This is a genomic window from Nonomuraea insulae (assembly GCF_042656245.1).
This window is the reverse complement of the sequence record NZ_JBHSPA010000070.1, coordinates 1-55,794: the sequence shown is the minus strand read 5'-3', so window position 1 is coordinate 55,794 and position 55,794 is coordinate 1. Positions and strand designations below refer to the sequence as shown.

Genomic DNA, 55,794 nt, shown 5'->3' with positions numbered 1-55,794 from the left:
CCGAGCTGCGGCGCAGGCCCGACAGGAAGCCGTACGCCGACGCGGTGGGGGATCTCGACGGCGCGGTGAAGAAGGTCGCGCTGCTGGAGGACCAGCTCAGGGCGCAGGAGGAGCGTCTGCATGAGCGTGAGCAGGACGTCGGCCGGTCGTTGCGGCGCCTGACCGAGCTGGCCGACCGCCACTCCCTGCCCACCGCGCTGCCCGCGCTGGACAACCTCGAGGACGCCCTGCGCACCGCGGAGACGACCGGCACCGTCTGGCACGACCGCCGCGCCGACGCCCGCGCGGCCGGGGAACGCGCGGAGCTGGCCGCGGAGACTGCGGGCGAGTACGAGCGGCTCGCCGTCGAGGCCGTCGAACGCGCGGAGGAGGCCGCGGCCGGCGCGGTCGTGCTGGCGGAGCGGCTGGCCGCGATCGAGTCCACGGTCGGGGTCGAGCACCTCCAGGTGCTCGAACAGCTCCAGCAGGCCCAGACCTCCTACCAGGTCTGCCGCCGTCTCATCAAGTCGGTCCACGACGAGCTGGCGCGGATCAACGCCCGGCTCGGCAGGCTCAAGGGCGAGCTCGGCACCGCCGAGGACAGGCACGCGGAAGCGGGCCGGTCGCGCGACGAGGTGTCGGAGCGGTTCCGCCGCCTGGCGGCCGGGCACCTGCCGGCGGACGCGCGGGTGCCGGTCGAGCTGGCGCCGGAGGCCGGGGTGCGGGCCGTGCTGGAGGCGGCCAGGGCCGTGGCCGAGCGGCTGTCGGCGGTCCCGTACGAGCACAAGAACGTCAGGGAGGCCGAGGCGCGGCTGCAGGACGCCTTCCACCACGCCAGGGAGATCCTCGCCGACCGGGCGGACCTGGAGCTGGCGCCAGATGAGGACGTGCAGGTGCTCACCGCCACCGTCAGCGGCGTGCGGGCGGGGGCCGCGGCGCTCAGCGCGGCGCTGCGCAAGGAGCGCGACGAGCGCAGGTCGGACATCACGGACGTCGAGCGGGACCTGTTCGACCGCACGCTGGCCGGCGACACGCGGCGGCACCTGGCCGACCGGATCAGGCAGGCGACGGCGCTGGTGGACGGCATGAACCAGCGCCTCGAACGTGTCCGCACCGCCTCGCGGGTCGCGGTCCGGCTGGTGTGGCAGGTCGACCCCACCCAGTCGGCCGGTACGCGAGCCGCCCGCGACCTGCTGCTCCGCGACCCGGCCGGCCTGTCGGAGTCCGACAAGGAGGCCCTGTACGTCTTCTTCAGGGACCGCGTGGAGGAGGCGCGCGCCGACGACTCCTCGGCGAGCTGGGAGGACCAGCTCATGAAGGTGCTCGACTACACGGCCTGGCACCGGTTCGTGGTCAAGCTCGACCGGGGCGACGGGCAGGGCTGGCAGGACCTGACCAGGAAGTTGCACGGGGCGCTGTCGGGCGGGGAGAAGGCGATCGCGCTGCACCTGCCGCTGTTCGCCGCAGTGGCCGCGCACTATCAGACCGACCCGGGGTGCCCGCGGTTCATCCTGCTGGACGAGGTGTTCGTGGGGGTGGACAAGACGAACCGGGGGCAGGTGTTCGACCTGCTGGTGGATCTGGGGCTGGATCTGGTGCTCACCTCCGATCACGAGTGGTGCGAATATCGGGAGCTGGACGGGATCGCGATTCATCAGCTCATCACCGGCGACGGGGACGACGCGGTGACGACGGCGCGGTTCGTGTGGAACGGGTATCGGACGGTGCCCGCCGAATGACGACCGGGGACGTTCCTGATCGGCTGCGGGTGGCGGAGTTGCGGCCCGTGTGGGAGGCGCTGCACGGGCGATTGTCCTCCGGGCAGCAGGTCAGCCGGTTCAGGGTGACGGGGCTGGAGGCGGCGGAGCAGGCCGCGGTCGCCGATCTCCTCGGTCTCGACCGGTACCCGGGGCCGGCGGTGACCATCGACGTGGCGCGGCTCGAAGGGGCGCTCGGGCTCGACGCGCGTACCGTCGCCGAGGCCGTCGTCGGGCCCATCGGCGACCGGCGGCGCGGGCACGCCGAGCGGCGGCACGAACGGCAGGCGCTGCTCGACTGGTTCGCCGCCCACCCGGTGGTCGTGGCCGAGCCCGCGCTGCTGGCCCTGTCGGCCGTGCGCGCCGGGCGTGACCTGCTCGGGCAGGCCCTCGGCGTGCTCGCCGCACTGCCCGCCGCCGGACGGCCGCTCGCGGCGGTGGCCGCCGGCGTGACGGGCGACCCGCACGCCCTGGACGAGGGCACCCGGCTGGGCTCACTCGTGCTGAAGGCCCTGTCCATCCTGTACGACGTGCCGGCCCCCGAGGGAGCCGAGGCGCGGCGGGCCCTGTGGGAGCGGGCGGGTGTGGCCTGCGACGCGCTGTCCACGACGGTGCTGGTCGCCGGGTTACGCCCGTCCGGGCCCGGCGCGCTGGCCCGGGTGTCGCGGATCTGGGACGGGCGGCCCAGCGTGATCACGCTCGCGCAGCTCCAGGACGTACCGGAGTTGCGGCTGGGCGAGCGGGACGTGTGGGTGGTGGAGAACCCGACCGTGCTGGCGCTGGCCGTTCAGCGGCACGGCATGTCCTGCCCGCCGGTGGTCTGCACGTCCGGCTGGCCCAACAGCGCCGCCGTCCGCCTGCTGCGCTCCCTGCCCGGCGTCCGGCTGCACTACCACGGCGACTTCGACGGGGCCGGCCTGCGGATCGCCGCGTACACGATGGCCAAGACCGGCGCCGTGCCGTGGCGCATGTCCACCGCCGACTACCTGCGCGCCCTGGAGGACTGCCCGCCCTCCGGTCTCGCGCCAGGACGGGTCACCGACGCGCCCTGGGATCGCGACCTCGGGCCGGCCATGCGCGCGCACGGGGTGGCGGTGCCGGAGGAACTTCTCGCGGAGCGGCTGCTGGACGACCTCTAACTTTAGAATTGACGGTATGCCGATCAGACGCGTGCACACTCATGCGAGCACATCCTGGGAGGGAGTCATGGGCTTCCTCGCGGACCAGACTCCGGCGTGCGTCATCTTCGACGTGGAACCGCTGGTGAGCTTCTGGAACCACGGGCCGGCCGATCTGGAGTCGGGGGTGGCGCGGGTGCTGGACGAGGTCGCCGCGCTGCCGTCCGTCCGCATGGTCGCCTTCGCCACCAACTCCGAGCGCCGCCCCGCCGCCGCCCTCACGCGGGAGGGGCTCGACATCCGGTATGTCGCCTACGCCGGCAAGCCGTTCCGGTCGAAGGGCTACCGGGACCTGCCGAAGCCGGGGATCGTCGTGGGCGACCAGGTCGCCACCGACGGGCTCCTGGCCTGGCGGCTCGGCTACACCTTCCTGCGATACCGGCCGGCGCCCTCGACGATCCCGGCGGGGCCGCGGGTCATGGGATACGTGGGCCGTCCCTTCGAGCGGTTGCTCTTCACCGCCCAGGGCGTCAGCGGAGGGCTTCCCCCGGCGTGAGCTGATGGGCCCAGGGCGGGTCGGCGCCCTCGACCGAGCAGGTCAGGGCCGACACCTGGGCCGCGAACGCCGCCGCGTCCACGGCTGCCTCCAGGTCGAGGGCGTCGAGACGGCCGCCGAGCAGGCCCTTGGCGTCCAGGGCGTGGAGCAGGCCCGCGGTGAACGAGTCGCCGGCGCCGATCGTGTCCACGACCCGCACGCGCGGCGCTCGTACCTCCGCCCGTTCGCCGTCCAGGGACACCAGCGCGCCCGCCGCGCCCCTCGTGATGACGATCAGGCGGGCGCCGGCGGCGTGCCAGGTGTCGCAGGCCCGCTCAGGCGGCACACCGGGCAGGAGGAAGTCCAGGTCGTCGGCGCTGAGCTTGAGCAGGTCGGTCCACTCGCACCAGCGGGCCACCTGGTAGTCGTCCTTGGCGGCGAGGCTGGGGCGCACGTTCGGGTCGACCGAGATCGTGGCGTGCGCCGCCGCCGTGCGCGCGAACTCCTCCACCGCCGTCCCGCCCGGCTGCCTGACCAGGGCGAGCGAGCCGGTGTGCAGGCAGGCGCCCGCGCCGATCCGGGAAGAGTCCAGTTCGTCCGGGCTCCACTGCCAGTCGGCGGTGCCGTCGGCGTAGAAGGTGTAGGCGGCCTGGCCGGCGCTGTCGAGGGCGGCGATCGCGAGCGTGCTCGGCTCCCCGGCGGCCACGCACGCCGACAGGTCCACGCCGGAGGAGGCCAGGTGCTGCCTGAACAGCTCGCCGAAGACGTCGTGCGAGATCCGGCCGAGGAAGCGGGTAGGTGTGCCGAGCCTGGCCAGCGCCACCGCCGTGTTCGCCGGCGAGCCTCCAGGCAACGCCCGCAACGCCAGCCCATGTCCCTGCGCCGCCACGGGGGTGGTGAAGGCGTCGGCGACGCACTCGCCCAGGACAGCGATCATCGGGCCTGCCTTTCGCCGCCACGTTGCCGATTCGTTACGGCGTGAGGGCATTGACGTTTCTCCGTGCGGAGTTCATCATCGCAGCACAGGCGATGTCAACGTTGACATATGTCAACGATGACATGGGATAACCCCTGATAGGAACCGCCATGAATGCGAAGCTTCCGGCCGGACTCCTGATGACCACCCTTCTGATCGCGGGCTGCGGCGGCGGAGGAGGCGGGCAGAGCGCCCCCGCCACTCCCAAGGTCGGCCTGATCACCAAGACCGAGACGAACCCCTTCTTCGTCAAGATGAAGGAGGGCGCCCAGAAGGCGGCCCAGGCCAGCGGCCTGGAGCTGATGAGCGCCGCGGGCAAGTTCGACGGCGACAACGCCGCCCAGATCACGGCCATCGAGAACATGGTCGCCGCCGGCGTGAAGGGCATTCTCATCACCCCGAGCGACACCAAGGCCATCGTTCCGGCGATCAAGAAGGCGCGGGACGCGGGCGTGCTCGTGATCGCGCTCGACACCCCCACCGAGCCGCAGGACGCCACCGACGCGCTGTTCGCGACCGACAACCTCAAGGCCGGCGAGCTGATCGGCCAGTACGCCAAGGCCGCCATGGCCGGCAAGCCCGCCAAGATCGCCACGCTGGACCTGGCCCCCGGCATCACGGTCGGGCAGCTCAGGCACGACGGCTTCCTGAAGGGCTACGGCCTGACGGCCGGCGACCCGTCCATCGTCTGCTCCCAGGACACCCGCGGCGACCAGGCCAAGGGCCAGACCGCCATGGAGAACTGCCTGCAGAAGGCCCCCGACATCAACCTCGTGTACACGATCAACGAGCCCGCCGCGCTGGGCGCGTACACGGCGTTGAAGGCGAAGGGCCGCGAGAAGGAGGTGCTGATCGTCTCCGTGGACGGCGGCTGTACGGGCACCAAGGCCGTGCAGTCCGGGCAGATCGCCGCCACCAGCCAGCAGTACCCGTTGAAGATGGCCGAGGACGGCGTCAAGGCCGTCGCCGCGTTCGCCAAGGGCGGCCAGAAGGCCACCGGCTACACCGACACCGGCGTCACGCTCATCACCGACAAGGCCGTCTCCGGGGTCGAGGCCAAGGACACCGCCTTCGGCCTGGCCAACTGCTGGGGCTGAGCATGACCGTCATGGAAGCGCCGCTGCCGCGCCGCCTGGCCGCCACGCCCGTCGCGGGGCCGCTGGGCGCGCTGGTGCTGGCCTGCGTGTTCTTCGGCCTCAACAGCGACCAGTTCTTCACCGGGCCCAACTTCTCGCTGATCATCCAGCAGGTCATGGTGGTCGGCACGCTGGCCATCGGGCAGACCCTGGTCATCCTGACCGCGGGCATCGACCTGGCGTGCGGCGCGATCATGGCGTTCGGCGGGATCGTGATGACCAAGCTGGCCGTGCAGGGCGGCCTGCCGCCGCTGCTCGCGCTGGCCGCCGGGCTGGTCGTCTGCGCCGCGTTCGGGCTGGTCAACGGGCTGCTGGTGACGCGGATCTCGCTGCCGCCGTTCATCGTGACACTGGGCATGCTGAACGTGGCCTTCGCCCTGACGCACATCTACTCGGATGAGCAGACGGTGACGGAGTTGCCGGCGCTGCTGACGTATCTGGGGCAGACGTTCCAGCTCGGCCAGACGAACGTCACCTACGGCTCGCTGCTGACGATCCTGCTGTTCCTGCTGTTCGCGTACCTGCTGGGCTCCACCGCGTGGGGCCGCCACGTGTACGCCCTGGGCAACAGCCCCGAGGTGGCCCGCCTGAGCGGTATCAGGACGAGCCGGCTGACGATCGGCGTCTACACGCTGGCGGGCTTCGTGTACGGCATCGCCGCCCTCCTCCTGGTCTCCCGCACCGGCGTGGGCGACCCCCAGGCGGGCCAGACCGACAACCTGGACAGCATCACCGCCGTCGTGCTCGGCGGCACCAGCCTGTTCGGCGGCCGGGGCCTGGTGCTGGGGACGCTCGTCGGGGCGCTCATCGTGGGGGTGTTCCGCAACGGCCTGCAGCTCATGGGGGTGCCGTCGATCTACCAAACGCTCATCACCGGCATCCTGGTGATCCTCGCGGTCGCCGTCGACCAGCTCTCCCGCAGGAGGAACCGATGACGACCGCTGTGCTCCAGGCGCGCGGCCTGGTCAAGAGGTACGGGCACGTCACCGCGCTCGACGGCGCCGACTTCGACCTCATGCCCGGCGAGGTGCTCGGGGTCATCGGCGACAACGGCGCCGGCAAGACGAGCCTGATCAAGGCGCTGACCGGCGCGCTGCAGCCGGACGCGGGCGAGATCCGGCTGGACGGCGAGCCGGTACGCTTCCGCGACCCCCTCGACGCGCGCCGCCACGGCATCGAGACCGTCTACCAGGACCTCGCGATCGCCGCCTCGCTCGACATCGCGACCAACATGTTCCTGGGCAGAGAGCTGCGCAAACCGGGCCTGCTCGGCAAGGTCTTCAGAATGCTCGACAAGAGCCGCATGCGTGAGGAGTCGGCCCGGCACATGGCCGAGCTCAAGATCGGGCTGCGCTCGCTCACCCAGCCGGTCGAGTCGTTGTCCGGCGGGCAGCGGCAGGGCGTCGCCGTGGCCAGGGCGGTGGCGTGGGCCACGCACGTCGTGGTCATGGACGAGCCCACGGCGGCGCTCGGCGTCAAGGAGTCCGGGCAGGTGCTCGACCTGATCAGGCAGGTCCGCGACCGGGGCACGCCGGTGGTGCTGATCAGCCACAACATGCCGCACGTCTTCGAGATCGCCGACCGCGTGCACGTCCAGCGGCTGGGCCGCCGCGTCGCCGAACTGAGCCCGCGTGAGCACAGCATGGCCGAGGTGGTGGGCATCATGACCGGCGCGCTGCAGATGTCGGAGGGCAAGTCGGTGGTGGCGGACAAGGATGCGGCGAAGGCGATCGGCTTGTCGTGAGATGGGAGCCACCGGTATGAGCGGCCGTCCCGGCCATGGTTGACGGCCCAGTTGGCGGCGGCCCAGTTGGCGGCGGGCCAGTTCACGGCGGGCCAGTTGGCGGCGGGCCGCCGGCATGAGCGGAACGCGGCGTCCGACGATGGCCGACGTGGCCCGTGAGGTCGGGGTCACCGCGAAGACCGTCTCGCGGGTGCTCAACGACGAGGAGCCGGTCGCCGTGGAGACGCGCGCGCGGGTCATGGCCGCGGTCAGGAAGCTGGGCTACCAGCCCAATCTCATGGCCCGCAACATGCGGGTCGGCGCGCGGGACGCGGCGATCGGGCTGGTCATCCCGGAGATGGGCAACCCGTTCTTCGGGACCGTCGCGGGCGGGGTCGAGAGCGCCGTACGCGCCCGCGGGCTCACGCTCATCGTCGGCTCCTCCGACGAGACGGCCGAGCTGGAGCAGTCGCTGATCGCCACGTTCCTGGCCCGCAGGGTCAGCGGCCTCATCGTCGTCCCCGCCGCCGCCGGCCACCACCGCCACCTGCGCTCGGAGCGGATGGCCGGGCTGCCGATCGTCTTCCTCGACCGGCCGGCCGTCGGCCTGACGGCGGACTGCGTGGTCAGCGCCAACCGGGAGGGCTCGCGGGCCGGCGTCGCCCATCTGCTCTCCCACGGCCACCGCAGGATCGGCTTCGTGGGCGACGTGCCCGCCACCCTCTACACCCGCCGCGAACGTTTCCAGGGTTACCGCGACGCGCTCGGCGGGTCGGGGCTGCCGTTCGACCGGTCGCTGGTGGAGAGCGGGCACGACGTGGAGGCCACCGCCCTGGCCACGATGCGGCTGCTGGCGCTGGCCGACCCGCCGACGGCGTTGTTCGCGGGCAACAACTTCGCGTCCATGGGGGCGGTGGTGGCGCTGGCGCGGGCGGGGCGTAAGGATGTGGCGCTGGTGGGGTTCGACGACCTGCCGCTGGCCGAGGCGCTGGATCCGCCGCTGACGGTGGTCGCCCAGGACCCGGCGGGGGTGGGGGCCGCGGCGGCGGAGCTGGTGCTGGCGCGGCTGGACGGCGACCGCTCCAAGGCCCGCCGGGCGACCGTCCCCACCCGCCTGATCGTCCGCGGCTCCGGCGAACTGCCCCCGCGACGCTGACCTCCCGGTGGAACCGGCCGGGCGGGCGGCCCCGACGCTGACCTCCCGGGGGGACCGCCCGGGCGGGCGGCCCCACCGGGGGATTCAGCGCTTGACCGTGAACTGCCCGGTCAGCGATCCGAGGGTGACGGTGTACGTGCCCGCCGCACTGCGCCGCAGGTCGAACGAGACCCGCGCGCTCCGGCCGGAGCCCAGCGACACCTCACGCCGCTGCTCCTCGGCGCCGTTCACCCGCAACACGGCCTCGTACGCGCCCGCCTGCTCACCCACGTTCTTCACCAGCGCCCGCACCTCGACGCGCCCCGACCGGGACACCGATGGCGAGACCTCCAGGGAGGACAGCGCGAACAGCGCCTCGGGACCGGCGACCAGGTCGTGCACGAACACGTCGGAGCGGCGGTTCGTGTCGCCCTCCGCCAGGTTCGCGGAGGTGCTCTCGAAGGTCACGTACCGGCCGTCCTCGCTGATCGACGGCAGGGTGGAGCGGCCGTCGCCCTCCACACCCCCGGGGGCGGCGGACAGGCGGGTCGTGGTGCCGGCCGCGACGTCGCGCAGGAACACGTCGCTGAGTTGGTTGGTGTCGCCGCTGACGAGCGCGCCCGAGTCGCTGTAGAACGCGACCTTGCCGCCGTCGCCGCTGAGCGAGGGGGCGAAGGTCAGGGCGCGGGTGCCCTGACCGTCCACGGTGACCGACACGAGGTCGGACTTCCCGGAGGCCAGGTCGTGGACGTAGATCTCGCCGAGTCCCACGCCGTTGGTGAAGGCCAGGGCCGTCCCGTCGGCGCTGATCACGGGCCCGTCGGTCGAGGTGTCCGGGTACGGTCCCGTGATCCGCTTGAGCGTCCTGGCCTCACGGTCGAGCAGGTAGCTGTCCATCTCGCCGTTGTCGTCGCCTGGCACCAGGTCGGGAGTGCTGGCCTGGAACGTCACGTACCGGCCGTCGGCGCTGATCGTGGCCTCGCGGGCGTTGCCCGTCACCTGGGTGCCGTCCTGGGCGACGGAGATCCGCTCGGTCGTGCCGGTCTGGCGGTCACGCAGGAACACGTCGTTGCTCTCGTTGGTGTCGCCCGGTACGAGGTTGGACGCCATGCTGTCGAAGACCGCGTAGCGCCCGTCCGCGCTGACCCTGGGCGCGCCCGACAGGTCGTCGCCCGGGGTGCCGTCGGACGACACCGAGATCATCTCGGCCGTCCCCGTCTGCCGGTCGTACAGGAAGGAGTCGCTCACGCCGTTCGTGTCGCCCTGGACGAGGTTGCTCGCCCCGCTGTTGAACCCGACGAACCGCCCGTCCCTGCTGACCGTCGGCGACAACGAGAACGAGTTCGCCACCCCGCCGCCGATCGGCACCGAGACGCGCTCAGTGGCCCGGGTCCGCAGGTCGGTGCTGAAGACGTCCAGCTCGCCGTTGGTGTCCTGCTCGTCGGTGAGGTTGGTGGCGAAACTGGCGTACACCACCACGCTCCCGTCGCCGCTGAGCTCCGGCCACCACGTGTCGTGGTTGGCCTGGCGCCCGTCCGTGCCGAGCGAGACGCGCTCGGTCTGGGGGCGGCGCGGCAGCGTGAGGTCCGCGCTCGCCTGGTGCCGGCCCACGGTGACCGCCACCGGGCCGGACCTCGACACGCCGGCGGCGTGCGCGGAGACCTGGTAGTCGCCGGCCGGGACGTCCTTGATCGTGTAGCGGCCGTTCCTGTCGGTGGTGGCCGTCAGGTCGTCCGGTACGCCGAGCACCGTGACCGTGGCGCCGGGCACCGTCGTGCCGGTCGGCTCGTAGGACACCCGGCCCGAGATCGTGCTCCAGGTGGTGCGTTCCAGCTCCAGGCGCGTGTCGGTGAGCCGGTCGGCCTGGACCCGGTAGGTCTTCGAGCGCTTCTCGTACCCGAACCTGGTCAGCGTCAGCTCGTGCTGACCGGCCGGGAGCCGCAGCTCGAACCGGCCGTCCGCGTCGGTCTCGGTGCTGCGGCCGTCCGCCCTGGCGATCTTCACGCCGGTCAGCGGCCTGCGGGAGCGCTCGTCGGTGACGGTGCCGCGCACGCCGCTCGTGAGCGCCGCCTCGGCGACGGCGGCGTAGGCGTCGATGCGGCCCTGGCCGATGCGGGCGTTCGGGCGGGCGCCGTAGGTGTCGTCGCCGGCCGAGGTGCCGAGGAGGATCTCCTCGGTCGCGTCCACGGTCAGGCCGGGACGGGCCTCCAGCATGAGCGCGACCGTGCCCGAGACGTGCGGGGTGGCCATCGAGGTGCCGTTCAGCGAGGTGTACCCCCCGCCGGGGTAGGACGACAGCACGTCCACGCCGGGGGCGGCCAGGTCCGGCACCACGTACGACTCCGGCCACTCCGGCGGCGCGTCGAACCAGTCGGTCCGCTTGACCACGCCGCCGCAGGAGAAGTCCGGCACCGCGTCGTCGGCGTCGGTCGCGCCCACGGCCACGGACTCGTAGACGTTGCCCGGGCTGCTCGACCCGCCGGGCGGGCAGTCGTTGCCGATGGCGAAGGAGGGGAACGCGCCGGCGCGGTAGATGTTCCTGGCCGGCTCGACCAGCTCGTCGTCATAGCCCGTCGCGCCCAGCGACATGCTGACCACGTCGGCCGGCTCGCCCGCCGGGCTGCCGTCGGCCGCGTACGGCGCCAGCGCCCACTGCATGCCGGCCAGCACCTGCGCGAGCGTGCCCTGACCGCCGGGAATGACCAGCCCGGCCATCAGTTCGGCGCCCGGCGCGACCCCGATCTGGGTGCCGGAGGCGTCGCCGCCCGCGATGGTGCCCGCCACGTGCGTGCCGTGGTAGCTGCTGTCATGCGGCTCGGACGACGGCACCGGCTTGCCGTCGGCGTCGAACTCGATCCAGCCGCCCGGGTGCTTCGGGTCGGCGTCGGCGTCGCTGACGAGCTTGCCCTTGAGGTCGGGGTGGGTGATGTCGATGCCGGTGTCGAGCACGGCCACGCGCACGCCCTTGCCCGTCAGGCCGCGCTCCTTGACCACCCGGTCGGCGCCGATCTTGGCGATGCCCCAGGTCGTGGGCTGCGCCGAGGCGGTGGTCTTGGGGGTGACGGCCTTGTCCGGCTCCGGGGCGCTCAGGGTGAAGTTGGGGATGATCCGGTCGACCAGGTCGAGGCCGGTCAGGGCGGTCAGGGTGTCGGGCGTGGCACGCACCAGGACCATGTTCTTCAGCCAGAACGTGTTGACCACCTGGTCGCCGCGCGAGCGGACGAACGCGACGATCGGGTCCTGCACCGGCTCCGCGCTCGCCTTCAGCTCGGCGCGTGCCTCGGCGGGGGAGCCGGTCTTCGGTGACTCCTGCGGGGTGCGCACGATGACGGCCGCCTCAAGGCGGCCGGTGGCGGTCTTCATCTGCTCGGCCAGCCTGGCGTCGATCTTCGGCTCGGCTCCTGGGCCGGGGGTCACGGCCTGCGCCGCGGCCGGGTTCACGGCCAACGGTATGAGCGTCCCGGTCGTCAGCATCACGGCTGGTAAGACGGCCGTGAGCAGGCGTCGCCCAGGGAAACGGCGGGGGGACAGCGGCATGACGCTCCTTCGTTCACGTGGCCACAGGGGCCGATGAGGCAGTTGAACGCTGACATCTTCCGCTGTTTCCTGACAAGATCCATTGATGACGAGTTTCTGTCATGTGACGTAAACCCGACACCTCGCTCAGGAGGGCTCCGTGCTCGAAGCGATCGGACTCGGCCCTCAGGGCGAGGAGGTGTACGACGCCCTCGTCCGCCGCACGCAGGCGACGGTCGCGGAGATCGTCACGGACTGCCACCTGCCGGCCACGGCCGCACGGCGCACCCTGCAGTCCCTGGTCGGACTCGGCCTGGCCACCCGCTCGACCGGCCGCCCCACCCGCTACGTCGCCGTCTCACCCGACAGCAGCCTGGAGGCCATCCTGCGCGAACGCGAGCGCGAGCTGGACGGCGTCCGCACGCACATCCGTACCCTCATGGACGTCTACCGGGCCGGCACCCGCTTCGCCCACCCTGGGGAGCTGATCGAGGTGGTCTCGGGGCGCGACGAGCTCAACCACCGGTTCGTGCAGATGCAGCAGGACACGCGGGTGCAGATGCGCGGCTTCGACCGTCCCCCGTACGCTGCGCCGCAGGAGCACACCGAGTCGAACCCCATTGAGCTCAACATGTTGCGGCGCGGGGTGAAATATCGCGTCATCTACGACACCAGCGTGCTGGACCTGCCCGGGTGGCTGGACGACGTCACGGCCGGGATGCAGCACGGCGAGCAGGCCAGGATCGCCGCCGACCTGCCGATGAAACTGGCCATCTCCGACGATCGGCTGGCCATGATCCCGCTGTTGCGGGCGGGGGACAGCGTGCTCGCGGCCTCGTACCTGATCCATCCGTCGCCGCTGCTGGACGCGCTGGTGGCGCTGTTCGAGGCACTGTGGGAGCGCAGCGTCCCGGTACGGGCGAACGCGCCGGGCGGCGAGTTGTCGCAGGACGAGGAGCGGCTGCTGACGTTGCTGGCCTCGGGCGCGACCGACAAGGCGGCCAGCAGGGCGCTGGGGTGGAGCGAGCGCACGGTGCAGCGGCACATCACCAAGCTGATGCGCCGGCTGGGCGCGCAGACCCGGTTCCAGGTGGCGATGGAGGCGACCCGGCGCGGCTGGATCTGATCAGCCGGCCGGGCTCACGAGCACTGGTAGCCGGAGGGGAGCTGGGTGTTGCCGCTGGGGCGGGTGGCCTGGAAGCCGAACGTGGTGCTCTGGCCGGGGGCGAGCGTGCCGTTGTGGCCCGCGTTCCTCGCCGTGGCGCTCTGGCCGCCGGTCAGGGTGGTGTTCCAGGAGCCGGTGACGGTGTGGCCGGCGGGCACCGTGAACGTCACCGTCCAGCCGGTCAGCGGGGCCGTGCCGGTGTTGGTGACCGTGACGGGCTGGATCACGTAGCCCGTGCCCCACTGGGACTGGGTGGCCGCCGTCGCCGTGCAGCCGCCCGACGGGCCGGACGCGGTCGTGACGGTGACCGTGCCGGAGACGGGGGAGAGGTTGCCCGCGGCGTCGCGGGCGCGGGTCTGGTAGCGGTAGGAGGTGGCGGGGCTCAGCCCGGCGTCGGTGTAGGAGGTGGTCGCCGAGGTGCCCACCTGCGCGAAGGCGCCGCCGGAGGTGCCCGCCGCGCGTAAGACGTCATAACCGGTCACGCCCACGTTGTCGGCCGAGGCGGCCCAGGTCAGAGTGGTCGCGGTGGCGGTCGTGCCCGAGGCGGCCAGGTTGCCGGGCGCGGTCGGCGCGGCGGTGTCGCCGCCGGTGGTGGCCGGCGGGACGCGGATGATGCGGTCGTCCTGGGCCACCGGCGAGCCCCGGCCGTCCCGGTTGCTGGTCCCGACCCAGAGCCAGCCGTCCGGGCCCACCGCGACCGCGCGCAGCCGTCCGTAGGTCGACTGGAACTCCGCCACCGGTGAGCCGCCCGTCAGGGGCACCGTCCAGAGGCGCCGGCCGCCCAGCGCCGCGGCGAAGAGCGTGTCGTTGGCGTAGGCCAGCCCGCTCGGCGACGCCTCGGCCGTCGTCCAGGTGACCATCGGGTCGCGGAAGGAGGCGTTGCCGCAGCGGCCCTCGCAGGTGGGCCAGCCGTAGTTGCCGCCCGCGACGATCTGGTTGATCTCGTCCCAGGTGTTCTGGCCGAACTCGCTGGCGTACATCCTGCCCTGCGAGTCCCAGGCCAGGCCCTGGACGTTGCGGTGGCCGTAGCTCCAGACGCGCGAGCCCGCGAACGGGTTGCCCGACGGGACGCCGCCGGTGGGCGTGATGCGCAGGATCTTGCCCGCCGGGCTGTTGAGGTTCTGGGCGTTGGTGTTGTTGTTGGCGTCGCCGGTGGAGACGTACAACATGCCGTCGGGGCCGAAGGCGATGCGGCCGCCGTCGTGGATGGTCGCGCTCGGGACCCCGGAGAAGAGCACGGTCTGCGTCTGCGGAGCGCTGAGCTGGAGCCTGACCAGGCGGTTGTCTCCACTGGTGCTGGTGAAGTAGGCGTACACCCAGCCGTCCTGCGCGTATGTCGGCGACACCGCGATGCCCAGCAGGCCGCTCTCGCCCGAGGCGCTCACCCCGCTGATCGTGGCGGCCGCGGCGGGCGTCTGGCCGGGACGCACCCGCATGATGCGGGCCGTGTTGCGCTCGGAGACCAGGGCGCTGCCGTCGGGCAGGAACGCCATCGCCCACGGCACCTGCAGGCCCGTGACGGACACCTCCGCCCTGGAGTAGTCGAACCCGCCCAGGGCGTAGGCCGCGGGGACGTCGATGCCGAAGGCGAGCAGGGCCAAGATCAGTACCGGGATGACACGGGCGCGCATGACGGACTCCTTGACCGGACGACCGGGTGCGGATGTCAGCACCGTAGGCCCCAGGACCACCGGACCACAACCGGCGCGACCGGCGTAATTCGGTGATCTGCGCTGACGGCCGCCACACCGGTGAAACGTTCAACGACCCGGTGGGACAGGCCGAGAGGCGAAGTGTCCTCCCGGCACACCCCCGGGCCCGATGAAGCACAATGCTCAAAGAATGTAGTCAGAATTTAGTTGAGATGTAGACGGCCGCCGACTCCGCCGTGCCGAGAAATAAACCCCCGTGATCTGGACAGACGGAAAGGCGGAACATACCCTTCGTAGGGTCACAAAAGCAGACAAAGGAAGGAACTCTGTTGTGAGCGGTCCCTTTGCTTTGACCACCGCCCCGATTGCCGCTGGACAGGCGGGCGGCCCGGCGCTCGGAGCCCTTGGCGTCTACGACGAAAAGGAGCAGCTCTGGGTCGGTAAGGGCGCGGCCGGCGAAAAGGCCGAGTGGTGCTGGTGCACGAACAGCAACTTCAACCTGTACAACTGCTTTGACACGTTTATCGGAGACTACTGCACTCCGTAGCGGCGAAGTATTCCACCACGGAGCGTGATCGGCTGCTCTCTGTGTCAGTCGGTCACGCTCGTTGTCATTCTAGCTGAATGTTGGCGTTCGAGGGTTTGGGGTGTCGTGCACGATTCTGCTCAGATCGTCATTCTGACCAGTCGCTTCGATCCCCACTCCGACGTCATCGTGCAAAGACTTGGGGAAATGGGGCAGTCCGTGGTCAGGCTGAACACCGAGGACGTTCCGCAGAGCTCGGAGTTTCACCTGACAGTCGACGCGGATGGCTGGACGGGCGCCCTCGGGCTGGGCGGAGGCCGCACCATCGACTTCTCCGCGGTCCGGTCGGTGCTGGTCCGCCGGCCGGGACCATTCGTCTATCCGGATGCTTTCGACGCGGTCGCGAAGATGTTCGCCGATGCCGAGAACAAGCACGGCTACAGCAGTCTGTGGAGTCTGACCGAATGCCGCTGGGTCAGCAGGCTGGACCGGATCCGAGCGGCCGGCTGGAAGCCCGAACAACTACACCGCGCCTCTCAGATGGGCTTCGAAATACCCAAGACCATCGTCACGACGGTTCCGGAGAAGGTGCAGGACTTCTTCCGTGCCTGTTCGGGGAAGATGATCGTCAAGACCCTCTCCGGTCCGGCCGGACTGGCGGCCGCCGCCGAGCGCGGCGCGGCCGTTCCCGACGTCGACCTGCGGACAAGGTTCGTCACGGAGGAGGCGCTCTCGGGCCTGGATGGCGTCCGGGCCGCACCATGCCTGTTCCAGGAGTACATCGAGAAAGACCACGAACTCCGTGTCACGGTGATCGACGGCGAGGTCTTCGCCGCGGAGATACACTCTCAGGTCTCACCGTCGACCCGAGTGGACTCCAGGTCTTCCGACGCGGACATACCCTTCAAGGCGACGCGGCTGCCGGGCCATATGGAGGAGCTGTGCCGCGCCTTCATCGACAGCTATGGCCTCAGTTTCGGTGCGATCGACCTCATCCGCACCCCAGACGGCAGGATCATCTTTCTCGAGAACAATCCGGTCGGTCAGTTCATGTTCGTCGAGAGGCGACTGCCGGAACTGCGGATGACCGACGCATTGGTAGCATGTCTGGTCCGGAAGTAGTGGCCGATGAATACTGTCGCGTCCTATCTGTCGTACGCTCAGTGGTTTCTCTGCTTGACCTTCGCCTGCTCGCTGGTGGGTAAACTCACCGACCTGAGATCGTTCGTCACGACCATTCGGGCCGTCTTCGCCACGCCCATGCCCGTCGCCAGATCTCTCGCCGTGCTCGTCCTGGCGGCCGAGGCCGTGGTGGTGGCACTCAGCCTCGCCGGCGATATGGTCGTCGGTTTCCTGGCCGGAATAGCACTTCTCGTGGCCTTCACCGCGGTCCTCGCCGTCACCTTGGCGGCGAAGCGGGGGATCATGTGCAACTGTTTCGGCCGGGGGCAGGACGCGATATCCGCCTACGACATCGCAAGAAACGCCCTGATGCTGGCAATTCTGGTGCCGGCCGCTCTGTTCTCGCCCGACATGGCCCCGCGCGATGACCCTTTTTCCGGCGGGAACGTCGGTGTCGCGCTGGCGGCGGCCATCACTCTGGTGGTGGTGCTGCATGTCCGGGACGTCGCGACCGTCGTACTCTCACGCCCTGCGGCCAGGAAGGGGCGCGAGCAGGAATGAACTATGATTTCATTCTGACTGTCATCCTGATTGTCTTGCTGATAAATTCGCTGGTCCTCTTCCGGCTCGCCATGATGCTCCGTCCCGTCTTCGTCCCGCCCAAGGAGAAGCCGGAGATACCCTCGCTCGCGGTCGGCGCCGACCTGCCCTCCTTCCACGCTGAGACGACGGCCGGCAGCATCGTCTCTTCCGAGGACTTCGGCGAGCACGGCGCGGGAATCGTGTTCATGTCGCACGATTGCCCGAGCTGCAGAGGGCATTTCCCGAACCTGGAGAAGATCCGCAGGCTGGCGCAGATCTGCGGCGACAGGCTTGTCCTGGTGGGGTACACCGACAACTTCTCCGTCCAGGAGGCGGAGGCAGTGTTGCGCGGGGAGTTCGGGTTCGAAGGTGATGTAGTCGTGGTGGGGCGGCGGCACGTGCTGAGGCATGCCTACAATCCGCGTGGTGCCACGCCCTTCTTCTACTACGTCAAGAACGGGGTCGTGGTGAACAAGGGCGGATTGGACACCGAACACTGGGCGGAGACCGTCAGGTCATGGCAGACCTCGGCGAGACAGATCAGCGAGAGCTCCGGCCCGCGTGAACACGGGCCGGAGCCGGCCTCTCAGACCATCCGGGGCAAGTGAGGCGTCAGGCGTCGCGCAGGCCCGCGAACAGGTCTTCCTCGTGGTCGGGAGCCTTCACCTTGTTCAGCACCCGCTCGAACGCCTCGTGCGAGAACACCTGCTGCTGAGCCTCCTCCGGCATGCGCAGCAGGAAGATGTTCTCCCCCTGGCTCTCGTGCGCCTGCAGGGCCTTGAGCTTGCGCTCGACGTAAGGAGTGACGTCGACGACGCTGGTCACGCGCTCGTCGGGGGTGCCGAAGTCGTCGGTGGGCTCGAAGCCGCCCAGGTCGACGTCGCTGTCGCGCATCAGCTCGAACATGCGCTTGATGGCGGAGCGGGGGATGGCCGTGTAGTAGAGCTTGTCGGGGATGCCGCTCCGCTCGGTGGCGGCCACCGCGACGCGGTGGGTCTGGACGTGGTCGGGGTGGCCGTAGCCGCTGCCGCCCGTCTCGTCGTAGGTGATCACGACCTGGGGCCGGTAGTGCTCCATCAGCGCGGCCAGCCGGTCGGCGGCCGTCTCCACGGGGACGTTGGCGAACGCGTCGGGATGGGCGTTGGTCTCCCAGCCGTCCATGCCCGAGTCGCGGTAGCCGAGCAGCTCCAGATGGTCGATGCCCAGGTGGGCGATCGACTCGCGCAGCTCGCCCAGCCGCCGCTTGGCCACCGCCTCGTCGTCGTGCCCGGGCTCGCCCGGCTTCACGCCGCCGTCGTCGTCACCCTGCTCGCCGTTGGTGCAGGTGACCAGGACCGTGCGGATGCCCTCATCGGTGTAGCGGGCCAGAACGCCGCCCGTGCTCAGGCATTCGTCGTCGGGGTGGGCGTGCACGACCATCAAGGTAAGTTGCCGATCCATGAGGACAAACCCTACTCGGCCGGACCGACAGTTCCGCCGCTGAGCTCCCCCGCCCGCCCCCGCGCGACGGCCGCCGCCGCGCCGTCACCGAGGGCATCGGCCAGGGCCGCCTGCTTGAGCCAGTTGTACGGACTGCACGGCCGCACGCTGATCCGCTCGCTCACCAGCACCCTGGCCACCTCCCGCCGCCCGGAACGCAGGGCCGCCTCCAGCAGCGTGCGCTGCACGGCGTCGCGCTGCGCGTGGCTGCCGCCGAGCTCGTTGACCCGGTGCCTGATCGGATGGAGCAGGTCCACCACCGCGCCGTAGTCGCCGCGCCCGAAGGCCACGATCGCCCGGCACACCGGCAGCCCCACCCGCAGCGTCATGTCGTGGTTGGTGACCCCGGGACGCGGCCGCGCCACGTACGCCTCCCGCCCCGCCACCAGCTTCTCCGCGTCCCCGACCCGCCCGGCGCCCACGTAGGACATCACCGCGTGCATGTCGTTGAAGGCGTAGAACGGCTCCGCCACCCGCATCGGCCACGCGTCGGCCAGCGCCCGCCAGCGTTCGTGCTGTTCGGAGCCTTCGAGGTGGAGCCGCCACAGCAGTGCCGCCGCGTCGAGCAACTCCATGCAGGACTGCCCGTCGGCCAGCACCGCGTCGTAGATCCCCAGCACGCGCGCCACGTCGCCGGTCTCCAGCGAGTAGAGGCAGTAGTGCCACCAGTTGTGGATGTTGAAGAACGTCCCGGCGGACCAGTCGGGCAGCCGCGCGTCGAGATAGCGCAGGCCGTCGCCGAAGCGCCCCTGCATCTCGTAGGTGTGCACCACCGCGTGGATGCCCCACACGTCGCGCCCGTTCAGCTCCACCGCCCGCAGCCCGACCTCCTCGGAGCGGTCGTAGTGCCCGGACTCCTCCAGCCCGAAGGCGTACATGCCGAGTACGTGCCCGAAGTGCGGGTCGTCCTCCCGCCAGGCGTTCAGCGCGCCGCCGATCCGGTCGCGCAACATGCGGGCGTCGCCGGTGAAGAAGTCGATCTGGTGCCCGGCAGCCAGCGCCAGGGCGTCGCGCGGGTACCGCACCGCGATCTCGCCGAGCAGCGCGCCGCAGGTCAGGAGGTCGCCCTCGAAGAAGGTCCGCACGGCAGCGACGTGCGCCCGCTCGCGGGGCAGCAGCCTGCTCTCGTCGATCCGGCGCAGGAACGCCCCGAACCGCACCCGCGCCGTGCGCGCGTCCTCCACCTCGGTGGTCAGCAGCCCCAGGTAGGCCGCCAGCACGTTGCCCATCGGGAAGTCGGGCGACTCGGCGAGCGCCGCGCCGGCCTCGGCGTCGACCTCCGCCCTGAAATGCAGCAACTCGTCGATCGCCCGGTCGTAGTGCCGCACCGCGGCGGCGCTCGCTCCCGTCATGGCCAGGCCGTGCTGATCGTGGCTCACCACGCCACTGTAACCAGCCGGACGGCCTCCTACACGTGCCCCGCCACGACCGCCCTGCCCATGGCCGGATCGTCGCAGAACGCGCCGTCGACGCCCAGGTCGAGCAGCTTGGACAGCCAGCCCATCACGTTCCCCGTCGCCCTCGGGTAGACGGGGCTGGCCGGGTTGCCGAGCCGGTAGTCGGCGGGGAGCTGGGAGTTCTCGTTGCGTACCGTCCAGACGTGCACGTCGAGCCGCCTGCGGTGGGCGTCGGCGACGAGCGTGGTCGGCGCCAGGGTGTTGCCCGCGGCGTCCTGCGGCACCACGCGCCGGGTGTCCACGCCGATCCCGTTCGCGTAGCGCGCGACCTCGCGCAGCCCGTCCGGCCTCACCATGTCGTCGTAGGTGCGCGTGTTCCCCGCGGCCACCCAGTCGTAAGGCGCCCCGCCGAACGTGATGAGCTGGATCAGCGGCAGCCGCGTCCTGCCGCGCAGCTCACGCAGGTTCGCGGTCTCGAAGGACTGGATGTAGGCCTTGCGCACCCGATACCGGTTCAGCACGTCGAGCAGCGGCTCCTCCAGCGACAGGCCGACGGAGTCGAAGTAGGTGGGGTGCTTGGTCTCGGGGTAGATGCCGACGCCGTGGTCGAGGGCGAGCTTCACGACCTCCTCGAACGTCGGGATCTCCGGCAGCCCGTCGAACGCCGTGTTGTCCGGCCGCAGGTCGGGGACGCGTTCCTTGGCGCGCAGCGTCTTCAGCTCGGCCAGCGTGAAGTCCTCGGTGAACCAGCCGGTGACCGGCCGGCCGTCGATGGTCTTCGTGGCGCGCCGGTCGGCGAACTCGGGGTGCGCGGCCACGTCGGTCGTGCCGGAGATCTCGTTCTCGTGCCGGGCCACCAGCACGTGGTCCTTGGTGGAGACGAGGTCGGGCTCGATGTAGTCGGCGCCCATCGCGATGGCGGCCTCGTACGACAGGAGGGTGTGCTCGGGCCGGTGGGCGCTGGCGCCGCGGTGGCCGATCACGAGGGGGGCCTGGCCGCGGCGGTCGGCCGTGGCGGAGGGGGTCTGGGTCAGCACGACGGCGACGGTACCGCCTGCGAGGGCGGCGGACAGAACGCTCGCGAGTAACCTGCGCATCGTCATGCGCGCACGGTAGACCGCTCAGGTGGACCCCGAGTTACGGGTGGGCACACAGTGGCGGAAGCGGCGGATCAGGACCCGGTTCCGGCGCATCGGCCCTGCCCGAAACCCGTTCCGGCAGCTCACCACGCATGCGCGCGGCGCGGGTAACGGCGTAACCCGGCGCAACAGGCCAGTCATCACCGGGCAATACGCGCTCCCTAACTTCCTGCGGCGAGGCACTCGCACGAGGAGGCGGCATGGATCTCGCCGACAATCCGGCACTGGAGGACTACTCCCTCCGCTACGCACCGAGCACGTTCCGGTCATGGACGCCGTGGATGATCGTCATGAGCTGCCTGGCGGGCCTGTCCGCCATGGCCGGGTACGCGCTCAACGCGGCCTTCGTCAACGAGTTCGGCTTCGGCAACTCGGTGCTCGGATTCGCCGTCGCCATGGTGATCACGCTCCCGCTCATGCTGGCGGCGGCGTACGCGATCGCCCGCAAGCACATCGACATCGACCTGCTCACCCGGGGCGCCGGCTTCGGCTATCTCGGCTCGACGCTGACGTCCCTGGTGTACGCCACGTACACGCTGATCTTCCTGGCCTACGAGGGCGCCATCATGGCGCAGGCCGTCACCGCCATCTCCGGCCTGGACATCCACCTGTCCTACGTCGTCGTCGCCGTCGTGATGATCCCGCTCACCGTGTACGGGATGACGTTCAGCTCCAAGTTCCAGGCGTGGACGTGGCCCATCTGGGTCGTGCTGATCGGCATCGCGATCTGGTCGGCGGCCACCGCCCCGCACCCCCTGGACAACATGGTCCAGTCGCATGTGGACGGCGGCGGCGTGGTCACGGTCACGTTGCTCGCGGTCTTCACCATCGCCGCGGCGCAACTCGCGGTGGCCGCGCAGATCGGTGAGCAGGGCGACTACCTGCGCCTGATCAGCGACCCCGTGCCCGGCAGGACGGGCCGCTGGCGGCTGGCGGTCTTCTTCGGCGGCCCCGGCGTCGCGCTCTTCGGCATGCTGATCTTCTTCGCCTCCACCCTGCTCGTCGGGTACGCGGAGACGCGCGTCAGCCCCGAGCGGGCGGCCGAGCCGGTGGAGCTGTTCACCGTGGTCTACGAGCGCATCCTGGGCGACCACCAGGCGGCGCTGGTGCTGGCGGTGGTGCTCGTGCTGCTGTCCCAAGTCAAGATCAACATCATGAACACCTACTCCGGGTCGCTGTCGTGGTCGAACTTCTTCTCCCGGATCCTGCACCGCCACCCCGGCCGCGCCGTCTGGGTGTTCCTGCAGGTGGGGCTCTCGCTGGTGCTGATGGAGCTGGACATCTACCACAACATCATCACGGTGCTCGCCTGGTACGCCAACATCGGCATCGCCTGGATCGCCGCCGTCGCCTCGGACCTGGTCATCAACAAGCGGCTGCTGAAGGTGTCACCGCCGCAGGTCGAGTTCCGGCGGGCGCACCTGTTCAACGTCAACCCGGTCGGGTTCGGCTCGATGGTGGTCGCCGGGGTCGTGTCGATGGCCGCGTACTACGGGGCGTTCGGCGCCACGGCGGCGGCGCTGTCGCCGTTCATCGCGCTCGTCATCGCCCTGGTCCTGCCGCCCGTCCTCGCGGTGGCCACGCGCGGCCGCTGGTACATCGCCCGCGGCAGCGATCTGCCCGCCGACGGCGAGTTGCCCTGCGCGGTCTGCCACGGCTCCTACGACGTCTCCGACATGGCGACCTGCCCGTTCCACGAGGGCACGATCTGCTCACTGTGCTGCTCGATCGAGGCGACCTGCAAGGACGGCTGCAAGCCCAGCCCCTGGCGGCCGGTCGGAGCGGGCGAGCCGGTGCTGCTCGGCCTCCCGGTACGGGTGCGCGCCGCGGCCGAGGAGACGGCCTGAGATGACGGCGATCGCGAGTTACCTGCCGGAAACGGTCCGGGAATCGGGGAGAAACGGCTCGTCCGTAACTTTCGGGTACATGGCGGGCCACCTTCCCCGATCGCACCAGTCGGGCGACGAACGTGAGGGAGACCTGCGCCGCCTGCACGACCTGCTGCGCTCCGCCATCCTGCGCGGCGTCTTCCCCGACGGCCTGCTGCCCACCGAGGCCGAGCTCATGGCCTCCTACGGGGCGACGCGGGCCACCGTACGCGAGACGCTCGCCGTGCTGCGCCGCGAGGGCCTGATCGACCGCCGCCAGGGCGTCGGCACGCACGTCGTGGTCAAGGCCGTGCTGACCCAGCTCGTGGAGGCCCACGGGGCCGAGCCGCCGAGCCAGGAGAGCCTGCTCAACCGGCGGCTGCGCCCCCGCGTGCTCGACCGGTCCATGATCCCGCTGCCCGCCCTGGCCGCCGACCGCCTCGACGCGCCGGCCGGGACGCCGTGCCTGCGCCTGGAGTACGTGTCGCTGTTCGGCGACGAGCCCCATGGCATGGCCACCAACTACGTGCTCAGCCCGGAGGCGGAGCGCATGGCGGACATGCCGTTCGTCCACGACTGGTACACCCTGCTCAACGAGGCCGGCGTCGGCTACGGGGAGTCGGAGTTCATCTACGGCTGCGCGGCCGCCGACGCCGCCACCGCCGCCCGGCTCGGCATGGCCGAGGGCTCACCGATGATCACCATGGAACAGGTGATCAGGGACGCCGCCGGCCGGCCGTTCAACCTGGCCTTCATCCACATCCGCGGCGACCGCTTCCTGTTCGTCTCGAACGCCGCCCGCCGCCAGTAATCCCCTCTCCGGCACGTTCGCGTGCGGAGCGTTGCCTGTCATCTATCGAGGAGTGACGATGAATCCCCCTGTGACGCTCACCGACGCCGCCGCGGCCCTGCGGAGCGGCGAGGTGACCAGCGTGGCGCTGACCGAGCAGGCCATCGCCCAGGCCGACCGGCTGGACGGCGAGATCGGCACCTATGTCACCAGATTCGACGAGACCGCGCTCGCGGCGGCGGGGCGGGCCGACGCGGAGCTGGCGGCCGGGGTGGACAAGGGGCCGCTGCACGGCATCCCGTTCGGGGTGAAGGACATCATCGCCGCCGCCGAGGGCCCGACCACCGCGCAGAGCCTGGTCCAGCCGGACTGGGCGGGCAAGGACGCGCCCGTGGTCGCCCGGCTGAAGGCGGCCGGCGCGGTGATCACCGGCAAGGTCACCACGATGGAGTACGCCATCGGCATGGTGGACCCGTCCAAGCCGTTCCCCACGCCGCGCAACCCCTGGGACACCCGCACCTGGCCCGGCGGCTCCAGCTCGGGCACCGGCAACGGGGTCGCGGCCGGGATGTTCCTGGCCGGGCTCGGCAGCGACACCGGCGGCAGCATCCGCATCCCGGCCGCGTTCTGCGGGGTCAGCGGGCTGATGCCGACCTTCGGCCGCGTCCCCAAGTCGGGTGTCGCGCCCCTGGGCTACTCGCTGGACCACGTGGGCCCCCTGGCCCGCAGCGCCCGTGACTGCGCCGCCGTCCTGGAAGTGATCGCCGGATTCCACCCCAGCGACCCCGACTGCGTGGACCTCCCGCTGGACCTGCCGGTCTTCGGCGGCTCCTTGGAGGGAGTGCGGATCGGCGTCGTACGCGAGCACCACTTCCCCGAGGGCGCCGACCCCGCCGCCGCGCCCGCCTTCGAAGCCGCCATGGCCACCCTGACCGGGCTCGGCGCCACGCTGAGCGAGGTGAAACTGCCGTACTGGCACGAGATGCTCACCGCCGACCTGATCACCATGTGCGCGGAGGCGTTCGCCTACCACCGCAACGACTTCGCCGAGCGCTGGGGCGACTACTTCGCCGCCACCCGCGCCATGCTCGCCCGCGGCGCGCTGATCAGCGGCGCCGACTACGTCCAGGCCCAGCGCGTACGCCGGGTCGCCCAGGACGCCCTGGCCCGCATGTACGACGACGTGGACGTCATCGTCTGCCCCACCGCCTCGATCGGCGCCCCCGCCTACGACGCCCTCACCGACCCGGAGGGGCGGCTGAACATCGACGAGATGTTCGCCAAGACCTTCACCGGCTACTGGGACACCGTCGGCAACCCCGTCCTGGCCGTGCCCATGGGCTTCACGGAGTCCGGCCTGCCGCTGTCGCTGCAGTTCGCCGGCCGTCCGTTCGAGGAGGCCGTGATCCTGCGCGCCGGCGACGCCTACCAGCAGGCCACCGACTGGCACCTCCAGGTCCCCGCGCTCGCCGCGCTGACCGCCTCATGAAAGGGACGAACCCGATGCACCTGACCCTCACCGACGCCGCCGCGGCCCTGCGGAGCGGCGAGGTGACCAGCGTGGCGCTGACCGAGCAGGCCATCGCCCAGGCCGACCGGCTGGACGGCGAGCTGGGCACCTACCTGGCCCGCTTCGACGACAGCGCGCTGGCCTCGGCCAGGCGGGCCGACGAGGAGCTGGCGGCCGGGGTGGACAAGGGGCCGCTGCACGGCATCCCGTTCGGGGTGAAGGACATCATCGCCGCCGCCGAGGGCCCGACCACCGCGCAGAGCCTCGTCCTGGACCCCGCGTGGGCCGCGGGCAAGGACGCGCCGGTCGTGGCCCGGCTCAGGGCGGCCGGCGCGGTGATCACCGGCAAGGTGACGACCATGGAGTTCGCCTGCGGCATGGTGGACCCGTCCAAGCCGTTCCCCACGCCGCGCAACCCCTGGGACACCCGCACCTGGCCCGGCGGCTCCAGCTCGGGCACCGGCAACGGGGTCGCGGCCGGGATGTTCCTGGCCGGTCTGGGCACCGACACGGCAGGCAGCATCCGCATCCCGGCCGCGTTCTGCGGGGTCAGCGGGCTGATGCCGACCTTCGGCCGGGTGCCGAAGTCGGGTGTCGCGCCGCTGGGTTATTCGCTGGACCACGTGGGGCCGCTGGCGCGCAGCGCCCGGGACTGCGCCGCCGTGCTGGAGGTGATCGCCGGGTTCCATCCGAGCGACCCCGACTGCGTGGACCTCCCGCTGGACCTGCCGGTCTTCGGCGGTTCCCTGGACGGGCTGCGGATCGGCGTCGTACGTGAGCACCACTTCCCGCAGGCCGCCGACCCCGCGGCCGCGCCCGCCTTCGAGAGCGCCCTGGCCACCCTGACCGGCCTCGGCGCCACCGCGGTGGAGATCGAGCTCCCGTACTGGGGCGAGATGCTCACCGCCAACCTCGTCACCGCCTGCGCCGAGGCCCTGGCCTACCACCGCGTCGACGCCGCCACCCGCTGGGGCGACTACTTCGCCGCCACCCGCGCCATGCTCGCCCGCGGCGCGCTGATCAGCGCGGCCGACTACGTCCAGGCCCAGCGCGTACGCCGGGTCGCGCAGGACGCGGTCGCCCGCCTGTTCGACGACGTGGACGTCATCGTCAGCCCGGCCGCCTCCATGGGCGCCCCCACCTACGAGTCGCTGACCGACGCCGAGGGCCGGCTCGACGTGGAGGGCATGTTCGCCCAGGTCTTCACGCAGTACTGGGACTGCGTGGGCAACCCGGTCCTGGTCACCCCCATGGGCTTCACCGAGGGCGGCCTGCCGCTGTCGCTGCAGTTCGCCGGCCGCCCGTTCGAGGAGGCCGTGATCCTGCGCGCCGGCGACGCCTACCAGCAGGCCACCGACTGGCACCTGCGGGTCCCCGAGCTGGCCGCCGTACCCCAAACCGCCGTCTAGGAAAGGGAAACACATGACCGCCAACGAGATCGTCGGACAGCTCCTCACCGCCGCCGGGCTCACCGTGCCGGAGGACGAGATCGCCCTGATCGCCGCCGGATACGACCTCCAGCGCGCCGGCGTGGACGCCCTCTACGCCGTCCCCGAGGCCCGCTACGTCGACCCCGCCCTGCGCTTCCGCGCCGACGCCCGCATCGTCGACTGGGCCGGGTGACCCCGGGCGGCGCGTGGCCCGCGGGTCACGCGCCGCGCACGGTCTCGATCACGCTGGTCGACAGGGCCAGCTCGGTCACCTCCGTGATCTCCAGCCCCGCGCCCCGCAGCAACGCCGTGTACTCCGACAACGACCGCTCCCGGCCGCTGCCGAAGATGCCCAGCATGCGCATGTCGAGCTCCTTGCCCATGTGCGGGCTGTCGTCGTCGGGCAGCACCATGTCCACGAACAGGATCCGCGCGCCCTCCGGCATCGCCGCCAGCAGATTCTGGATGATCTTGGTGGCTTCCAGGTCATCCCAGTTGTGGATGATGTTCGACAACAGATACAGGTCCGCCTCGATCGGCACACTCGCGAAGAAGTCGCCCGTGATCACCCCGGCGCGGTCGCCCACCCCGCGCCCCGCCAGGTACGCCCGCGCGGTAGGCGCGGTGTGCTCCAGCTCGACCACCACACCCCGCAGATGCTGGTGGGCGCGCAGGATCGTGGCCAGGATGTGGCCCTTGCCGCCGCCCACGTCCACGATCGTCCTGGCCCCGGAGAAGTCGTAGTGCCGCGCGAGGGCCTGCGCGAACGGCCGCGACCGCGCGTCCATGAACGCGTCGAAGTGCCCGGCCAGCTCCTTGTCCTCCGACAGGAGCTGATACATCGCCCCGTACCTGTCGGCGAAGGCCTGCCTGCCCGTGCGCACGGTCTCGGTCAGGGTCATCAGCGCGTACATCAGTGGCGGGCTGGCCGTGGTGAACACGCCGGGGTGCAGCGAGCGCGGATGGTCGGGCAGCAGGACGGCGCCGGTCTCGGTCAGCTCGTACGTGCCGGGCGAGACGGACCTCAGCAGCCCGATCCCGGCCGCCGCGCGCAGGATCCTGGCCAGCATGGCAGGCTGCGCCGCGCAACGTTCGGCCAGCTCGGGGACCGTGCGGGGGCCGTCCTTGAGCGCCTGGGGGACCTCCAGGCAGACGAACGCGTTCAGCGCGCTGAAACGCCAGACACCCCGGATGAGGTCCCAGATCGGTGCTGTCGGATCCGACATGGAATTCCTTTCACAAAAGGCGACGCCAGGCGCGGACGCGGCGTCACTTGGCGGGCCCGGCGATCATGGGTGCGACGTCGAGCTTGGTCTTCATGAACCCCAGTCGCAGCATGAGGTCGGGCACGCGCTGCAGGCGGGCGGCGTCCAGTGAGGTCGGGAACGTGCCCAGCGCGATCGCCGACGCCGTCCTGGCGTCGATCTTCGTGTACGTCGGGATGACCTCGGTCACCTCCTCACGGTCCGCCGCCGCGTCGGCCTGCGCCTTGCCGAGCGCCCGCTGGAAGGCCGCCACCGTGTTCGGGTCGTCCTTCGTGAACGCCCGCGTCGAGGCCCAGCCCGCCACCGGGAAGTCCTTCATGTCCCCGACCATGGTGTCGAGGAGACTCCTGGCGCCGTTCTGCTGCTGGGAGTAGGTGATGTACGGCTCGGTCATCCAGGCGGCGTCCACCCGCCGCGCCTCGATCGCCGCGGCCATTTCGGGAAACGGAATCTCCACGAATTTCACGTCGTCCCGATCCAGGCCATGATTTTTCATGGTGTTGACGAGCGCGAGGTCGCCGATGTTCCCGATGGCGTCGAGCGCCACCGTCGTGTCCTTGAGGTCGGCCGGCGATTTCACCGGAGAATCGCCTTTGACCACGATATTGAAACCGTTCGCACCGGCCTGGTAGCAGTCCGCGACGAAGGTGAAGTCGCCGACGCCTTTTTCGGCCGCGGTGAAAACGTCCATGTAGTTGCCGAGAACGACGTCGAGCCCGCCGCCCGCCAGTTCGGTGAGCGCGCCCGTGGTGCCGTGCGCCATCGCCTCCGGCATGACGTTCAGCCCCTCGGCCCTGAAGTAGCCTTTCTGGATGGCGATGTACAGGGGCGCGACGTCGGGGAACGGCAGGACGCCGACGTGGAGTTCGGTCTTCTCCAGCCCGCCGTCCGCCCCGCCGCCGCCGCTGCCGCAGGAGGCGAGGGCCAGGGTCGCGACGGCGATGAGGGCAATGCGCCTCGCGCGACTGCCGCACCTCATGGCAACTCCTCACTTCTGGGGCGAGGCAAGGCTAGCGGCGGGCTTTGAAATTTGTCATTGCCGGGCTTTGAAAATGTGCGGGTAATATGGTCCGGCGCCGAAATCGGATTATTCGGTGGGGCGAAATCCGGTCACAAGTCGGCGGCGATGATGCGCTCGATGTTGCGTTCCGCGAGTGCCGTGATGGTGACGAACGGGTTGACCGTCGTGTTGCCCGGGATCAGCGAGCCGTCGATGACGTACAGGCCCGGATAGGCCGCCAGGCGGCCGTAGTTGTCGGTGGCCCGGTTCAGGACGGCGCCGCCGAGGGGGTGGTAGGTCAGGTGGTCGCCCCAGATCTTGTAGACGCCGAACAGGTCCGTCCGGTAGATCGTCCCCTCTTTCGCGTTGATCTTGTCGAAGATCGACTTCGCCATGTCGATCGACGGCTGCTTCCAGGCCGTCTGCCAGTTCAGGTCCACCTTGCCGGCGGCCGCGTTCCAGGAGAACTGCGCGCGGTTCGGGTTCTTGGTGATGGACAGGTAGAACGAGGCGAACGTCTCGATGCCGGTCGGCAGCGGCGCGACCTCGGCGAACGCGCCGCCCGCGGCCCAGTTGTCGATGCCGCAGCAGGGGATGGCCGACTGGAGGCTGCCGGTCGGGTCCCACAGGTGGTTGGCGCGTCCGCACATGACGTTGCCGTTGTCGCCCCAGCCCTTGCCGACCTCCGCGTTCAGCGCGGGCAGCGCGCCGGTGGCCTTCAGCTTGACCAGGAGCTTGCTGGTGCCGACGCTGCCGGCGGCGAAGAAGACCCGGTCGGCGACGACGGTCTTGGTGGTGATCGTGGCGCCGGTCGTGTCGAGCTGGTCCATGGTGACCGTGTAGCCGCCGCCCGTCGCCGGGGTGACCGAGGTGACCTTGTGCAGCGGTGAGACGGTGACCCGGCCGGTGGCCTTGGCCTGGGCGAGATACGTCTTCTGCAGCGACTTCTTGCCGTGGTTGTTGCCGTAGAGGATCTCGCCGGCCAGCGCCGACTTCGTGGCCGTGCCGGCCGCCTCCTGCTTCATGTAGTCCCAGTCGTAGACGTCGGGCACGAACACGAACGGGAACCCGGAGCGCTGGGCGTGCTTGCGGCCGACCCGCGCGTACTGGTAGCAGGCCGTCGTGTCGAACCAGGCCGGATCCACCGTGCCCACGCCGAGCGCGGCGTTGGCGCGCGGGTAGTAGACCGAGTACATCTCCTCGGCGTTCACCGACGGCAGCACGGAGGCGAAGTTCTCGCGCCGGGGTGTGACCGCCATACCGCCGTTGACCAGCGAGCCGCCGCCGACGCCGCGGCCCTGGTAGACGATGATGCCGCCGAACTCCTCGGCGTCCAGGATGCCCGTGTAACGGGGGATGTCCCGGTCGATCGGGAAGCCGAGGAAGTAGTTGAGCGGGGCCTTGGTCCTCGTACGCAGCCAGTAGGAGCGGTAGTCCGGCGACGTGGTGTTGCAGAAGATCTTGCCGTCGGAGCCCGGGGTGTCCCAGGCCGAGCCCATCTCGACCATGTGCACGTTCACCCCCGCCTGGGCCAGGCGCAGGGCGGCCACCGAGCCGCCGTATCCGGTGCCGATCACCAAGGCGGGGATGCGCGCGGCGGACATCCCGAAGGCGGCGGTTCCCAGGAGGGAGCCTGTTCCGGTGAGGAACACGCGGCGGGTGAGGGTCATCTGGCGGGCCTCGCTCTCGGCTCGGGGGCGGGCGACCTGCCACTGGGCAGGCGGCACATGGTGTCCAGGCCCAGGACGTGGTTGAGCCGGCCGAAGGCCAGCCACGAGCCGAGGCACATGCTCAGCTCCACGATCTCGAGCTGGTTGTAGTGCGCGGTCATCCGGTTCCAGAAGTCCTCGTCGAGGCCGTGGTGGTCCAGGGTGTACCGCTCGGCGTACTCGGCGGCCAGGCGGGTGCGCTCGTCGAAGGCGCCGGTCGTGCGCCAGCGCGCCACCGCGTCGGCGAAGTCGTCCTCGACCTTCTCGCCGTCCCGTTCCGTCCGCCAGTCCAGGCAGAAGGCGCAGCCGTTGATCTGCGCGATCCGCAGCCGGGCCGCCTCGAACTCGCGCAGGCCGAGAGTCGTGTGGGCGTACACCGCCATCGAGAAGCGCGCGGCGGCCGGGCCGATGCCCGGGACCATCTCGCCCCACACGTACTCGATCGCGTCCTTGCCCTCCGGTATGTCGATCCTCAAGGCCGTCTCCTTCCGAGTGTGCCGGTGCGCATGGGTACGTCGAGCGCGTCGTAGAGCCCGGGCTCCGCCTTCACGAGCCAGGCGATGGCGCCCACCAGCCGGCCCACGGCGGTGGCGTTGCCGCCCGCCGAGCTGTTGCCGTCCTCGTCGGCGGCCTCGATCGTGACCTCGATGCGCGGGCGGCCCTCGATGACCACCCGGTGCGCGCCCACGCCACCGGGCGCGAGCGGCCAGTCGGGGGCGCAGGACGGGTGGATGCGGGTGACGTGCTCGATCACGATACGCGGCTCGCCGCCGACGACGCCCTGCACCTCGAACCGGACCGCGCCCTGCGTGCCCGCCTCGAACGCGCCCATCGAGCCGGTGCTCACCGTGGCGTCGAGCGCGCGGCGCTCCACGCTCTCGCGGATCTCGTCGAGCTCGGCGCCCAGGCCGCGGGCGATCAGGCGCACCTGGCCGCCCCACACCAGGGACGGCACCCCCGGCGCGATCATGGGCGGCTCGTAGTCCATCGGCTGGCCCATTCCGACCAGGTAGCGGACCGCGTCGGGCTGGTCGTAGGTGGTGTAGTCGAAGATCTCCTGGCAGCGTACGGCGTCCACGGTCGCGGCCAGGCCGCTGACCAGCAGTGGCAGCACGTCGTTGGCCCAGCCGGGATCGACGCCGGAGACGAACAACGAGCCGCCGCCCTCCGCGATGGCGGCCAGCACCGGTTCGCGGACCTCGGGCGGGGCCCCGCGGTGGTCGTAGAGGGCGTACAGGGAGGGGGTGACGACGACGGCGCCCGCCCGGATCGCCCTGACGACGTCGGCGAGGGCCTCGGCGGGGCGGGTGTCGCCGGAGGCCGCGTACACCACGGCCCTGGGCCCGGCGGACAACACCGCGCCGATGTCATCGGTCGCCTCGATCCCGAGACGGCCGAGTCCCGCGAGCTCGCCCGCGTCGCGGCCGATCTTGGCGGGGTCGTGGACGAGGACGGCGGACAGTTTCAGCGCCGGATGGGCCTCGACGGCGCGGATGGCGGCGCGGCCGATGTTGCCGGTACCCCAGACGATCGTGGACACCATGGGCGGAGCGTAGCAAGCGCTTGGTTCGGTGCATAGGCCCGTCATTTCGGACCCCCGCACGCCTTCGGGTGCGTAGTCACTTTCTCACTTTTCGTGGCGGATCCAGGCCGCGTCCGGCAAGCTGCTGTCACCGAATGCGGCGGACCGAGCCGGACGGGTGAGGATCATGACGATGGGTGGGCGGCATACCGGGAATCTGCCGCCGGAAATGACCAGCCTGGTAGGCCGCCGCGGGGAACTAGCCCGGATCCGCCGGTTGTGCCGGGAATTCCGGATGGTGACGCTGACCGGCGTGGGCGGGGTGGGCAAGACCCGGCTCGCGTTGCGGGCCGCCGCCCTCATGCGGCCCGGCTTCGGGGACGGCGCCTGGTTCGTCGCGTTGTCGGCGCTGGACCAGGGGGCGCTGGTGCCGTACACGATCGCCGAGACGCTGCCGCTGGCCGACCGCACGACGCGGCCGATGATGGACGTGCTGACCGAATACCTCGCGGACCGGCACGTGCTGCTCGTGCTGGACACCTGCGAGCACCTCATCGAGGACTGCGCGCGCACGGCCCGCGAGTTGCTGGTCGCCGCGCCGAGACTGTCGATCCTGGCCACCAGCCGCCGCCCGCTGGGAGTGCCGGACGAACAGGTCCTGATCATCGATCCGCTGCCGGTTCCCGACACGCTCGGCGAGGGGCACCAGGACGCGGTGAGGTTGCTCGCCGACCGCACCGCCGCCGCCGTGCCCGGCTTCGCCGTCACCGACGGCAACCGGCCCGAGATCGTACGCCTGTGCCGCCGCCTCGAAGGGCTGCCCCTGGCGATCGAGCTGGCCGCGGCCCGGCTGCGCGAGCTGCCCGTCGCCGAGCTGTGCGAACGGCTGGAGGACCGCTTCGCGACGCTCGGCGACACCGAGAACCAGGCGCACGAGGCCGACCCGCCCTGGCACCGCGCCCTGCGCACCGCGATCGGCTGGAGCCACCAGCTCTGCACCCCGGAAGAGCGGCTGCTGTGGGCGCGGGCGTCGGTCTTCGCGGGCAGCTTCGACGACCAGGCCGTCCTGGAGGTCTGCTCCGACGCGCTGCTGCCCGCCGCCGCCATCGTCGACCTGCTGGCCGGGCTGGCCGACAAGTCCATCCTCATCTGGGCGCCGACCGGCGGCGGCGAGCGCTACCGCATGCTGGACACCATCCGCGAATACGGCGCCGGCTGGCTGCGCGCCCTCGGCGAGCAGGAGGAGCTGCGCCGCCGGCACCGGGACTTCTACCTGGCCATGGCCCGCCGCGGCGACGTCGCCTGGCTGGGCCCCGACCAGGTCTCCTGGAATGACCGCACCACCGTCGAGCACGACAACCTGCGCAGCGCCCTCGACTTCAGCCTCACCGCCCCCGGCGACCACACCGCTCTGGAACTGGCCGCCGCGCTGTGGTTCTTCTGGTACCCCTGCGGCTTCCTGCGCGAAGGCCAGCACTACCTGGAACGTGCCCTCCACCGCGACACCGAGCCGAGCACCGTACGCAACCGCGCCCTGTGGGTGTGCAGCCTGACCCTCATGGTGCAGGGCGACGCCACCGCCGGCATGGCCTGGGCCGCCGAGTGCGCGGGCGTGGCCGAGCAACTCGGCGACACCGGCGCCGCGCTAGCCGCCCAGGCCATGGTGATGGCCGCGGCCACCATCAGGGGCGACCTGGCGCTCGCCCTCGCCCTGGCCGACAGCCTGCTGGCCGTCCACCGCCCCGAGCACGGCCTCACCCTGCCCACGCTGCTCGCCCGCCTGGGGCAGAGCCACGTGCACACGGCCGAGGGCCGCATCGAGGAGGCGATCAAGGCGCTGGAGGAGATGTGCGCCGACTGCGACAAGCGCGGCGAACGCTGGATGCGCGCCTACGCCGACCTCTTCCGTGCCCAGGCGGAGCTCACGCTCGGCCGCTTCGAGGCGGCGCAGTCGTACGCCAGGGCGGCGCTGGAGATCAAGCACCGGCTGCACGACAGCATCGGGATCGCGCTCGCCCTCGACGTCCTGGCCTGCGCCGACTCCGCCTCCGGCCAAGGTGAGCCGGCCGCCCGGCGGCTTGGCCTGGCCCAGCAGGTGTGGGACACCATCGGGCGGGCGCAGATCGGCATCCACGAGTGGGTCAGTGCCCGCGACGTCTGCGAACGGCAGGCACGTGCGGCCATCGGGGACCGCGCCTACCGGGCGGCGTTCCGCGCCGGCTACGACACCGGCCTGGAGGCCGGCATCCTGCACGCCCTCGACCCCACCCCGCCCCAGACCGCCGAGCCCTGAGGGTCAGCGGTCGCTCGGGAGCCGGTGAACCGCGGCGGCCTGAGGGTCAGCGGTTGCTCGGGAGCCGGTGAACCGCGGCGGCCGTCTCGAAGAGCAGGGCCTCGTGGCCGGGGCGGCAGAGGAGTTGCAGGCCGACAGGCAGCCCGTCCACCGTGCCCGCGGGGACGGTCAGCGCGGGCAGGCCGAGCACGTTCCACGGGCAGGTCAGGGCGAGCAGCGTGGCGCCGACGGCGACCGTCCGCCCCGCCAGCTCCACCTCGCGCCGATCGAGCGGCGGCGCGGTGATCGCAACGGCGGGCAGCGCGAGCACGTCGTGCCGCTCGAACAGCGCGTCGGTGACCTCGGCCAGCCGCTGCCTGGCCTCCACAGCCCGCACGTACCGCCAGCCGGGTAGCTCCGAGGCGGCGCGCAGGCGCTGCAGCACCTCGGGATCGAACAGCTCGGGCGCGCGGGCCAGCCGGTCGGCGTGCACGGCGGCCGCTTCGCAACCCTGGATGACCGTGTACGTCGTCCGCAACTCCTCGGCGGCCCCCTCCGGCATCCGCACCTGTTCCACGGCCCCCGCCACCGCCCGGACGGCGTCCACCACCCGGGGATCGCCGTCGAACAGCTCCGCGGGATCCAGCCACGCCACCCTCCCGGCCCCCGGCGTCCCCGCCGCCTCCGGCACGTCCCCGGTCAGGCAGCGGTAGGCGATCAGGCAGTCCGCCGCGCCGCCTGCCAGCACGCCCACGTGGTCGAGGCTCCGCGACAGGGGGAACACGCCGTCCGCCGGGATCGCGCCGTACGCGGGCTTGAACCCGGCGATCCCGCACAACGCGGCCGGGATCCGTACGGAACCGCCCGTGTCCGTGCCCACCGCGAGCGGCACGATGCCAGCCGCCACGGCCGCCCCGCTGCCCCCGCTGGAGCCGCCCGTCATGCGCGCCGGGTCCCACGGATTGCGTGAGGGGCCGGTGGCGGAGCGGTCGCCGGTGGGCCCGTACGCGAACTCGTGCGTCGTGGTCTTGCCCACGATCACGGCACCGGCCCGCCGCAGCCGCGCCACGCATTCGGCGTCGGCCTCCGGCACGTACGTCGCGAAGTGGCGCGATCCCATGGTCGCGGGCATCCCCGCCACCATGATCAGGTCCTTCACCGCGACCGGGATACCGTGCAACGGCCCCCGATCGGCGCCTCCCGCCAACTCCTCGTCCGCCCGTCGCGCCTGCGCCAGCGCCCCGGCGGCGTCCACGGTGACGAACGCGTTCAGCACGGGATCGAGCACGGCCACGGCGCCGATCGCCTGCTCGGTCAGGGTGAGGGAGGTGGTGCGCCCGTCGCGCAGGTCCTGGGCGAGGTCGGCGATGCTGCGGCCGGTGAAAGGGCCGGGGGAGAGCGACATGGACCCTTTCTACACATCATGACATTTCCGTACATGCCCTTCGCAAGACTCAATCCCTCGCGCCGCACCCCCGGCGCGCCTAAGATCGGCGGAATGTCACCTGCCCGTCGTGTCCTGCGCTGGGCAGGCCGGATCGCCGCCACCGCGATCACCCTCTGCGCCCTCATCGGCGCCGTACGCCTGATCGTCCCCGCCACCTCCGCCACCGGCGAACCGCCAGGGGTCCGGCGTCAACTGGCGTTCCTGCGCGAAGCCCTGGACACCGGCGCGGGCGAGGAGGCGCAGGCGCTGTTCCCCGAGGGCTACTTCTTCCTGCACGCCCTGTACGGCCTGACCTGGGTGGACCTGGGCATGCGCACTGACGACGCCACACGGCGGACGGCGTTGCGAGAGGCCAGGTGGGTCATGGAACGGCTCGCTTCGGACACCGGCCGCGAGCCGTTCGGCCAGGACCTCGTCCCCGCCTACGGCGTCTTCTACCGCGGCTGGTGCAACTGGTTGCGCGGCGGGCTGCTGAGCCTGCAGCCCGAAGGGCAGCGCGACCCGGCCGAACTGCGCCGCTTCGCCGACGACTCGGCCGAGCTGGCGCGGGCGTTCGACGCCGCGCGGTCGCCGTACCTGGAGGCGTACCCGCGGCAGTCCTGGCCGGTCGACTCGACGGTGGCGATGGCCTCGCTGCGCCTGCACGACAAGCTGCTGCCACCCCTGTACACCGCCACCGTCGCACGCTGGCTGCAGCGCACCCGCGACCGGCTGGACCCGCGTACCGGACTGCTCCCGCACCAGGCGGCCCCCGGCACCGGCGCCCCGACCGAGGTGGCCAGGGGCAGCTCGCAGAGCCTCATCCAGCGTTTCCTCGTGGACATCGACCCGTCCTTCGCCGCCGGGCAGTACACCCGCTTCCGCGACCGCTACGTCGTCACCCCGCTGGGCCTCGGCCCCGCCGTCCGCGAGTACCCCGCGGGCATGGACGGCCCGGCCGACGTCGACTCGGGCCCCCTCCCGCTGGGGGTCAGCCTGTCGGCCACGGCGGTCACCCTCGGCGCCGCCCAGGCCCACGGGGACACCCCGCTCGCCGGCGCCCTGGCCAACTACGGCGAGCTGGCCGGACTGCCCGCCGGCACCCCATGGACCAAGCGGTACGCACTCGGCCTGCTCCCGATCGGAGACGCCTTTCTGGCCTGGTCGAAAACCGCCCGCCCATGGGTTGCCGAGCCACCGGCCCCGCCGCCCGCGAGCGTCGCATGGTGGTGGCGGCTGCCTCTCCTGGCGGTGCTGGCCGTGCTCGCCGTCGCGCCGTGGCTGCCCGCGCTCAGGCGGCGGCGAGGCGGCTCGCCCTCATCCTCCGGACGATAGGAAACCGGCTGACCCGTGTCACCGTGGGCCCACTGCCCCCAGGCGGTGGGCCAGGCGGTCCAGGGCCATGTTGATCACGATGAAGATGGCCGCGATGAGGATGGCCGCCGGAATGACGTTGGAGAAGTTGGCCGCGATGCCGTTCAGCCCGCGATCCACCAGTTCGTCATAGCCCACGATCAACCCGAGCGCCGAGTCCTTCAGCAGCACCACGAACTGGCTGACCAGCGCGGGCAGCATGGCCTTGATCGCCTGGGGCAGCAGGACGAGCCGCATCACCTGCCCCTTGCGCATGCCGATCGCGTACGCCGCCTCCCGCTGGCCCTTGGGCAGGCTCAGGACCCCGGCGCGGACGATCTCGGCGATCACCGAGCCGTTGTAGAGAGTCAGGCCGAACACCACGGCGGCGAAGGCCGAGATGTTCACGCCGATGAGCACGAAAGAGCCGAAGAAGGCGAAGAAGATCAGCAGGAGCAGCGGAACGGAGCGGAAGAACTCCACCACCATGGCCGCCGGCACCCTGATCCAGCGGTGGTCGGACAGGCGGGCGGTGGCGAAGACGAGGCCGAAGAGCCCGGCCAGCACCACGCCGACGACGGCGGCGGCCAGCGTGCCGGCCAGGCCGGGCAGGATGAAGGTGGCCCAGACGTCGCCGCGCAGCAGCGGCGTCCACTTGTCGGCCGCCCACTGGTCCTTGGCGTCGAAGCGGACGAAGACGAAGTACGCCACCGCCAGCAGCACGATCGCGACGACCGCCGTCAGCACCCGGTTGCGGCGGATCCCGCGCGGCCCCGGGCGCTCGTAGAGGTTCGCGTAGCTCATCGGGCCACCGCCATCCGCCGTTGCAACCAGCCGAACAGCAGGCCCATGGGCAGGCAGAGCAGGACGAACCCGGCGGCGAAGCCGAGGAAGATCTCGATCACCTGGTCCCCGTAGGTCTCGATCATCTCGCGCATCCGCACCGACGCCTCGCTCACGCCGACGACCAGCGCGATCGTGGTGTTCTTGGTCAGCGCGATGAGGATGCTGCCCAGCGGCGCCACCACGGCGCGGAACGCCTGCGGCAGCGTGATCAGCCCCAGCGTCTTGACGAAGCCCAGCCCGAGCGAGCGGGCCGCCTCCGCCTGCCCCACGGGCACCGTGTTCAGCCCTGAGCGCAGGGCCTCGCAGACGAAGGCCGAGGTGTAGGCGGTCAGCCCGATGACGGCGAGCCAGAAGTTGTTGGCCGCGAGGTCGTCGGACAGCTCAAGTCCCAGGTTCGCGCCGATGCCCAGGCCGGTGAACAGCAGCACCAGGGTGAGGGGGGTGTTGCGCGCCACGCTCACGTACGCGGTCGCGGCGGCGCGCAGGGAGGCCAGCGGGGCCACCCGCATGGCGGTCAGCAGGACGCCCAGCACCAGCGAGCCGAGCGCGCTGACCGCCGTCAGCCGCACCGTCATCCAGAAGGCGGCAAGGATGGTGCCGCCTTCCGTCAGCAGCGTCTCCATCAGTGGGCCTCCATCAGTACCGCTCGAGCTGCGGGGCCTGGGGGAGGGTGAAGCCGGACGCGCCCACGCTGGCCTGCAGCGCCTTGGTCCAGCTCCCGTCGGAGAACATCTTCTCCAGGGCGTCGTTGACCGCCTTGCGGCCGGCGGTGTCGTCCTTCTTCATGCCGATGCCGTACTTCTCGGTGCTGAAGGTCTTGCCGACCACCTTGAGCTTGCCGGTGTGCTGCGCGGCGTACCCGGCCAGGATGACGTTGTCGGTGGTGATGGCGTCGAGCTGGCCGCCGAGGACGCGGTCCACGCACGCGGAGTAGGTGCGCTCCTCCTGGAGCTGCACCTCCTTGGCGTACTCGGTCTTGACCTTCTGCGCCGGGGTCGAGCCGGCGACCGAGCACAACTTCTTGCCGTTCAGCGTCTCGGGCCCGGTCAGCGCCGCGTCGTCGGCGCGTACCAGCAGGTCCTGCCCGGCCACGAAGTACGGCCCGGCGAAGGAGACCTTCTGCTTGCGCGCGTCCGTGATCGAGTACGTGGCGATCACCAGGTCCACCTGGCCCTGCTCGATGAAGGCTTCCCGGTTGGCCGACACGGTCTCCTTGAACGTGATGCCGGTGGGCTCGACGCCGAGCGTCTTGGCCACGTACTTGGCGACCTCGATGTCGAAACCGGAGAAGCCGCCGTCCGGCGTGCGCAGGCCGAGACCGGGCTGGTCGGCCTTCACGCCGATCACCAGCTTCTTGTCGTTCTTGGCCTTGTCCACGACGGAGGCGTAGCTCTCCTGACCGCCCCCGCACCCGGTGGCGGCAACGGCGATCACAGCGAAAACGGCATAGAGGGATCTGCCGAACATGACTCTCCTTAGTGGGTAAGGATCTTGGCGAGGAAGGACTGGGCGCGGTCGCTGCTCGGCGCGCCGAAGAAGGCGTCGGGGGCGTTCTGCTCGACGATCTCGCCGTCGGCCATGAAGACGACCCGGTCGGCCGCCCGCCGGGCGAAGCCCATCTCGTGGGTGACGACGACCATGGTCATGCCCTCCCGGGCCAGCGCCGTCATGACCTCGAGCACCTCGTTGACCATCTCGGGGTCCAGTGCCGAGGTCGGCTCGTCGAACAGGATCACCTTCGGGTCCATCGCCAGCGCCCGCGCGATGGCCACCCGCTGCTGCTGCCCGCCCGAGAGCTGGGCGGGGAACTTGGCGGCCTGCCCGCCGATGCCGACCCGGTCGAGCAGCTCGCGGGCCTTGCGCGTGGCCTCGTCCTTCGGCCGCTTCAGCACGTGGACCTGCCCGAGGACGACGTTGTCCAGGACGGTCTTATGGGCGAAGAGGTTGAACGACTGGAAGACCATGCCCACCTCGGCGCGCAGCCGGGCCAACTCCCGGCCCTCGGCGGGCAGCGGCGTCCCGTCGAGGCTGATCGTGCCGGAGTCGATGCTCTCCAGCCGGTTGATCGCGCGGCACAGGGTGGACTTGCCCGCACCGGACGGGCCGATGATCACGACGACCTCGCCCTGCCGGACCGTCAGGTTCACGTTCCTGAGTACGTGATGATCGCCGAATCGCTTGTTGACCTGGTCCAGGACGATCAGGTCCGACTGGGACATGCGTCACGCTCCTTGTCTCGGTCAGCGTTGGCGTAACCGTAGGAGCCGCATGTGTCGCGAAAAGGCTTGTGATCGTTCTGCTCAGCGATTGGCCGGTCGGGAGGCCTCGGAGGTCGCGCCGCCCACCCCGATGGTGGCCATGAAGGCGCGATCCCACTGCCCGTCGCGCAGCCAGCGGGCGATCAGGTCGTTGAGGTAGTCGCGGAAGACCGTGTCCTGCTTGCGGATGCCCATCCCGTACGGCTCGCGCCCGAACGGCTTGCCGACCAGCCGCAGCGTGTCCGGGTGCTGGGCGAGCAGCCCGAGCAGGATGGTGTTGTCGGTGCTGACCGCGTCCACCCGCCCGGCCACCAGCGCGGGCACGCAGATGCTGTACGCGTCCACGATCTCCAGGTGCGCCTTGGGCACCTGCTGCCGCAGGCGTTCGACGGAGGTGGACCCGGTCGCCGTGCAGACGGTCTTGCCCGCCAGGTCCGACACCTCGTTGATGGTCGAGTCGCCCGTCCTGACCAGCAGGTCCTGCCCGGCGTAGTAGTACGGGGCGGTGAAGGAGACGCGCTGCTCACGGGCGGGCGTGATCGAGTAGGTGGCGATGACCAGGTCCACCACGCCCTGGGAGATGAAGTTCTCGCGCTCACGCGACACGGTCTCCACGAAGCGGATGTTGCGCTCGCTGCCGGTGAGGTCCTTGGCCACCAGCCGGGCCATCTCCGCGTCGAACCCGGTGATCCGCCCGCTGGCCGGATCCTTGTAGCCGAACATGGGCTGGTCGAACTTGATGCCCACGGTCAGGACGCCGCGTGCCCTGATGCGCGCCATCGTGGAGCTCTCGGGGAAGGCGGCCGCCTCGCCGCAGCCCGCGGGCAGGAGGGAGACCAGTGCGAACGCCGCGAGTAACGACCGGAGCGCTTTCACCGAACGCGGTACCGGTGCTGTGGCCGCCCGGTCGGCCCGTATCTCGGCCGGCCCTCCACCAGCCCGCGCTCGGCGAGGTGCTCCAGGTAGCGGCGGGCCGTCGCCCGGCTGACGCCGATGACCGCGGCCAGTTCGTGCGCCGAGGCGTCCTCCTCGACCTCGCCCAGCGCGTCCAGCACGGCCTGCTCGGTGGCCGCGGAGATGCTCTTCGGGCGGACCGCCGCCTGGTCGAGGTGGAGCGAGCGGAAGATGCGGTCGATCTCCTGCTGCTCGGAGAACCGGCCGCCGGACTCGAACTGCTCGGCCGTGGCCGCGTACCGCAGCAGGGTCTGCTCCAGGGTGCCCGCCCTGGTCGGTTTGACCAGGTAGTAGAGGGCGCCGCGCTGCATCGCCGCGCGTACCGTCGCCGACTCCTTGCGGCCGGAGATGACGATGACGTCGGCGGGCGGCTGTTCGGGGCGGCGCAGCCGGTGCGCCACCTCCAGGCCGGGCATATCCGGAAGGTGCAGATCGAGCAGAATCAGCCGGGGCGCGAAGCGGGTAGCGGCCGCCAGGGCGGCCTGGCCCGTGTGCGCGATCCCCACCACCCTGAACCCGAGCACCCGGTTCACCTGAGCGTGCAGCGCCGCGGTGACGACCGGATCGTCGTCCACGATGAGAACGGTGATGTCCCTGGGCTCAGGCATCGCCACGCTCCTCGGTCATCTGGTAGATCTTTGCAGCTTAGGCGGGTTTTCATCAATAAAATCAAGTTTTGCTCGTTCTGCTCAGCGGGAACCGGCGCGCGCACCTGTTCCCTCCTACTCTGTACCCGAACGAGTGGGGGGAGGGACGGACGCCCGTGCGATGGTTGCTCGCGGTGACGGCCCTGTGGACGCTCCTCGGCCTGCTGCCCCTCGCGCTGCTGACCTCCTCCAGTATCTCGCTGTCGGAGCGGGCCGTGCGCGACGAGGTCAACGACCGGGTCTCGACCACCGCGTCGGTCAGCCGGGTCGTGGTGGAGCAGCAGATGGGCTCGCTCAGGCAGCTCGTCACCGCCTTCGCGCAACGCCCCCAGGTACGCGAGGCCGTCGGCGACGCCAAAGCCGGCACCCTGCGCGACTGGCTCGGCGAGCTGGAGCGGATGCGCGACGGCGTCAGCGGCCTGATCATGATCTCCTCGGACGGCGGCATGCTGGGCGCCGAGCCGCCGAGCGTGCTGCCCCAGGAGGTCACCAGCACCGACTGGTACCGCGCCGTGCGCGACCGGCGACAGACCCACGTCTCCCAGGCGTACACGCCCACGATGGTCGGCGTGTCCAGGGCCGTCGCGGTGGCCGCGCCCATCCCCAGCGCCGACGGCACCCGCATGCTCGGCATGCTCACGGTCGTCTACAGCCTGGACGCCATCCAGCAGTTCGCCGAGGAGGCCGCCGACGCGCAGGACATCCGGCTGCTCATCACCGACAAGGCCGGCGTGCTCGTCGCCGACCCCGGCAGGAAGCTGCTGGCCCTCACCTCCCTGCGCGAGGACTTCCGGGTGGACCTCGCGCTGGCCGGGCAGGCGTGGAGCGGGGAGTTCCACGGCGTCGACGGGCAGGTGTTATCGGCCTCCGAGCCCATCCCGAGCATCGGCTGGACGGTGACCGCCGAGGTCTCCGCCTCCGAGGCGCTGGCCTCGGCCGCGAAGCTCCGTACGAACGTGCTCACCGTCGCCGCCCTGCTCGCCCTGCTCATCCTCATCGGGCTCGGCCTGCAGATCCACTCCACGCGGGGCCGCCGCCGGGCACAGGCCACGCTGGCCAGGTACGCCGCCGAACTGGCCGCCGCCAGGGACGAGGCGATCAGCGCCTCCAGCGCCAAGTCGGAGTTCGTGGCCAAGATCAGTCACGAGATCCGCACCCCCATCAACGGCGTGCTCGGCATGAACTCCCTGCTCATGGGCACCCGTCTGGACGAGGAGCAGCGTTACTACACCGGCACCGCCCAGGAGTCGGCCCACAACGTGCTGCGCCTGCTCGACGACTTCCTCGACCTGTCCAGGATCGAGGCGGGGCACCTCCAGGTCGAAGCCGTGCCGTTCGACCTGCCGCGCCTGTGCGACGAGGTGGTGGCGCCGTTCGCGCCGCACGCGTACGAGCAGGGGCTGTGGCTCACGCTCCGGCTCGACGAGAACGTGCCCCGGCAGGTGTCGGGCGATCCGGCGCGGCTGCGCCAGGTGCTGACGAACCTGGTCGGCAACGCGCTGAAGTTCACCGTCCAGGGCGGCGTGGACCTGCACGTCACGCTGGACGAGGGCGAGCCGGGGCAGGAACGGGTGGTGCTCAGGTTCTCCGTGGCCGACACCGGGATCGGCGTCAGCTCCGGTGACCGGGAGCGGGTGTTCGGCGTCTTCCGCCAGGTCGACTCGCCGATCACGCGCAGGACCGGCGGCAGCGGGCTGGGGCTGGCGATCAGCCGGCAGCTCGTCGAGCTCATGGGCGGGCAGATCGGGCTGGACAGCGTGGAGGGCGTGGGCAGCCGGTTCTGGGCGACGCTGCCGGTGGAGGTTCTGACCTGGTCCGAGCCGGGGGCAGGGGCGCTGGAGGGGCGGCGGGCGCTCGTCGCGGACCCGCGGCCCGAGGACCGCACGCTGGCGGCGCGCTTCCTGGCCCAGGCGGGCGCCGAGGTGGAGGAGACCAGGGAGGAGGAGTCCGCCCTGAGGCTGCTGCGGGAGGCCGCCTCCCGTGAGGAGCCGTACGACCTGGCGGTCGTCGCCCTCGACCTGGGCACCGATCCCACCGAGCCGGGCACGCCGCGCTCGCTCGCCCACACGATCCTCACCGACCCGCTGCTGCAGGCCACCAGCGTCATCGTGGTCATCACGCCGGGCCGCGCCGGGTTCGCCTGGCCGGTCGCGGCGGGGGAGCGGACCGTGCAGTCGATGACCAGGCCGCTCAGCCGCCGCCGCCTGCTCGCCGCCGTGGAGAACGCGCTGGGCACCGCCGAGTCCCCGGGCGAAATCCCCGTCGGCACGACCGGCGCCCCGGCCGGTGGCGCGCGGATCCTGGTGGCCGAGGACGACGAGGTGAGCCGCCAGGTGGCGATGCTCGTCCTGGGGCAGGCCGGGCACGAGGTCGAGGTGGTCGACGACGGCCGGCAGGCCGTGCGGGCGGTCCTGAGCGGCGGCTACGACCTGGTGTTCATGGACTGCCAGCTGCCCGTGCTCGACGGCCTGGCCGCCACCGAGGAGATCAGGAGCCTTGAGGAGGTCCACACCCCGATCATCGCCATGACCGCCGCGGCCATGCCGGACGACCGGATGCGCTGCCTGCAGGCGGGCATGGACGACCACCTGGCCAAGCCCGTGGACTGGCCGCGGGTGCTGGCCAAGATCCCGGAGTGGGCGGCCTCGGCCGGGCTGCCGCCGGAGCTGGCCGGGTTGTCGGCGGAGGCGCTGGCGGACGTGGCGCGGGCCTACCTGGAGACCGCGACGCGCACGTTCGAGGAGCTCAGGCAGGCGGTACGGAACGGTGACGCCCCGGCGGCGGCCGAGCTCGCGCACCGGCTCAAGGGCGCCTGCGCGACGGTCGGCGCGGCACGCGAGGCCGAGCTGTGCGGCCGCGTGGAGGATCTCGCCAGGGCCGGGGAGGCCGTGGCGGAGGAGCTCGTCGAGGAGCTGGACCGGCTGCTCACCGACATTCCGGACTGGATGAATGCCTCCTACTCCTGATGTGAAACGCGGATTAACATCGAGGAAATTTGTAGGCGTTAATCTCCTAATGTCATTGTTTGTGGTGGGTGGAGGGTTAATGGCGCATTTGTCGGGCGAACAGGGCGATCGTCTTCTTATCGACTGGACGTCGATCCGCAAGCTCGCCGGGCTCTTCGACCAGGCGGGCGACGACGTGGTGGCCCTGCAGCGCGGGTCCGCGTCCCTGGCCGGCACCTCCGGCCTCGTCGGCGGCGACGACGACGGCCACGCGTTCGCCCAGTGGTACAGCGACGGCTACGACTCCCTCACCGACGCGCTGACCCGCATCGCCGACAAGAGTTTCACCTCGGCCAGCGACCTGCGTGACTTCGACGCCATGTGGGACTACCTGGAGCAGCGCATCATCAGCACGCTGCCCAAGATCCCCGACCTGCCGGCGCCGCCCATCCCGCAGGCCCCGCCCCGGGGGGTAGGCGCCTGATGCTCGACCCCTTCCAGGCGCTGGCCTGGTTCGCCGGCGTGCACGTGCCCGAGGCCGACGTCTCGAACCTGCGCGCCAGGGCCCAGGCGCTGCGCGAACTGGCCACCTCGATCGGCACCGTGGCCCGGCAGACCGAGACCGCCGTCGCCGAGGCGCGCAAGGCGAACGACAGCCAGTCGGTGTCCCGCTTCGCCGACGTGTGGCCGCAGGAGCTGGGCCCCCGCTACGCCGCGCTCCAGGAGGAGCTGCGGGACCTGGCGGACGGCTGCGAGGAGTACGCCGAGGCCGTCGAACAACACCGCGAGCAACTCTGGATCATCGGCACCCAGCTCGCCGCCATGGCCTTCACCATGATGTTCGGCTACCTCTACCCGGCCGCCAGGATCGCGGCGGAGCAGGCGTTCAAGTGGCTCGTGGCCAGGGCGAGGCTGGAACGCACGGTCTTCCAGAAGATCGTCAAGGCGATCCTGGAATTCCGGATGGGCAAGCGCCGCGTCGGCAACTACTTCGTGCGCGAGGGCCTCGACGCGCTGGCGGACTCCGTCCTGTGGACCGCGGTCAAGACCGGCGTGCACGCGGCCAGCTCCGCCGCCACCGGCCAGCCCATGGGCAACCTCTGGGAGTACGCGGGCAAGCACTTCGCCGCCGAGATGGCCTACAACGGCGGCATCAAGGCGCTGGGCGACGTACGCAAGTTCTTCCCGGCCACGAAGATCACCGAGACGCTCCTCGGCACCGGACCGGCCGGCAAGTTCTTCCGCCGCACCGTGTCCGCCGCCACCATCTACCCCCTGGTCGCCAGCGGTGGCCTGTCGGACGAGGGCGCCTTCCGCTCGGCGCTCGCCCACGCGCCCAGGGCGTTCCTCTTCAAGCGTTGATTCCAGGAGCAGTGAATGACGACACCGCCACGCACCGGCGACCCCGAACTCGACCGCGCCCTGGCCGAGATGGCGGCGCAGACGTCCCGGCTGGAGGAGGTGAGCCGCCTGCTGGGCGAGACCAGGGGGCGCGGCGAGAGCGCCGGGGGCCAGGTCGCCGTCGAGCTCGCGGGCACCGGGACGCTGGCCGATCTGCACATCGACCCGCGTGCGCTGCGGCTGGGCTCGAAGGCCCTGGTCGAGGCCATCAAGGAGGCGTTCGGGCGGGCCGAGGAGGACGTGGCCGAGCGCTCCCACGCCCTGGCCAGAACCGTCTTCGAGCCCTGATCGCCGGGCTTCACGAGCAGTCGCAGCAGCCGCAGTCACAGTCACAGTCGCAGTGGCGGCAGCAGCGGCAGCAGTCGCAACAATCACCGCAGTCGGAGCAGCCACCGCAGTCGGAGCAGTCGGCCCTGCCGAAGTAGCAGCGCTCGTCCCACGGGCGGCCCCTGCGCTCGCTCCACCGGGGCCGCCAGGTCCCGCAGGTGAAGAACGTCCCGACGCCCGACGCCGACTTGCGGATCCAGCCCGGACGCTCGTACGAGGCGGTGGGGGCGTGGAACGTGCGCGACACCGCCCGGCGTACCTCCGTGCCGAGCAGCGTGTCCACCAGGTGGCGCTCCTCGAAGCGGGCCTCGCCCAGCGCGAGCGTCAGCCCGTGAGCGGCGTCGTCGCACAGGCGGCGGGCCTCCCGCGGGGTGGTGCCGGTGGCGGTCAGCGGGTTGAAGGCGCCCCGCGCGTCGTCCTCCGCGCGGTCCTCCGAGGCGTCCAGCAGGTGCGCGATGCGGCCGAAGAACCTGCCCGCCTCCGCCAGCGCGGCGGCGTTGCCCGGCCGGTCGGCGAGCACCGCCGTGTGCGCGAACGCCGCCGCGACCGCGTCCTCGGTGGGCCCGGTCAGCTCCAGCACGGGAAGGCGGCCGTCCGAGGTGAAGCCGCGTTCCAGGGCGAGTTGGCGATCCACGACCGCGATCAGCGGCTCCGGGTCGAAGCCGACATCGGCCGCCAGCCGGGAGCCCCCTGCCTGCCACCGGTCCGCCAGCAGCGTCGTCGTCCTCGCGAAGGAGGCCTCGCCGTCGGCCACGTGGTCGCGGAGCCGGCCCGCCGCCAGCACCAGCGAGACCGCCGCCGCCAGCCGCGCCCCGCGCGCCCGCGCGTCCACCACCTCGGCGCCACGGAAGCCGCGTAATGCGCACGGCCCGGCCATGCGGCGCGGCGCCGGCGACGGGAGCTGGGCTTCGGTGAGGACCGAGACGAGCAGGGTGTCGTAGTTGGTGGTCAGCCGCGCCCCGTGCCCCTGCGTGTCCCGCAAGGTCAGGCACAGACCGCACAGATGGGCCTGCCACGCGGCTCGCAACGACGGGCAGCCGTGCTCGGAGCAGGGCCGGATGATTCCGAACAAACACGTCCTCGCAGGGATGATGAGAACGCTAATCGTAGGGAATGCGACCCTTCAGTGCGTTTCGTTCCCGTATTTCCGCACCATCCGCCGGAGGTGCGCTCGGGGAGTCGTTCGCGGTCAGCAAGCTCGGCCTGGCGACCTCCTTCGACGCCGACTTCGAACACGCCTTCACCGACACCGCCAACTACCAGCGCACCCTGCGGGAGAACGCCGTGGCGGCGGGGCTCAGGGCGGCCAGAAAGGAGCGGTGACTTACGGTTTTCCGCCATAGAGGTCGGCGGCCCGCCACCATGGTCGCCGGCCGCGCCGGCTCCTAGCGTGGGCGGCGTGATCAGTCTGAGTGGTTTGAGCAAACGGTACGGCGACCGCCTCGCCGTGGACGAGTTGTCCTTGGAGTTGAGACCGGGCACGGTGACCGGCTTCCTCGGGCCGAACGGCGCGGGGAAGTCGACCACGATGCGGCTGATCCTCGGCCTCGACCGTCCCAGCTCCGGCACCGCGCTCGTCGGCGGCGTGCCCTACCACCGCATCAAGAACCCCCTGCGCACCGTCGGCGCGCTGCTCGACGCGCGGGCCGTGCATCCGGGCCGCAGCGGGCGCGCCCACCTGCTGGCGCTGGCGCGCAGCAACGGCATAGCGCGGCGGCGGGTGGGCGAGGTGCTGGAGATGGTGGGCATGGCCGGCGCGGCGGGCAAGCGGGCCGGGGCCCTGTCGCTGGGCATGAGCCAGCGGCTCGGGATCGCCGCGGCGCTGCTGGGCGAGCCCGGGGTGCTGATGTTCGACGAGCCCGTCAACGGGCTCGACCCGGACGGCGTGCGGTGGGTACGCGGTCTCATGCGGTCGCTGGCCGCCGAGGGCCGTACCGTGTTCGTCTCCAGCCACCTCATGAGCGAGATGCAGCTCACCGCCGACCACCTCGTGGTGATCGGCAAGGGGCGCCTCATCATGGACGCGCCCCTCGCCGACGTCATCGCGGGCAGCTCCCTGACGGCCGTGCTCGTCCGCACCCCGCACGCCGGCGACCTGGCCGAGCGGCTGCGCGCCGCCGGGATCGCCGTGGACCGCTTCGGCGAGAACGAACTGGAGGCCACCGGCGCCCCCATCGAGCGGATCGGCGACCTGGCGCACGAGGCCGGGATCCGGCTGCACGAACTGCGTACCAGGGAGGCGTCCCTGGAACAGGCCTACCAGGAGCTGACCGCGGGCAGCGTCGAGTACGGAGCGGGCGTATGAGGGCGTTGTGGCAGGCGATCGGGTCCGAGTGGGCCAAGCTGTGGTCGGTCAGGTCCACGTGGTGGTGCCTGGCCTGCGCGCTCGCGCTCATGGTGCTGACCGCGATCACGCTGGGCGGCGCGTCCGCCACCGACGCGCTGCGCGACGGGGCGGGCGTACGGGTCGTGGCCAGCCAGGCCGTGGTCTCGGCCACCTCGTTCGTGCAGTTCGCGCTCGTGGCCCTCGCCATGCTGACGATCACCTCCGAGTACGCCTCCGGCGCCATCCGGGTCACCCTGCAGGCCACGCCCGCGCGCGGTGTGGTGCTGGCGGCCAAGGCGCTGGTGGTGGCGCCGGTGATGTTCGCCGCCGGCGTCGTGTCGGGGGCGGTGGCGACGGCGGCCGTGTACGCGGTGTTGTCGATCGACGTGTTCGGCGGGCTCGTCGTGCTGCCGATCGGCGGAGCCGTGCTCGACCTGCTGGGCGTGGGGGTGTTCTTCGCGCTGGTGTCGGTCATGACGATCGGCGTCGGCGCCGCCATGCGCAGCGCGGCCGGCACGCTCACCGTGGTGTTCATGCTGCTCATGGGCCTGCCGCTGATGTTGCTGATGACCGGGAGCCAGGCGGCGGTGGACGCCTCGTTGCGCATGCCGATGTTCGCGGGGCTGGCGTTCATGGGCAGCACGGACAACATGACCGGCGGGCCGATCCCGTACTCGGCGCGTGAGGGGCTGGCCTGGCTGCTGGCCTGGGCGGCGGTGGCCGTGGTGGCGGGCCACGCCGTACTGCGCCGCCGCGACGCGTAAGCGTCACGGTCATGTCCGCCGCGACGCTCAGCCGCTCCATCATGTCCGCCGCGACGCCTAGACTTCACGCCCGTGTCCGCTGAGCCGCTCCGGCGCGTGAACGTCGCGCCCATGATCGCCCGAGTGCTGGCCGGAGTCCTCCTCGGGATGGCCCTCGGCCTGGGCGAGCTGGCCTTCCTGGGCGTGGCGGCGCCCATGTCGCTCGTCCCCGCGCTGCGGCCCGCCGCCGCGCGCGGGCTGGCCCGGCTGACCGCCCTCGAACGGGCCAGGCTGTCCAGGTGGTTCGGCCACGACACGACGCGCCGCGACGGCGGGTACGCCTTCCTGGCCGCCCGCGCCGCCCTGGGCCTTCTGGGCGGGTACGCCTGCGCGGCCTCCCTGTTCCTCAGCGGCCTGCTGCTGTTCGGCGGCGGGTGGGACCTCCTGTGGGGCACGCCGGAGACGGTCCCCGTGAACCTGCCAGGCGTCAAGATCGTCACCAGCAGCGGCGTGCTCGGCCTGACCAGCGGCGTCACCCTGCTGGGCGTGATCGTCCTGATGATCCTGGCGATCGCCGCGCTCGAACGCCGCCTGGCCGACCACTTCCTCGGCCCCGGCAGCCAGGAACTGATGCGCCGCCGCATCGCCGAGCTGACCGCGACCCGCTCCGGCATCGTCAGGGCCGTGGACGACGAGCGGCGCAGGATCGAGCGCGACCTGCACGACGGCGTACAGCAGCGCGGTGTCGCCCTGGCCATGCTGCTCGGCCGCGCCCGGCACAACAGCGACCACGACAGGACCGCGGAACTGGTCGCCCAGGCCTATGCCGAGTCCCGCCAGCTCCTCGACGAGCTGCGCAGCGTGGCCTGGCGGATCTACCCGACCGCGCTCGACGAGCTGGGGCTGCGCGCCGCGCTCGCGGGCGTGGCCGAGCGGGCAGGGGTGCCGGTCACCGTACATTACGGGCTGACCGGAAGGCCGGCGTCCGAGATCGAGACCGCCCTGTACTTCGTCGCCCGCGAGGCCATCACCAACGCGGTCAAGCACGCCGGCGCGCATGACATCCTGGTCGTGCTGAGCGAGGAGGAGCGGACGGTGAGTGTGGCGATCTCCGACGACGGCGCGGGCGGCGCCGACCCGTCGGGCGGCGGCCTGTCCGGGCTGGCCAGGCGCGTCCTGGCGCTCGACGGCGCCTTCACCGTCGACAGCGCCCCCGGCGGCCCCACCAGGATCGCCGCCACGCTGCCGAAGGCGCCGCCGTGCGGGTGATCCTGGCCGACGACTCCGTGCTGCTGCGCGAGGGCCTGACCCGGCTGCTCGACGACGCCGGGCACGAGGTGGTCGCCGCCGTCGGCGACGCGCCCGCGCTGCTCGACGCCGCCGAGCTCCACTGGCCCGACGTGGCCGTGATCGACGTGCGCATGCCGCCCACGCACAAGGACGAGGGCCTGCGGGCGGCGCTGGAGATCCGCGAGCGGCTGCCGGGCGTCGGCGTGCTCGTCCTGTCGCAGTATGTGGAGCAGCACTACGCCGCCAGGCTCCTGGCCGGCTCCACCGAAGGGCTCGGCTACCTGCTCAAGGACCGGGTCTCGGAGGTGGGCGAGTTCCTCGGCTCGCTGGAGCGCGTACGAGCCGGCGGCACCGCGTTCGACCCCGAGGTGGTCCGCCAGCTCCTAGCCCGCACCACCCGCGCCGACCCGCTGAGCAGGCTCAGCCCCCGCGAGGGCGAGGTGCTGCGGCACCTCGCCCAGGGCTACGTCAACGCCGCCATCGCCGAACGCCTGCACGTCTCGCTCAGCACGGTCGAGAAGCACGTCAACGCCATCATGGACAAGCTCGACCTGCCCCGCGCCCCCGGCTACAGCCGCCGCGTGCTGGCGATCCTGCGCTATCTCGAAAGCTGAGTCACGTGCCCCTCGCGAACGGTGAGGCGGCGCTGCCCTCCTTCATCAGCCGGTCCAGGGTGGCCCGCAGGGACGCGGAGTCGTTCAGATGCGGGAACGGCTCCCCCTCGGGAACGTCCACGCCCAGGAACCGGCAGAGCGGCGCCCACCCCTCCCGCACGTCGAACACCAGCAGCCGCTCGGCCGGCAGGCTCGCCTTGACCGTGGCCACGTGCCGCTCGTACGCCGCCACGGCGCTCTCCTCGTCGATCAGCCCCTCGTTGAAGGCCCGGCTGGAGCCGAACACCGATGCGGCCATGAGGTCGAGCACCGGCCGCAGCCGGATGATCCCCTGGAAGACGGCCGCCGCCTCCCCGGAGGGCTGCTCCGTGAACGCGCGACGGGGGCCGCTGTCGATCAGCGTCCGCATGCTGGCGCACCAGGCGCGCGGGTCGCGTACGGTGAGCACGACCTTGGCCTCCGGGTACGCCTCGGCCTGCTCCCGCCAGAAGAAGGAGGCCGGCCAGTCCTGCGTCGAGCGGAATCCTTCGAGCAGATATCCCCAGTCCACCTGCGCGCCCTCGGCGAGGGGCAGCCACCGGTCGACGCGATGGGGGTTGGTCATGATGTCGAACATGTGGTGACACGGGCCGAACCCGAGCCGCTCCAGGGCCGCCTTCATCGAGCTCGTTCCGGTACGCGGGAATCCCGCGCCTATGACGGTGAGCACATTGCACCTCCATGGGGATCTCACCTCCTTCGCGGGGTAAGGGGGAGTGAGGGTGACAGGGCGCGGCGGATTGGCCAGTGTGGCGGGAGGGTAAGCGCAATAAGCCTGTATGAAATAGGGGAAAGGACCACTTCATGACCGTCATGCTCGCCGATGGCCGCCCGATGCCACGCCTGGGCCTGGGCACTTGGCCGATGAACGACGAGGAGGCCCGGCAGGCCGTCACCCACGCCGTCTCACTCGGCTACCGGCTGATCGACACCGCCGCCAGCTACGGAAACGAGCGGGGCGTCGGAGCCGCCGTGGCCGACGCCCCTGCCGCCCGGGAGGACCTGTTCGTCACCACGAAGCTGCGCGGCTCCCACCACGGTTACGACGCGGCGCTGCGCGGCTTCGAGGAGAGCCGGGAGCGGCTCGGCCTCGACTACGTGGACCTCTACCTCATCCACTGGCCGCTGCCGGACCGGGGCCTCTACGTCGAGACCTGGCGCGCCCTCGTGCACCTGCGCGAGCAGGGACTGGCCCGCTCGATCGGCGTCTCCAACTTCACCCCGGCGCAGATCGAGCGGCTGGTCGAGGAGACCGGCGTCTGGCCGGTCGTCAACCAGGTCGAGATGCACCCCGGCTTCCCGCAGCGCGAGCTGCGCGCCTGGCACGCCGAGCACGACATCGTGACCGAGTCGTGGAGCCCGCTCGGGGCCGGCCGCAAGCTGCTCGACGAGCCCGTCGTCACCGACCTGGCCGCCGCTCACGGTCGTACGCCCGCCCAGATCGTGCTGCGCTGGCACGTGCAGCTCGGGGCCGTTCCCATTCCCAAGTCGGCCAACACCGAGCGCATGCGGCAGAACTTCGAGGTGTTCGACTTCAGCCTGTCCCCGGAGGACATGGCCGCCATCGACACCCTCGCGGGCGGGGGCCGCATCGGCGGCGACCCCGACACGCACGTGGAGCTCTAAACCGAGGCGAGCCGCCTCCGGCGCTCCGTCACCGCGAGGTGGTTGGACCTGCCGGTTATGGTGTGTGGCACGCGAGGTGGCGGGACCTGCCGTCTATGGTTTGCGGCACGCGAAGGTGGTCGGACCTGCCGTCTGCGGTTCGTCGCACGCGAAGGTGGTCGGACCTGCCGTCTGTGGTTCGTGGCACGCGAGCAAGCCGGACCTATCGTCTGCGGCTTGTGACCAGGACGGCGAGGGCGGCCAGCAGGAGCCAGGCCGATGTCATGGCGACCAGCCAGGTCCAGCCCGCGTGGCCGTACACGATGCCGCCCGCCGTACCGCCCGCGCCGCTGGCCAGGTAGTAGCAGAGCGTGTAGGTGCCGGCCGCCCGGCCCCTGGCGGCAGGGGGCGCGTCGGCGGTGACCCAGGCGTTGGCGATGGCGTGCGCGGCGAAGAATCCCGCGGTCAGCACGGCGAAGCCGACGGCTATCACCGGCAGTGACTGGTGGGCCGTCAGCACTGATCCCGCCACCGTTATGAGCAGCGCCGTGACCAGCGTCGGCGTCCGTCCCAGGCGGGCGGCCAGGCGTCCGGCGGCGGCCGAGGAGGCGGTGCCCATGGCGTAGGACAGGAAGACCAGGGAGGCGGCGGCGGGGGCCAGCGAGAGGGGCGGGGCGGCCAGGCGGAACGCGGCCGCGTTGTACAGGGCCACGAACGCCCCCATGCCCAACGCCCCCACCACCACCGGCACCACCAGCCCAACCCTCATCCAGGCCGCACCGCCACCCGCCTCCGCGTCCCCGCCTGCGTGCTCTTCGGTACCCACATCGTGCCTTGCCTGCCGATCCTCCGGCGGGCTGTGTCGCGGCGGCTTGTGGCGTACCCCGGAGTCACGGGGGAGGGTCGCGGCCGTGAAGAGCGCGCACACCAGCGCCACCCCCGCGACCGCCGGCAACGACCCGTGCCACCCCAGCGGTTCGGCCGCGAACCCGGCCCCGAGGCGTCCGAGCATGCCCCCGACCGAGTTGCCCGCGATCATCGCCCCCACCGCGCCGGCCAGCCGCGCCGTCCCGACCGCGTCCGCCAGGTACGCCGCCGCCACCCCCGCGAACCCGGCGATCGCCACCCCTTGGATGCCGCGCATCACCAGCAGCACGGGAAAGGAAGGAGCCAGTGGCAGCAGCAGCCCGAGCACCGCCGACACCACCACCGACCACAGGATCACCCGCCGCCGCCCCAGCATCCCGGCGACCCAGGCGATGGGCAGCACCGCGACGGCCAGTGAGGCGGTGGCCACGCCGATGGCCAGGGAAGCGGTTCCCGGATCCAGCCGGTACGCCGCCGCCAGTTGCGGAAGGACCGGCTGCGGCGCGTACAGCAGGGCGAACGACGACAGCCCGGCCGCCGCGACGGCCGCACTGACCCGCCGGGTGTCAACGGAAACGGGGGAAGCTTCAAGAACCACCACCCCCCAAACGCTAAGCAAGGCTAATAAATACGTCTAATACGGAAATAGGCGATAATTCATACTGTGATGGATGAATCCGACGACAAGCTGGCCGCCCGCCTGGCCCCGGCCCTCGCCCTGCTGGCCGCAGTCGGCGAGACCGGCCACGTGACCCGCGCGGCCGAACTCCTCGGCATCCCCCAGCCCACCGCCAGCCGCCGCCTGGCCGCCCTGTCCGACCTGGTGGGCACCCCGCTCGTCCTCCCGTCGGGCCGCGGCATCCGCCTGACCCGAGCGGGCCGTACCCTGGCCGCCGCCTCCACCCGCGCACTCGCCACCGTGACGGCCGCCGCCCGCGAGGTACGCGAGGAGATCGACCCGGGCAGCGGCCGCATCGTCCTCGGCTTCCTGCACCTGCTCGGCCGCACCCTCGTGCCGTCCCTCATCGGCGGCTTCCGCGAACGCAACCCCGGCATCCGCTTCAGCCTCGCCCAGGGCTCACGCCAGGACATGCTGCGCGCCCTGCGCGAGGGCGACATCGACCTGGTCTTCGTCGCCCCCATGCCCCTGGACGACCCCGACCTGATCAGCCGCCCCCTCGCCGACCAGGAACTGGTCCTTTCCGTCCCGCCCGCCCATCGCCTCGCCTCCCGGAGCCGGGTGCGGGTCGGGGAGCTGGAACGGGAGGAACTGGTCACCCTCGAACACGGGTACGGCCTCCGCCAGATCACCGACGACCTGTGCGCGGCGGCGGGCTTCGAGCCGCGGATCGCGTTCGAGGGCCAGGAGACGGAGACCGTACGGGGGCTGGTGGCGGCCGGGCTGGGCGTCGCCATCCTCCCCCGCTCCGACCAGCCCCCTGTCGTCGGCGTCACGGAGGTTCCCCTGTCGCCGGCCCTGTTCAGAACCATCGGGGTGAGCTGGCCCGCGGGCGACCGCCTGACCCCGGCGGCCCGCTCCTTCCGCGACCACGCCTGCGCCAACCTCACCCCCCTCGGCCCCGGCTTCCGCCCACCCACCCCCTCTGCCCCGCCACTCCCCGAAGCCCCACCCAGCGCACCGTAACCGCCGCTCCCCACCCCTAGCGGCGCACGGTGATCGCCGCCGCTCGAGGGACCGTAACCCCGGCCGGTGTGCTGGCTGCTGGCCGTCCGTTCGGGGCTGGGGTCCCTTCGGGGGGAAGGAGGTGGGCCAGCTGCGCTCGCCGCCCGCCGTGCCCGCGGTGCGTGCCGCGCGCGACGCCCGCCGTGCCCGCGCCGCGTGGCGTGCC

Annotated in this window: 51 protein-coding genes; 30 read left to right on the top strand and 21 right to left on the bottom strand. The window is 71.4% G+C overall.

What is annotated here, in order from left to right; genetic code table 11:
• The 3 genes from ACFPZ3_RS49030 to ACFPZ3_RS49020 all read left to right on the top strand — a co-directional run.
• On the top strand, positions 1-1,718 hold a 1,718-nt coding region (locus ACFPZ3_RS49030), incomplete at its 5' end, for an SbcC/MukB-like Walker B domain-containing protein (protein ID WP_379521302.1).
• Positions 1,715-2,875 carry a TIGR02679 family protein gene (locus ACFPZ3_RS49025; RefSeq protein ID WP_379521301.1) on the top strand — a complete coding sequence of 387 codons (1,161 nt, stop codon included), beginning with the start codon at positions 1,715-1,717 and terminating at the stop codon, positions 2,873-2,875. The genes ACFPZ3_RS49030 and ACFPZ3_RS49025, both read left to right, overlap by 4 nt.
• 16 nt (positions 2,876-2,891) lie before the next feature.
• Positions 2,892-3,410, top strand: a complete 519-nt coding sequence (locus ACFPZ3_RS49020) for an HAD family hydrolase (protein ID WP_379521300.1) — start codon at positions 2,892-2,894, stop codon at positions 3,408-3,410.
• On the opposite strand, the gene ACFPZ3_RS49015 is transcribed toward ACFPZ3_RS49020, so the two are convergent.
• Positions 3,385-4,326: a carbohydrate kinase family protein gene (locus tag ACFPZ3_RS49015; RefSeq protein ID WP_379521299.1), complete on the bottom strand. Its 942-nt coding sequence runs from the start codon at positions 4,324-4,326 to the stop codon at positions 3,385-3,387. The two genes, ACFPZ3_RS49020 and ACFPZ3_RS49015, sit on opposite strands and share 26 nt — an antisense overlap.
• A 149-nt stretch (positions 4,327-4,475) precedes the next feature.
• Here ACFPZ3_RS49015 and ACFPZ3_RS49010 point away from each other — a divergent pair, with 149 nt between their 5' ends.
• The 4 genes from ACFPZ3_RS49010 to ACFPZ3_RS48995 all read left to right on the top strand — a co-directional run bounded on the left by ACFPZ3_RS49010 (position 4,476) and on the right by ACFPZ3_RS48995 (position 8,380).
• Positions 4,476-5,462: a sugar ABC transporter substrate-binding protein gene (locus tag ACFPZ3_RS49010; protein WP_379521298.1), complete on the top strand. Its 987-nt coding sequence runs from the start codon at positions 4,476-4,478 to the stop codon at positions 5,460-5,462.
• Between the two features lie 2 nt (positions 5,463-5,464).
• A complete protein-coding gene (locus ACFPZ3_RS49005) occupies positions 5,465-6,436 on the top strand; it encodes an ABC transporter permease (RefSeq protein ID WP_379521297.1) in 972 nt (323 codons plus the stop codon).
• On the top strand, positions 6,433-7,245 hold the full coding sequence (locus ACFPZ3_RS49000; protein ID WP_379521296.1) for an ATP-binding cassette domain-containing protein: 813 nt from the start codon (positions 6,433-6,435) through the stop codon (positions 7,243-7,245). Before ACFPZ3_RS49005 ends, ACFPZ3_RS49000 begins: the two co-directional genes overlap by 4 nt.
• A 139-nt stretch (positions 7,246-7,384) precedes the next feature.
• Positions 7,385-8,380, top strand: coding sequence for a LacI family DNA-binding transcriptional regulator (locus ACFPZ3_RS48995; RefSeq protein ID WP_379521323.1), 996 nt, complete (start codon positions 7,385-7,387; stop codon positions 8,378-8,380).
• 84 nt (positions 8,381-8,464) lie between these two features.
• Here ACFPZ3_RS48995 and ACFPZ3_RS48990 read toward each other — a convergent pair whose 3' ends face one another.
• The gene (locus ACFPZ3_RS48990; RefSeq protein ID WP_379521295.1) at positions 8,465-11,896 is read right to left on the bottom strand and encodes a S8 family serine peptidase; all 3,432 of its coding nucleotides are present in this window, start codon (positions 11,894-11,896) and stop codon (positions 8,465-8,467) included.
• A 139-nt stretch (positions 11,897-12,035) separates the two neighbouring features.
• Between ACFPZ3_RS48990 and ACFPZ3_RS48985 the strand changes: the two genes are divergently transcribed.
• Positions 12,036-13,001, top strand: a complete 966-nt coding sequence (locus tag ACFPZ3_RS48985; protein ID WP_379521294.1) for a helix-turn-helix transcriptional regulator — start codon at positions 12,036-12,038, stop codon at positions 12,999-13,001.
• A gap of 14 nt (positions 13,002-13,015) precedes the next feature.
• Here the strand turns inward: ACFPZ3_RS48985 and ACFPZ3_RS48980 are convergent, their stop codons facing one another.
• Positions 13,016-14,671, bottom strand: a complete 1,656-nt coding sequence (locus ACFPZ3_RS48980) for a PQQ-dependent sugar dehydrogenase (protein WP_379521293.1) — start codon at positions 14,669-14,671, stop codon at positions 13,016-13,018.
• Between the two features lie 352 nt (positions 14,672-15,023).
• Between ACFPZ3_RS48980 and ACFPZ3_RS48975 the strand changes: the two genes are divergently transcribed.
• The 4 genes from ACFPZ3_RS48975 (at position 15,024) to ACFPZ3_RS48960 (ending at position 17,530) form a co-directional block, all read left to right on the top strand.
• Entirely contained in the window at positions 15,024-15,239 is a 216-nt protein-coding gene (locus tag ACFPZ3_RS48975; RefSeq protein ID WP_379521292.1) for a hypothetical protein, read from the top strand.
• 105 nt (positions 15,240-15,344) lie between these two features.
• Positions 15,345-16,340, top strand: a complete 996-nt coding sequence (locus ACFPZ3_RS48970) for an MvdC/MvdD family ATP grasp protein (RefSeq protein WP_379521291.1) — start codon at positions 15,345-15,347, stop codon at positions 16,338-16,340.
• A 6-nt stretch (positions 16,341-16,346) separates the two neighbouring features.
• Entirely contained in the window at positions 16,347-16,901 is a 555-nt protein-coding gene (locus tag ACFPZ3_RS48965) for a MauE/DoxX family redox-associated membrane protein (RefSeq protein ID WP_379521290.1), read from the top strand.
• Between the two features lie 35 nt (positions 16,902-16,936).
• Positions 16,937-17,530: a TlpA family protein disulfide reductase gene (locus ACFPZ3_RS48960; RefSeq protein ID WP_379521289.1), complete on the top strand. Its 594-nt coding sequence runs from the start codon at positions 16,937-16,939 to the stop codon at positions 17,528-17,530.
• 4 nt (positions 17,531-17,534) lie between these two features.
• Here ACFPZ3_RS48960 and ACFPZ3_RS48955 read toward each other — a convergent pair whose 3' ends face one another.
• Genes ACFPZ3_RS48955 through ACFPZ3_RS48945 form a run of 3 tightly spaced genes read right to left on the bottom strand, consistent with a single transcriptional unit; the run spans position 17,535 to position 20,901 of the window.
• Positions 17,535-18,362 carry a PIG-L family deacetylase gene (locus tag ACFPZ3_RS48955; RefSeq protein ID WP_379521288.1) on the bottom strand — a complete coding sequence of 276 codons (828 nt, stop codon included), beginning with the start codon at positions 18,360-18,362 and terminating at the stop codon, positions 17,535-17,537.
• 11 nt (positions 18,363-18,373) lie between these two features.
• Complete coding sequence (locus tag ACFPZ3_RS48950) at positions 18,374-19,780, bottom strand: tetratricopeptide repeat protein (RefSeq protein ID WP_379521287.1); 1,407 nt, start codon at positions 19,778-19,780, stop codon at positions 18,374-18,376.
• A 29-nt stretch (positions 19,781-19,809) separates the two neighbouring features.
• A complete protein-coding gene (locus ACFPZ3_RS48945; RefSeq protein WP_379521286.1) occupies positions 19,810-20,901 on the bottom strand; it encodes a glycerophosphodiester phosphodiesterase in 1,092 nt (363 codons plus the stop codon).
• A gap of 236 nt (positions 20,902-21,137) precedes the next feature.
• Here ACFPZ3_RS48945 and ACFPZ3_RS48940 point away from each other — a divergent pair, with 236 nt between their 5' ends.
• The 5 genes from ACFPZ3_RS48940 (at position 21,138) to ACFPZ3_RS48920 (ending at position 26,728) form a co-directional block, all read left to right on the top strand.
• Positions 21,138-22,784 (top strand): purine-cytosine permease family protein, encoded by a 1,647-nt coding sequence (locus tag ACFPZ3_RS48940; RefSeq protein ID WP_379521285.1) that lies wholly within the window; start codon positions 21,138-21,140, stop codon positions 22,782-22,784.
• Between the two features lie 79 nt (positions 22,785-22,863).
• Positions 22,864-23,616 (top strand): GntR family transcriptional regulator, encoded by a 753-nt coding sequence (locus ACFPZ3_RS48935; protein WP_379521284.1) that lies wholly within the window; start codon positions 22,864-22,866, stop codon positions 23,614-23,616.
• A 58-nt stretch (positions 23,617-23,674) separates the two neighbouring features.
• Positions 23,675-25,084: an amidase gene (locus ACFPZ3_RS48930; RefSeq protein ID WP_379521283.1), complete on the top strand. Its 1,410-nt coding sequence runs from the start codon at positions 23,675-23,677 to the stop codon at positions 25,082-25,084.
• Positions 25,085-25,098: 14 nt separating this feature from the next.
• Positions 25,099-26,514, top strand: a complete 1,416-nt coding sequence (locus ACFPZ3_RS48925; protein WP_379521282.1) for an amidase — start codon at positions 25,099-25,101, stop codon at positions 26,512-26,514.
• A gap of 13 nt (positions 26,515-26,527) precedes the next feature.
• Positions 26,528-26,728: a hypothetical protein gene (locus tag ACFPZ3_RS48920; protein WP_379521281.1), complete on the top strand. Its 201-nt coding sequence runs from the start codon at positions 26,528-26,530 to the stop codon at positions 26,726-26,728.
• A gap of 25 nt (positions 26,729-26,753) precedes the next feature.
• Here the strand turns inward: ACFPZ3_RS48920 and ACFPZ3_RS48915 are convergent, their stop codons facing one another.
• The 5 genes from ACFPZ3_RS48915 to ACFPZ3_RS48895 form a co-directional block, all read right to left on the bottom strand.
• A complete protein-coding gene (locus ACFPZ3_RS48915) occupies positions 26,754-27,761 on the bottom strand; it encodes a methyltransferase (RefSeq protein WP_379521280.1) in 1,008 nt (335 codons plus the stop codon).
• Positions 27,762-27,804: 43 nt separating this feature from the next.
• Complete coding sequence (locus ACFPZ3_RS48910; protein WP_379521279.1) at positions 27,805-28,779, bottom strand: ABC transporter substrate-binding protein; 975 nt, start codon at positions 28,777-28,779, stop codon at positions 27,805-27,807.
• 131 nt (positions 28,780-28,910) lie between these two features.
• The gene (locus ACFPZ3_RS48905) at positions 28,911-30,527 is read right to left on the bottom strand and encodes a GMC oxidoreductase (RefSeq protein ID WP_379521278.1); all 1,617 of its coding nucleotides are present in this window, start codon (positions 30,525-30,527) and stop codon (positions 28,911-28,913) included.
• A complete protein-coding gene (locus tag ACFPZ3_RS48900) occupies positions 30,467-30,985 on the bottom strand; it encodes a carboxymuconolactone decarboxylase family protein (protein WP_379521277.1) in 519 nt (172 codons plus the stop codon). The genes ACFPZ3_RS48905 and ACFPZ3_RS48900 overlap by 61 nt, the downstream gene beginning before the upstream one ends.
• Entirely contained in the window at positions 30,982-32,052 is a 1,071-nt protein-coding gene (locus tag ACFPZ3_RS48895) for an NAD(P)H-dependent amine dehydrogenase family protein (RefSeq protein WP_379521276.1), read from the bottom strand. Before ACFPZ3_RS48895 ends, ACFPZ3_RS48900 begins: the two co-directional genes overlap by 4 nt.
• Before the next feature lie 274 nt (positions 32,053-32,326).
• Between ACFPZ3_RS48895 and ACFPZ3_RS48890 the strand changes: the two genes are divergently transcribed.
• The gene (locus ACFPZ3_RS48890; RefSeq protein WP_379521275.1) at positions 32,327-34,324 is read left to right on the top strand and encodes an ATP-binding protein; all 1,998 of its coding nucleotides are present in this window, start codon (positions 32,327-32,329) and stop codon (positions 34,322-34,324) included.
• Positions 34,325-34,370: 46 nt separating this feature from the next.
• Here the strand turns inward: ACFPZ3_RS48890 and ACFPZ3_RS48885 are convergent, their stop codons facing one another.
• On the bottom strand, positions 34,371-35,708 hold the full coding sequence (locus ACFPZ3_RS48885; protein ID WP_379521274.1) for an amidase: 1,338 nt from the start codon (positions 35,706-35,708) through the stop codon (positions 34,371-34,373).
• Positions 35,709-35,801: 93 nt separating this feature from the next.
• Between ACFPZ3_RS48885 and ACFPZ3_RS48880 the strand changes: the two genes are divergently transcribed.
• Positions 35,802-37,064: a hypothetical protein gene (locus ACFPZ3_RS48880; RefSeq protein ID WP_379521273.1), complete on the top strand. Its 1,263-nt coding sequence runs from the start codon at positions 35,802-35,804 to the stop codon at positions 37,062-37,064.
• An 18-nt stretch (positions 37,065-37,082) separates the two neighbouring features.
• Here ACFPZ3_RS48880 and ACFPZ3_RS48875 read toward each other — a convergent pair whose 3' ends face one another.
• From ACFPZ3_RS48875 to ACFPZ3_RS48850, 6 genes are all read right to left on the bottom strand, one after another.
• Positions 37,083-37,886, bottom strand: coding sequence for an amino acid ABC transporter permease (locus ACFPZ3_RS48875; RefSeq protein WP_379521272.1), 804 nt, complete (start codon positions 37,884-37,886; stop codon positions 37,083-37,085).
• On the bottom strand, positions 37,883-38,551 hold the full coding sequence (locus tag ACFPZ3_RS48870) for an amino acid ABC transporter permease (RefSeq protein ID WP_379521271.1): 669 nt from the start codon (positions 38,549-38,551) through the stop codon (positions 37,883-37,885). The genes ACFPZ3_RS48875 and ACFPZ3_RS48870 overlap by 4 nt, the downstream gene beginning before the upstream one ends.
• A 13-nt stretch (positions 38,552-38,564) precedes the next feature.
• Positions 38,565-39,395, bottom strand: a complete 831-nt coding sequence (locus ACFPZ3_RS48865; RefSeq protein ID WP_379521270.1) for a glutamate ABC transporter substrate-binding protein — start codon at positions 39,393-39,395, stop codon at positions 38,565-38,567.
• 8 nt (positions 39,396-39,403) lie between these two features.
• Positions 39,404-40,147 (bottom strand): amino acid ABC transporter ATP-binding protein, encoded by a 744-nt coding sequence (locus ACFPZ3_RS48860; RefSeq protein ID WP_379521269.1) that lies wholly within the window; start codon positions 40,145-40,147, stop codon positions 39,404-39,406.
• A gap of 81 nt (positions 40,148-40,228) precedes the next feature.
• Positions 40,229-41,062, bottom strand: a complete 834-nt coding sequence (locus tag ACFPZ3_RS48855; protein WP_379521268.1) for a glutamate ABC transporter substrate-binding protein — start codon at positions 41,060-41,062, stop codon at positions 40,229-40,231.
• Complete coding sequence (locus ACFPZ3_RS48850) at positions 41,059-41,748, bottom strand: response regulator (protein WP_379521267.1); 690 nt, start codon at positions 41,746-41,748, stop codon at positions 41,059-41,061. The genes ACFPZ3_RS48855 and ACFPZ3_RS48850 overlap by 4 nt, the downstream gene beginning before the upstream one ends.
• A gap of 155 nt (positions 41,749-41,903) precedes the next feature.
• Between ACFPZ3_RS48850 and ACFPZ3_RS48845 the strand changes: the two genes are divergently transcribed.
• The 4 genes from ACFPZ3_RS48845 (at position 41,904) to ACFPZ3_RS48830 (ending at position 46,421) form a co-directional block, all read left to right on the top strand.
• Positions 41,904-44,753, top strand: a complete 2,850-nt coding sequence (locus ACFPZ3_RS48845; RefSeq protein ID WP_379521266.1) for a hybrid sensor histidine kinase/response regulator — start codon at positions 41,904-41,906, stop codon at positions 44,751-44,753.
• A gap of 79 nt (positions 44,754-44,832) precedes the next feature.
• Entirely contained in the window at positions 44,833-45,216 is a 384-nt protein-coding gene (locus tag ACFPZ3_RS48840) for a hypothetical protein (protein WP_379521265.1), read from the top strand.
• Entirely contained in the window at positions 45,216-46,094 is an 879-nt protein-coding gene (locus ACFPZ3_RS48835) for a WXG100-like domain-containing protein (RefSeq protein ID WP_379521264.1), read from the top strand. Before ACFPZ3_RS48840 ends, ACFPZ3_RS48835 begins: the two co-directional genes overlap by 1 nt.
• 15 nt (positions 46,095-46,109) lie before the next feature.
• Positions 46,110-46,421 (top strand): YbaB/EbfC family nucleoid-associated protein, encoded by a 312-nt coding sequence (locus tag ACFPZ3_RS48830; RefSeq protein ID WP_379521263.1) that lies wholly within the window; start codon positions 46,110-46,112, stop codon positions 46,419-46,421.
• A gap of 10 nt (positions 46,422-46,431) precedes the next feature.
• Here the strand turns inward: ACFPZ3_RS48830 and ACFPZ3_RS48825 are convergent, their stop codons facing one another.
• Complete coding sequence (locus ACFPZ3_RS48825; protein WP_379521262.1) at positions 46,432-47,532, bottom strand: DUF5685 family protein; 1,101 nt, start codon at positions 47,530-47,532, stop codon at positions 46,432-46,434.
• Between the two features lie 41 nt (positions 47,533-47,573).
• Between ACFPZ3_RS48825 and ACFPZ3_RS48820 the strand changes: the two genes are divergently transcribed.
• The 5 genes from ACFPZ3_RS48820 to ACFPZ3_RS48800 all read left to right on the top strand — a co-directional run bounded on the left by ACFPZ3_RS48820 (position 47,574) and on the right by ACFPZ3_RS48800 (position 51,433).
• Positions 47,574-47,783 carry a hypothetical protein gene (locus tag ACFPZ3_RS48820; RefSeq protein ID WP_379521261.1) on the top strand — a complete coding sequence of 70 codons (210 nt, stop codon included), beginning with the start codon at positions 47,574-47,576 and terminating at the stop codon, positions 47,781-47,783.
• Between the two features lie 76 nt (positions 47,784-47,859).
• On the top strand, positions 47,860-48,765 hold the full coding sequence (locus ACFPZ3_RS48815) for an ATP-binding cassette domain-containing protein (RefSeq protein WP_379521260.1): 906 nt from the start codon (positions 47,860-47,862) through the stop codon (positions 48,763-48,765).
• On the top strand, positions 48,762-49,550 hold the full coding sequence (locus tag ACFPZ3_RS48810; RefSeq protein ID WP_379521259.1) for an ABC transporter permease: 789 nt from the start codon (positions 48,762-48,764) through the stop codon (positions 49,548-49,550). Before ACFPZ3_RS48815 ends, ACFPZ3_RS48810 begins: the two co-directional genes overlap by 4 nt.
• 72 nt (positions 49,551-49,622) lie before the next feature.
• A complete protein-coding gene (locus tag ACFPZ3_RS48805; protein ID WP_379521258.1) occupies positions 49,623-50,798 on the top strand; it encodes a sensor histidine kinase in 1,176 nt (391 codons plus the stop codon).
• On the top strand, positions 50,789-51,433 hold the full coding sequence (locus tag ACFPZ3_RS48800) for a response regulator (protein ID WP_379521257.1): 645 nt from the start codon (positions 50,789-50,791) through the stop codon (positions 51,431-51,433). The genes ACFPZ3_RS48805 and ACFPZ3_RS48800 overlap by 10 nt, the downstream gene beginning before the upstream one ends.
• A 1-nt stretch (position 51,434) precedes the next feature.
• On the opposite strand, the gene ACFPZ3_RS48795 is transcribed toward ACFPZ3_RS48800, so the two are convergent.
• Positions 51,435-52,142: a sulfotransferase family protein gene (locus ACFPZ3_RS48795; protein WP_379521256.1), complete on the bottom strand. Its 708-nt coding sequence runs from the start codon at positions 52,140-52,142 to the stop codon at positions 51,435-51,437.
• 134 nt (positions 52,143-52,276) lie between these two features.
• Here ACFPZ3_RS48795 and ACFPZ3_RS48790 point away from each other — a divergent pair, with 134 nt between their 5' ends.
• On the top strand, positions 52,277-53,098 hold the full coding sequence (locus tag ACFPZ3_RS48790; protein ID WP_379521255.1) for an aldo/keto reductase: 822 nt from the start codon (positions 52,277-52,279) through the stop codon (positions 53,096-53,098).
• A gap of 202 nt (positions 53,099-53,300) precedes the next feature.
• On the opposite strand, the gene ACFPZ3_RS48785 is transcribed toward ACFPZ3_RS48790, so the two are convergent.
• On the bottom strand, positions 53,301-54,545 hold the full coding sequence (locus ACFPZ3_RS48785) for an MFS transporter (protein WP_379521254.1): 1,245 nt from the start codon (positions 54,543-54,545) through the stop codon (positions 53,301-53,303).
• Positions 54,546-54,611: 66 nt separating this feature from the next.
• Here ACFPZ3_RS48785 and ACFPZ3_RS48780 point away from each other — a divergent pair, with 66 nt between their 5' ends.
• A complete protein-coding gene (locus tag ACFPZ3_RS48780; protein WP_379521322.1) occupies positions 54,612-55,589 on the top strand; it encodes a LysR family transcriptional regulator in 978 nt (325 codons plus the stop codon).
• Positions 55,590-55,794: the final 205 nt, after the last annotated feature.

Bases quoted from the DNA above. Each gene is read 5' to 3' on its own strand.
- ACFPZ3_RS48980 (WP_379521293.1), bottom strand. From the start codon at position 14,671: ATGCGCGCCCGTGTCATCCCGGTACTGATCTTGGCCCTGCTCGCCTTC.
- ACFPZ3_RS48910 (WP_379521279.1), bottom strand. From the start codon at position 28,779: ATGAGGTGCGGCAGTCGCGCGAGGCGCATTGCCCTCATCGCCGTCGCG.
- ACFPZ3_RS48780 (WP_379521322.1), top strand. From the start codon at position 54,612: ATGGATGAATCCGACGACAAGCTGGCCGCCCGCCTGGCCCCGGCCCTC.
- ACFPZ3_RS48895 (WP_379521276.1), bottom strand. From the start codon at position 32,052: ATGGTGTCCACGATCGTCTGGGGTACCGGCAACATCGGCCGCGCCGCC.
- ACFPZ3_RS48920 (WP_379521281.1), top strand. From the start codon at position 26,528: ATGACCGCCAACGAGATCGTCGGACAGCTCCTCACCGCCGCCGGGCTC.
- ACFPZ3_RS48840 (WP_379521265.1), top strand. From the start codon at position 44,833: ATGGCGCATTTGTCGGGCGAACAGGGCGATCGTCTTCTTATCGACTGG.
- ACFPZ3_RS48885 (WP_379521274.1), bottom strand. From the start codon at position 35,708: ATGTCGCTCTCCCCCGGCCCTTTCACCGGCCGCAGCATCGCCGACCTC.
- ACFPZ3_RS48875 (WP_379521272.1), bottom strand. From the start codon at position 37,886: ATGAGCTACGCGAACCTCTACGAGCGCCCGGGGCCGCGCGGGATCCGC.
- ACFPZ3_RS49015 (WP_379521299.1), bottom strand. From the start codon at position 4,326: ATGATCGCTGTCCTGGGCGAGTGCGTCGCCGACGCCTTCACCACCCCC.
- ACFPZ3_RS48940 (WP_379521285.1), top strand. From the start codon at position 21,138: ATGGATCTCGCCGACAATCCGGCACTGGAGGACTACTCCCTCCGCTAC.
- ACFPZ3_RS49000 (WP_379521296.1), top strand. From the start codon at position 6,433: ATGACGACCGCTGTGCTCCAGGCGCGCGGCCTGGTCAAGAGGTACGGG.
- ACFPZ3_RS48790 (WP_379521255.1), top strand. From the start codon at position 52,277: ATGACCGTCATGCTCGCCGATGGCCGCCCGATGCCACGCCTGGGCCTG.
- ACFPZ3_RS48925 (WP_379521282.1), top strand. From the start codon at position 25,099: ATGCACCTGACCCTCACCGACGCCGCCGCGGCCCTGCGGAGCGGCGAG.
- ACFPZ3_RS48945 (WP_379521286.1), bottom strand. From the start codon at position 20,901: ATGACGATGCGCAGGTTACTCGCGAGCGTTCTGTCCGCCGCCCTCGCA.
- ACFPZ3_RS48880 (WP_379521273.1), top strand. From the start codon at position 35,802: ATGTCACCTGCCCGTCGTGTCCTGCGCTGGGCAGGCCGGATCGCCGCC.
- ACFPZ3_RS48850 (WP_379521267.1), bottom strand. From the start codon at position 41,748: ATGCCTGAGCCCAGGGACATCACCGTTCTCATCGTGGACGACGATCCG.
- ACFPZ3_RS48865 (WP_379521270.1), bottom strand. From the start codon at position 39,395: ATGTTCGGCAGATCCCTCTATGCCGTTTTCGCTGTGATCGCCGTTGCC.
- ACFPZ3_RS49010 (WP_379521298.1), top strand. From the start codon at position 4,476: ATGAATGCGAAGCTTCCGGCCGGACTCCTGATGACCACCCTTCTGATC.
- ACFPZ3_RS48860 (WP_379521269.1), bottom strand. From the start codon at position 40,147: ATGTCCCAGTCGGACCTGATCGTCCTGGACCAGGTCAACAAGCGATTC.
- ACFPZ3_RS48935 (WP_379521284.1), top strand. From the start codon at position 22,864: ATGGCGGGCCACCTTCCCCGATCGCACCAGTCGGGCGACGAACGTGAG.
- ACFPZ3_RS48890 (WP_379521275.1), top strand. From the start codon at position 32,327: ATGGTGACGCTGACCGGCGTGGGCGGGGTGGGCAAGACCCGGCTCGCG.
- ACFPZ3_RS48820 (WP_379521261.1), top strand. From the start codon at position 47,574: ATGCGACCCTTCAGTGCGTTTCGTTCCCGTATTTCCGCACCATCCGCC.
- ACFPZ3_RS49020 (WP_379521300.1), top strand. From the start codon at position 2,892: ATGCCGATCAGACGCGTGCACACTCATGCGAGCACATCCTGGGAGGGA.
- ACFPZ3_RS48955 (WP_379521288.1), bottom strand. From the start codon at position 18,362: ATGGATCGGCAACTTACCTTGATGGTCGTGCACGCCCACCCCGACGAC.
- ACFPZ3_RS48810 (WP_379521259.1), top strand. From the start codon at position 48,762: ATGAGGGCGTTGTGGCAGGCGATCGGGTCCGAGTGGGCCAAGCTGTGG.
- ACFPZ3_RS48835 (WP_379521264.1), top strand. From the start codon at position 45,216: ATGCTCGACCCCTTCCAGGCGCTGGCCTGGTTCGCCGGCGTGCACGTG.
- ACFPZ3_RS48830 (WP_379521263.1), top strand. From the start codon at position 46,110: ATGACGACACCGCCACGCACCGGCGACCCCGAACTCGACCGCGCCCTG.
- ACFPZ3_RS48870 (WP_379521271.1), bottom strand. From the start codon at position 38,551: ATGGAGACGCTGCTGACGGAAGGCGGCACCATCCTTGCCGCCTTCTGG.
- ACFPZ3_RS48965 (WP_379521290.1), top strand. From the start codon at position 16,347: ATGAATACTGTCGCGTCCTATCTGTCGTACGCTCAGTGGTTTCTCTGC.
- ACFPZ3_RS48990 (WP_379521295.1), bottom strand. From the start codon at position 11,896: ATGCCGCTGTCCCCCCGCCGTTTCCCTGGGCGACGCCTGCTCACGGCC.
- ACFPZ3_RS48995 (WP_379521323.1), top strand. From the start codon at position 7,385: ATGGCCGACGTGGCCCGTGAGGTCGGGGTCACCGCGAAGACCGTCTCG.
- ACFPZ3_RS48930 (WP_379521283.1), top strand. From the start codon at position 23,675: ATGAATCCCCCTGTGACGCTCACCGACGCCGCCGCGGCCCTGCGGAGC.
- ACFPZ3_RS49005 (WP_379521297.1), top strand. From the start codon at position 5,465: ATGACCGTCATGGAAGCGCCGCTGCCGCGCCGCCTGGCCGCCACGCCC.
- ACFPZ3_RS48915 (WP_379521280.1), bottom strand. From the start codon at position 27,761: ATGTCGGATCCGACAGCACCGATCTGGGACCTCATCCGGGGTGTCTGG.
- ACFPZ3_RS49025 (WP_379521301.1), top strand. From the start codon at position 1,715: ATGACGACCGGGGACGTTCCTGATCGGCTGCGGGTGGCGGAGTTGCGG.